The organism is Pseudomonas sp. PvP009, from assembly GCF_017832995.1.
In the GTDB taxonomy this organism is placed as follows: Bacteria; Pseudomonadota; Gammaproteobacteria; order Pseudomonadales; family Pseudomonadaceae; genus Aquipseudomonas; species Aquipseudomonas syringae.
Genome location: NZ_JAFIBG010000001.1, coordinates 1359915 through 1415844, shown reverse-complemented (window position 1 = coordinate 1415844; position 55930 = coordinate 1359915). Strand labels below are relative to the sequence as shown.

56 protein-coding genes (2 of these 56 only partly in view) are annotated in these 55930 nt (G+C 58.8%); 27 read left to right on the top strand and 29 right to left on the bottom strand.

From position 1 onward, the window contains the following. Positions 1-250, top strand: the 3' portion of a protein-coding gene (locus JOE29_RS06245; protein WP_024648675.1) for a YbaN family protein. Its footprint begins 164 nt before the window's first position; the window shows 250 of its 414 coding nt (coding positions 165-414); its start codon lies beyond the left edge, outside the window; it ends in the stop codon at positions 248-250. A gap of 38 nt (positions 251-288) precedes the next feature. Here JOE29_RS06245 and pap read toward each other — a convergent pair whose 3' ends face one another. Beyond that, a complete protein-coding gene (gene pap, locus JOE29_RS06240) occupies positions 289-1785 on the bottom strand; it encodes a polyphosphate:AMP phosphotransferase (RefSeq protein WP_210079037.1) in 1497 nt (498 codons plus the stop codon). A gap of 148 nt (positions 1786-1933) precedes the next feature. Here pap and mnmC point away from each other — a divergent pair, with 148 nt between their 5' ends. The 4 genes from mnmC to JOE29_RS06220 all read left to right on the top strand — a co-directional run bounded on the left by mnmC (position 1934) and on the right by JOE29_RS06220 (position 8346). Further along, on the top strand, positions 1934-3958 hold the full coding sequence (mnmC, locus tag JOE29_RS06235; protein WP_074997056.1) for a bifunctional tRNA (5-methylaminomethyl-2-thiouridine)(34)-methyltransferase MnmD/FAD-dependent 5-carboxymethylaminomethyl-2-thiouridine(34) oxidoreductase MnmC: 2025 nt from the start codon (positions 1934-1936) through the stop codon (positions 3956-3958). Positions 3959-4128: 170 nt separating this feature from the next. Beyond that, on the top strand, positions 4129-4797 hold the full coding sequence (locus JOE29_RS06230; protein ID WP_210079027.1) for an ABC transporter ATP-binding protein: 669 nt from the start codon (positions 4129-4131) through the stop codon (positions 4795-4797). Next, positions 4797-7277, top strand: a complete 2481-nt coding sequence (locus JOE29_RS06225) for an ABC transporter permease (RefSeq protein ID WP_210079025.1) — start codon at positions 4797-4799, stop codon at positions 7275-7277. The genes JOE29_RS06230 and JOE29_RS06225 overlap by 1 nt, the downstream gene beginning before the upstream one ends. Further along, complete coding sequence (locus JOE29_RS06220) at positions 7267-8346, top strand: lipocalin-like domain-containing protein (protein ID WP_044312372.1); 1080 nt, start codon at positions 7267-7269, stop codon at positions 8344-8346. Before JOE29_RS06225 ends, JOE29_RS06220 begins: the two co-directional genes overlap by 11 nt. A gap of 70 nt (positions 8347-8416) precedes the next feature. Here JOE29_RS06220 and JOE29_RS06215 read toward each other — a convergent pair whose 3' ends face one another. Further along, the gene (locus JOE29_RS06215; protein WP_024961123.1) at positions 8417-8947 is read right to left on the bottom strand and encodes a DUF4760 domain-containing protein; all 531 of its coding nucleotides are present in this window, start codon (positions 8945-8947) and stop codon (positions 8417-8419) included. A 422-nt stretch (positions 8948-9369) separates the two neighbouring features. Between JOE29_RS06215 and JOE29_RS06210 the strand changes: the two genes are divergently transcribed. The 4 genes from JOE29_RS06210 to JOE29_RS06195 all read left to right on the top strand — a co-directional run bounded on the left by JOE29_RS06210 (position 9370) and on the right by JOE29_RS06195 (position 14465). After that, positions 9370-11142 (top strand): N-acetylglutaminylglutamine amidotransferase, encoded by a 1773-nt coding sequence (locus tag JOE29_RS06210; RefSeq protein WP_003402540.1) that lies wholly within the window; start codon positions 9370-9372, stop codon positions 11140-11142. A 3-nt stretch (positions 11143-11145) separates the two neighbouring features. Continuing rightward, a complete protein-coding gene (ngg, locus tag JOE29_RS06205) occupies positions 11146-12894 on the top strand; it encodes an N-acetylglutaminylglutamine synthetase (RefSeq protein ID WP_003418255.1) in 1749 nt (582 codons plus the stop codon). Positions 12895-12973: 79 nt separating this feature from the next. Beyond that, positions 12974-14170: an osmoprotectant NAGGN system M42 family peptidase gene (locus JOE29_RS06200; protein ID WP_003314534.1), complete on the top strand. Its 1197-nt coding sequence runs from the start codon at positions 12974-12976 to the stop codon at positions 14168-14170. A gap of 67 nt (positions 14171-14237) precedes the next feature. Beyond that, the gene (locus tag JOE29_RS06195) at positions 14238-14465 is read left to right on the top strand and encodes a YheU family protein (RefSeq protein ID WP_003314533.1); all 228 of its coding nucleotides are present in this window, start codon (positions 14238-14240) and stop codon (positions 14463-14465) included. 58 nt (positions 14466-14523) lie between these two features. Here JOE29_RS06195 and csrA read toward each other — a convergent pair whose 3' ends face one another. From csrA to JOE29_RS06175, 4 genes are all read right to left on the bottom strand, one after another. Then, entirely contained in the window at positions 14524-14718 is a 195-nt protein-coding gene (csrA, locus tag JOE29_RS06190) for a carbon storage regulator CsrA (protein WP_003314532.1), read from the bottom strand. Between the two features lie 170 nt (positions 14719-14888). Further along, complete coding sequence (locus JOE29_RS06185; RefSeq protein WP_003393231.1) at positions 14889-15221, bottom strand: YnfA family protein; 333 nt, start codon at positions 15219-15221, stop codon at positions 14889-14891. A gap of 261 nt (positions 15222-15482) precedes the next feature. Next, positions 15483-16298: an SDR family oxidoreductase gene (locus JOE29_RS06180; protein ID WP_016568743.1), complete on the bottom strand. Its 816-nt coding sequence runs from the start codon at positions 16296-16298 to the stop codon at positions 15483-15485. A 102-nt stretch (positions 16299-16400) separates the two neighbouring features. Next, positions 16401-16778, bottom strand: a complete 378-nt coding sequence (locus JOE29_RS06175; RefSeq protein ID WP_024648668.1) for a DUF2784 domain-containing protein — start codon at positions 16776-16778, stop codon at positions 16401-16403. Positions 16779-17094: 316 nt separating this feature from the next. On the opposite strand from JOE29_RS06175, the gene JOE29_RS06170 reads away from it, so the two are divergent. Further along, entirely contained in the window at positions 17095-17253 is a 159-nt protein-coding gene (locus JOE29_RS06170; protein WP_002552554.1) for a DUF3309 family protein, read from the top strand. 118 nt (positions 17254-17371) lie between these two features. Here JOE29_RS06170 and JOE29_RS06165 read toward each other — a convergent pair whose 3' ends face one another. The 3 genes from JOE29_RS06165 to JOE29_RS06155 form a co-directional block, all read right to left on the bottom strand. Continuing rightward, on the bottom strand, positions 17372-19030 hold the full coding sequence (locus JOE29_RS06165) for a cation acetate symporter (RefSeq protein ID WP_003425409.1): 1659 nt from the start codon (positions 19028-19030) through the stop codon (positions 17372-17374). Next, positions 19027-19338, bottom strand: a complete 312-nt coding sequence (locus JOE29_RS06160) for a DUF485 domain-containing protein (protein ID WP_003314526.1) — start codon at positions 19336-19338, stop codon at positions 19027-19029. Before JOE29_RS06160 ends, JOE29_RS06165 begins: the two co-directional genes overlap by 4 nt. A gap of 234 nt (positions 19339-19572) precedes the next feature. Next, entirely contained in the window at positions 19573-20427 is an 855-nt protein-coding gene (locus JOE29_RS06155; protein WP_003412711.1) for a glycine betaine ABC transporter substrate-binding protein, read from the bottom strand. A gap of 1179 nt (positions 20428-21606) precedes the next feature. Here JOE29_RS06155 and JOE29_RS06150 point away from each other — a divergent pair. The 5 genes from JOE29_RS06150 (at position 21607) to JOE29_RS06130 (ending at position 27215) form a co-directional block, all read left to right on the top strand. Next, positions 21607-22905 carry a lipoprotein gene (locus JOE29_RS06150; RefSeq protein WP_003314524.1) on the top strand — a complete coding sequence of 433 codons (1299 nt, stop codon included), beginning with the start codon at positions 21607-21609 and terminating at the stop codon, positions 22903-22905. Then, entirely contained in the window at positions 22898-23710 is an 813-nt protein-coding gene (locus tag JOE29_RS06145; protein ID WP_003393253.1) for a VacJ family lipoprotein, read from the top strand. The genes JOE29_RS06150 and JOE29_RS06145 overlap by 8 nt, the downstream gene beginning before the upstream one ends. A 133-nt stretch (positions 23711-23843) precedes the next feature. Further along, a complete protein-coding gene (locus JOE29_RS06140) occupies positions 23844-24434 on the top strand; it encodes a polyribonucleotide nucleotidyltransferase (protein ID WP_096113065.1) in 591 nt (196 codons plus the stop codon). A gap of 203 nt (positions 24435-24637) precedes the next feature. Then, positions 24638-25840: an MFS transporter gene (locus tag JOE29_RS06135; RefSeq protein WP_074997060.1), complete on the top strand. Its 1203-nt coding sequence runs from the start codon at positions 24638-24640 to the stop codon at positions 25838-25840. 298 nt (positions 25841-26138) lie between these two features. Continuing rightward, entirely contained in the window at positions 26139-27215 is a 1077-nt protein-coding gene (locus JOE29_RS06130) for a diguanylate cyclase (protein WP_024664147.1), read from the top strand. Between the two features lie 4 nt (positions 27216-27219). Here the strand turns inward: JOE29_RS06130 and JOE29_RS06125 are convergent, their stop codons facing one another. The 5 genes from JOE29_RS06125 to JOE29_RS06105 form a co-directional block, all read right to left on the bottom strand. Further along, positions 27220-28089 (bottom strand): hypothetical protein, encoded by an 870-nt coding sequence (locus JOE29_RS06125; RefSeq protein WP_122335511.1) that lies wholly within the window; start codon positions 28087-28089, stop codon positions 27220-27222. 693 nt (positions 28090-28782) lie between these two features. Then, positions 28783-29514, bottom strand: a complete 732-nt coding sequence (locus JOE29_RS06120) for a hypothetical protein (RefSeq protein WP_003393261.1) — start codon at positions 29512-29514, stop codon at positions 28783-28785. A 183-nt stretch (positions 29515-29697) separates the two neighbouring features. Continuing rightward, a complete protein-coding gene (locus tag JOE29_RS06115) occupies positions 29698-29967 on the bottom strand; it encodes a LuxR C-terminal-related transcriptional regulator (protein WP_003320199.1) in 270 nt (89 codons plus the stop codon). Positions 29968-30422: 455 nt separating this feature from the next. Continuing rightward, on the bottom strand, positions 30423-31739 hold the full coding sequence (locus tag JOE29_RS06110; RefSeq protein WP_003314515.1) for an MFS transporter: 1317 nt from the start codon (positions 31737-31739) through the stop codon (positions 30423-30425). Positions 31740-32005: 266 nt separating this feature from the next. Continuing rightward, complete coding sequence (locus JOE29_RS06105) at positions 32006-34180, bottom strand: TonB-dependent siderophore receptor (RefSeq protein ID WP_099315143.1); 2175 nt, start codon at positions 34178-34180, stop codon at positions 32006-32008. 302 nt (positions 34181-34482) lie between these two features. Here JOE29_RS06105 and JOE29_RS06100 point away from each other — a divergent pair, with 302 nt between their 5' ends. Then, a complete protein-coding gene (locus JOE29_RS06100; protein WP_003393264.1) occupies positions 34483-34791 on the top strand; it encodes a PepSY domain-containing protein in 309 nt (102 codons plus the stop codon). 93 nt (positions 34792-34884) lie between these two features. Here the strand turns inward: JOE29_RS06100 and JOE29_RS06095 are convergent, their stop codons facing one another. The 8 genes from JOE29_RS06095 to JOE29_RS06060 all read right to left on the bottom strand — a co-directional run bounded on the left by JOE29_RS06095 (position 34885) and on the right by JOE29_RS06060 (position 42299). After that, positions 34885-36048: a PQQ-dependent sugar dehydrogenase gene (locus JOE29_RS06095; protein ID WP_210079023.1), complete on the bottom strand. Its 1164-nt coding sequence runs from the start codon at positions 36046-36048 to the stop codon at positions 34885-34887. Positions 36049-36103: 55 nt separating this feature from the next. Beyond that, positions 36104-36427, bottom strand: a complete 324-nt coding sequence (locus JOE29_RS06090) for a hypothetical protein (RefSeq protein WP_003418274.1) — start codon at positions 36425-36427, stop codon at positions 36104-36106. Positions 36428-36677: 250 nt separating this feature from the next. Continuing rightward, complete coding sequence (locus JOE29_RS06085) at positions 36678-37862, bottom strand: ATP-binding protein (protein ID WP_044312376.1); 1185 nt, start codon at positions 37860-37862, stop codon at positions 36678-36680. Between the two features lie 113 nt (positions 37863-37975). After that, positions 37976-39163 (bottom strand): PAS domain-containing sensor histidine kinase, encoded by a 1188-nt coding sequence (locus JOE29_RS06080; RefSeq protein ID WP_003393270.1) that lies wholly within the window; start codon positions 39161-39163, stop codon positions 37976-37978. Further along, positions 39153-39974 carry an alpha/beta hydrolase gene (locus tag JOE29_RS06075; RefSeq protein WP_024649933.1) on the bottom strand — a complete coding sequence of 274 codons (822 nt, stop codon included), beginning with the start codon at positions 39972-39974 and terminating at the stop codon, positions 39153-39155. The genes JOE29_RS06080 and JOE29_RS06075 overlap by 11 nt, the downstream gene beginning before the upstream one ends. Positions 39975-40183: 209 nt before the next feature. Beyond that, entirely contained in the window at positions 40184-40621 is a 438-nt protein-coding gene (locus JOE29_RS06070; RefSeq protein ID WP_003393272.1) for a nucleoside deaminase, read from the bottom strand. A 30-nt stretch (positions 40622-40651) separates the two neighbouring features. Continuing rightward, entirely contained in the window at positions 40652-41152 is a 501-nt protein-coding gene (locus JOE29_RS06065) for a hypothetical protein (protein ID WP_004416660.1), read from the bottom strand. Between the two features lie 133 nt (positions 41153-41285). Beyond that, positions 41286-42299: an ABC transporter substrate-binding protein gene (locus JOE29_RS06060; RefSeq protein ID WP_210079021.1), complete on the bottom strand. Its 1014-nt coding sequence runs from the start codon at positions 42297-42299 to the stop codon at positions 41286-41288. 120 nt (positions 42300-42419) lie between these two features. On the opposite strand from JOE29_RS06060, the gene JOE29_RS06055 reads away from it, so the two are divergent. Continuing rightward, on the top strand, positions 42420-42830 hold the full coding sequence (locus JOE29_RS06055) for a GNAT family N-acetyltransferase (RefSeq protein WP_210079019.1): 411 nt from the start codon (positions 42420-42422) through the stop codon (positions 42828-42830). 24 nt (positions 42831-42854) lie between these two features. On the opposite strand, the gene def is transcribed toward JOE29_RS06055, so the two are convergent. From def to JOE29_RS06040, 3 genes are all read right to left on the bottom strand, one after another. Continuing rightward, positions 42855-43394 carry a peptide deformylase gene (def, locus tag JOE29_RS06050; RefSeq protein WP_074952024.1) on the bottom strand — a complete coding sequence of 180 codons (540 nt, stop codon included), beginning with the start codon at positions 43392-43394 and terminating at the stop codon, positions 42855-42857. Positions 43395-43444: 50 nt separating this feature from the next. Next, positions 43445-44410, bottom strand: coding sequence for a YihY/virulence factor BrkB family protein (locus JOE29_RS06045; RefSeq protein WP_003314504.1), 966 nt, complete (start codon positions 44408-44410; stop codon positions 43445-43447). 226 nt (positions 44411-44636) lie between these two features. Then, positions 44637-44828 (bottom strand): CsbD family protein, encoded by a 192-nt coding sequence (locus JOE29_RS06040; protein WP_003314503.1) that lies wholly within the window; start codon positions 44826-44828, stop codon positions 44637-44639. 220 nt (positions 44829-45048) lie between these two features. Between JOE29_RS06040 and JOE29_RS06035 the strand changes: the two genes are divergently transcribed. After that, the gene (locus JOE29_RS06035) at positions 45049-45429 is read left to right on the top strand and encodes a hypothetical protein (protein WP_003314501.1); all 381 of its coding nucleotides are present in this window, start codon (positions 45049-45051) and stop codon (positions 45427-45429) included. A gap of 90 nt (positions 45430-45519) precedes the next feature. Here the strand turns inward: JOE29_RS06035 and JOE29_RS06030 are convergent, their stop codons facing one another. Further along, positions 45520-45921 carry a DUF2177 family protein gene (locus JOE29_RS06030; RefSeq protein WP_122219765.1) on the bottom strand — a complete coding sequence of 134 codons (402 nt, stop codon included), beginning with the start codon at positions 45919-45921 and terminating at the stop codon, positions 45520-45522. 144 nt (positions 45922-46065) lie between these two features. Between JOE29_RS06030 and JOE29_RS06025 the strand changes: the two genes are divergently transcribed. Then, complete coding sequence (locus JOE29_RS06025; RefSeq protein ID WP_003393283.1) at positions 46066-46698, top strand: DsbA family oxidoreductase; 633 nt, start codon at positions 46066-46068, stop codon at positions 46696-46698. A 69-nt stretch (positions 46699-46767) separates the two neighbouring features. On the opposite strand, the gene JOE29_RS06020 is transcribed toward JOE29_RS06025, so the two are convergent. Beyond that, positions 46768-47604 carry a S1-like domain-containing RNA-binding protein gene (locus JOE29_RS06020; RefSeq protein WP_003314497.1) on the bottom strand — a complete coding sequence of 279 codons (837 nt, stop codon included), beginning with the start codon at positions 47602-47604 and terminating at the stop codon, positions 46768-46770. Positions 47605-47910: 306 nt separating this feature from the next. On the opposite strand from JOE29_RS06020, the gene JOE29_RS06015 reads away from it, so the two are divergent. The 4 genes from JOE29_RS06015 (at position 47911) to JOE29_RS06000 (ending at position 50585) form a co-directional block, all read left to right on the top strand. Continuing rightward, positions 47911-48099 carry a hypothetical protein gene (locus JOE29_RS06015; protein WP_002554403.1) on the top strand — a complete coding sequence of 63 codons (189 nt, stop codon included), beginning with the start codon at positions 47911-47913 and terminating at the stop codon, positions 48097-48099. A gap of 167 nt (positions 48100-48266) precedes the next feature. Beyond that, on the top strand, positions 48267-48779 hold the full coding sequence (locus tag JOE29_RS06010; RefSeq protein ID WP_003314495.1) for a hypothetical protein: 513 nt from the start codon (positions 48267-48269) through the stop codon (positions 48777-48779). A 144-nt stretch (positions 48780-48923) separates the two neighbouring features. Beyond that, positions 48924-49652 carry a TorF family putative porin gene (locus JOE29_RS06005; protein WP_011268648.1) on the top strand — a complete coding sequence of 243 codons (729 nt, stop codon included), beginning with the start codon at positions 48924-48926 and terminating at the stop codon, positions 49650-49652. A gap of 69 nt (positions 49653-49721) precedes the next feature. Continuing rightward, a complete protein-coding gene (locus JOE29_RS06000; RefSeq protein WP_003418306.1) occupies positions 49722-50585 on the top strand; it encodes a DUF6279 family lipoprotein in 864 nt (287 codons plus the stop codon). A gap of 198 nt (positions 50586-50783) precedes the next feature. Here JOE29_RS06000 and JOE29_RS05995 read toward each other — a convergent pair whose 3' ends face one another. Further along, positions 50784-51086 carry a hypothetical protein gene (locus tag JOE29_RS05995; RefSeq protein ID WP_003349651.1) on the bottom strand — a complete coding sequence of 101 codons (303 nt, stop codon included), beginning with the start codon at positions 51084-51086 and terminating at the stop codon, positions 50784-50786. A gap of 184 nt (positions 51087-51270) precedes the next feature. After that, on the bottom strand, positions 51271-52608 hold the full coding sequence (locus JOE29_RS05990; RefSeq protein ID WP_003402477.1) for a DEAD/DEAH box helicase: 1338 nt from the start codon (positions 52606-52608) through the stop codon (positions 51271-51273). A 288-nt stretch (positions 52609-52896) separates the two neighbouring features. On the opposite strand from JOE29_RS05990, the gene JOE29_RS05985 reads away from it, so the two are divergent. The 4 genes in view from JOE29_RS05985 to JOE29_RS05970 are tightly spaced (each overlapping or abutting the next) and all read left to right on the top strand, a layout consistent with a single transcriptional unit that may run on beyond the window. Next, a complete protein-coding gene (locus JOE29_RS05985) occupies positions 52897-53574 on the top strand; it encodes a thermostable hemolysin (RefSeq protein WP_024664874.1) in 678 nt (225 codons plus the stop codon). Beyond that, positions 53564-55045, top strand: a complete 1482-nt coding sequence (locus tag JOE29_RS05980; RefSeq protein WP_057445705.1) for an AMP-binding protein — start codon at positions 53564-53566, stop codon at positions 55043-55045. The genes JOE29_RS05985 and JOE29_RS05980 overlap by 11 nt, the downstream gene beginning before the upstream one ends. Then, the gene (locus JOE29_RS05975; RefSeq protein ID WP_003418317.1) at positions 55042-55731 is read left to right on the top strand and encodes an iron-containing redox enzyme family protein; all 690 of its coding nucleotides are present in this window, start codon (positions 55042-55044) and stop codon (positions 55729-55731) included. The genes JOE29_RS05980 and JOE29_RS05975 overlap by 4 nt, the downstream gene beginning before the upstream one ends. After that, positions 55718-55930, top strand: partial view of an SDR family oxidoreductase gene (locus JOE29_RS05970; RefSeq protein ID WP_003418319.1) — the start only. The gene runs 597 nt beyond the window's last position; only the first 213 of its 810 coding nucleotides appear in the window; it begins with the start codon at positions 55718-55720; the stop codon falls past the right edge of the window. The genes JOE29_RS05975 and JOE29_RS05970 overlap by 14 nt, the downstream gene beginning before the upstream one ends.

Genomic DNA, 55930 nt, shown 5'->3' with positions numbered 1-55930 from the left:
TCCGCGCTTCTACGACTGGCTGGTCAACCACCCGCAACTCGGTCCGTGGATTCGTGATTACCTCGAAGGCAACGGCATCCCGCTCAAGGGCAAGGTCTACGCCATCGGCCTGATGTGGCTGAGCATCAGCCTGTCGTGCTACCTGGTGCCCTCACCCTGGGCACGGGTCTTCATGCTGACCAGCGCAGTGCTGGTGACGATCTATATCCTCAGGCAGAAGACGCGCCCGCCGGGCGGTTGCAAGAGGTAGCGCCGAGTAAAACCGACGCCACCGCAACGCTCAGACCATCAGTTCTTCCTGTCCCTGGCGAACGCCGCTTCCAGCGCTTCGTTGAGGGTGCGCAACACCTTGACCCTGGCCCAGCGCTTGTCGTTGGCCTCGATCAATGTCCACGGTGCGATTTCGGTACTGGTGCGATCCACCATGTCGCCGACTGCCTGGCGGTAGTCAGGCCATTTCTTGCGGTTGCGCCAGTCGTCCTCGGTGATCTTGTAGCGCTTGAACGGGATCTTTTCGCGCTCCTTGAAACGCTCCAGTTGGGTCTGCTGATCGATGGCCAGCCAGAACTTGACCACCACAACGCCTGCGTCGGTGAGCTGCTCTTCGAAGTCATTGATTTCCGAGTACGCGCGCTTCCAGTCCGACTCGCTGCAAAAACCCTCGACCCGCTCGACCAGCACGCGGCCGTACCACGAGCGATCGAAGATGGTGAATTTGCCGCGCGCCGGTATCTGCCGCCAGAAACGCCACAGATACGGTTGCGCGCGCTCATCCTGGGTGGGCGCGGCGATCGGCACGATGGCGTATTGACGCGGGTCCAGTGCCGCCGCCACACGTCGAATCGCACCGCCCTTGCCTGCCGCATCGTTGCCTTCGAACACTGCCAGCAGCGCGTGGCTTTTCATGCGCTTGTCGCGCATGTTGCCGGATAGCCGCGCCTGCTCGGTGATCAACTGCTGCTGATAATCGTCCTTGCTCAGGTTCAGGCTCAGGTCGAGGCTGTCGAGCAGGGTCAGCTCGTTACTGTGAATCGCCAGCGGCCCGACCGTCAGCGCAGCGGTCTCGGGCTCGGCCTTGTTCAGCGCGGCCTGCATGCCTTCCAGCAACAGGCGGCCGACGGTCAGGCTGCGGTAGTTGGCGTCCACACCCTCGATCACATGCCAGGGGGCATATTCACGACTGGTGCGACGCAGGACCCGTTCGCCGAAGCGCACGAACTTGTCGTAGGTCTTGGACTGCTGCCAGTCCAGCGGGCTGATGCGCCAGCTGTGCAACGGATCATCCTTGAGGGTTTTGAGACGCAACTTCATCTGTTTTTTGGACAGGTGAAACCAGAATTTGAAGATCAGCGCGCCTTCATCGCAGAGCATCTTTTCCAGTCGTTCGGCACCGCTGATGGCCTGATCGAGCACGGCGTCCTTGAAGCGCCCGTGAACCCTGTCCTGGAGCATCTGGCTGTACCAGTTGCCAAAGAAAATACCCATGCGGCCCTTGGCCGGCAATTGCCGCCAGTAGCGCCAGACGGGCGGATGAGCGAGTTCTTCGTCGGTCTGCTGATCGAAGGTACGCACCTCGATCAGGCGCGGGTCCATCCACTCACTGAGCAGTTTGACGGTCTCGCCCTTGCCCGCGCCTTCTATGCCGTTGATCAGCACGATGATCTGGCGACCAGCCTGCTCGTGCAGGTCTATCTGCGCTTCGAGCAACGCTTCGCGCAGTTGCGGCAACGCTGCCTCGTAAGTCTCATCGTCAATGACATGACCGATTTCAGCGGATTCAAACATGCACAGCTCCTGATTGATGTGGGCTCAGAGAACGCCTGATGGAGATTGTGACCATTGATTGCAGGCATCGGTCAATCCACACATCCTTGATAGCACTTTTCTCTGCGCAGACGGCTAAAATGCCGCCACTGCCTTCGCTGAGCCCGACATGACCATTACCCGCCACGCCCAGATCGACTGGGACGAACACGGCAACCCGCGTTCCCGCGATTTTTCCGACGTGTACTTTTCCACCGAGTCCGGTCTGGACGAAACGCGCCATGTGTTTCTGGTGCAGAACGACCTGCGCCGGCGCTTCACCGAATTGCCGGATGAAGGCCGGTTGATCATTGGTGAAACCGGCTTCGGCACCGGGCTGAATTTCCTTTGTGCCTGGCAGTTGTTCGACGAGTGCGCGCCCACCGATGCGCGCCTGCAGTTCGTCAGCGTCGAGAAATACCCGTTGAGCCACGCCGACCTGCAGCGTGCCCTCGCGTTGTGGCCCGAGCTGTCGCCGTTTGCGGGTCAATTGCTCGATCAGTATGTGGCTGTGCATGAAGGCTTTCAGCGTCTGGTGTTCGCGGGCGGCCGCGTGACGCTTACGCTACTGATCGGCGATGCGCTGCAGATGCTGCCGCAACTGGACGGGCAGGTGGACGCCTGGTTTCTCGACGGTTTTGCGCCAGCGAAAAACCCGGAAATGTGGACCCCCGAGCTGTTTGCCGAACTGGCGCGCCTGTCCACATCGAGCACCACGATAGGCACCTTCACCAGCACCGGCTGGGTGCGCCGCTCGCTGAATGCGGCAGGGTTCAAGATGAAGCGCGTACCGGGCATCGGCCACAAATGGGAAGTCCTGCGTGGCGCTTTTATCGCTTGGCCAGAGGACGTAGCGCTCCCCGCTGCTGCCAAGCCTTGGTTCGCCCGCCCCGCGCCGATTGGCGGCGAGCGTAAAGCGCTGGTGATTGGCGCGGGGCTGGCCGGCTGCGCCACGGCACAGAGTCTGGCGCAACGCGGTTGGCAGGTCAGCCTGCTGGAGCGCCACGCCGCACCGGCACAGGAAGCATCCGGCAACCCGCAGGGCGTGCTGTACCTGAAACTGTCGGCGCACGGTACGGCGCTGTCACAGTTGATCCTCAGCGGTTTCGGTCATACACGAAGGCTGCTTGAGCGCTTGCAGCGCGGGGTCGACTGGGACGCTTGCGGGGTGCTGCAACTGACCTTCGACGACAAGGAAGCGCTGCGCCAGAAACAACTGGCCGATGCCTTCCCCGAATCACTCCTGCACCTGCTGGACCAGCCTGCGGCCGAAGCGCAGAGCGGCGTTGCGCTGAACAGTGGCGGGCTTTTTTACCCCGAAGGCGGCTGGGTTCATCCGCCTGCGTTGTGTCACGCACAGGCTGCGCACGCCAATATCCGCCTGATCACTCATCAACAGGCACTGGAGCTGAGACGTGTCGATGATCAGTGGCAGGTCTGGAGTGAGGAACAGTTGGTCGACAGCGCTCCGGTCGTGGTGCTGGCCGGTGCGGCTGATATCCAGCAGTTTTCGCAGAGCGCCGATTTGCCGCTCAAACGCATCCGCGGGCAGATCACCCGTTTGCCGCAGACTCAAGCCAGCACGGCATTGCGCAGCGTGGTGTGCGCCGAGGGTTATGTGGCTCCGGCGCGCCTGGGCGAACATACGCTGGGCGCCAGTTTCGATTTCAACAGCACTGATCTGACGCCGAACCTGGCCGATCATCTGGACAATCTGGGGCTGTTGCGGGAGATTTCGGAAGACCTCACTTCACGCCTTGAGGCCGCCGCTTTGTCGCCCGAACAATTGCAGGGGCGCGCGGCGTTTCGCTGTACCAGCCCGGATTATCTGCCCATCGTCGGTCCGCTGGCCGACCGCAAGGCGTTCATGCAGGCCTATGCCGCACTGGGCAAGGATGCACGTCAGGTGCCGGACAGCGCCTGCCCGTGGCTTGACGGCCTGTACGTCAACAGCGGCCACGGTTCGCGCGGGCTGATCACCGCGCCGCTGTGTGGCGAACTGATCGCCGCCTGGCTCGACAACGAACCACTGCCTTTGCCGCGTAGCGTGGCCGAAGCCTGTCACCCCAACCGGTTCGCGCTGCGCGGGCTGATTCGCGGCGGCGGGAAGTCGCCTGAAAAGCAGGACCAACGTGGAGCATCGCACGCTAGTTGAGATGATCGTTCCCTACGCTCCAGCGTGGGAATACAGCTCTCGACGCGCTGCGTCGCAAAGAAGACGCAAAACGTCCTGAACGGCATGACGACGCAGAGCGTCGCACGATATTTCCTACGAGCACGCTCAGGCGCTACTCTTGAGCGTCTGTCAGAACGATTGGGTTGCTCATGCTGCAAGTGCGAAACGTATTCAAGCGCTACACCACGGCACAGGGACCGCTGGATGTATTGCGTGGTGTCGATCTGCATCTGGCACAGGGCGAAAGCCTGGCGTTGATGGGTGAGTCCGGCAGTGGCAAGAGCACCTTGCTGCATCTGGTGGCGGGCCTGGATCAGGTCGACGATGGCAGCATCGAGGTCGCAGGCCAGCGTCTGGACCTGATGAACGAAAGCCAGTTGGCCAACTGGCGGCGTACCGAGATCGGTCTGGTGTTTCAGCAGTTCAACCTGATCGGCAGCCTGAAAATAGCCGACAACCTGGCGTTTCAGGCACGGCTGGCCGGGCGCGTTGATGCAGCCTGGCAGGCGCATTTGATCGAGCGACTGGGCCTGGCCACGCTGCTGGATCGCTATCCCGAACAACTCTCCGGCGGACAGCAGCAACGTGTAGCGATAGGCCGCGCCCTCGCCTCCCGACCCGGCCTGCTGCTGGCTGACGAACCCACCGGCAATCTCGACGAAGCCACCAGCGACGAGGTGCTGCAACTGCTGCTGGATATCCTCGCCGACAGCCCTACCAGTCTGCTGATGGTCACCCATAGCCCGCGCGTCGCGCAGCGGCTGTCGCGCAAAGTAGTGCTGCATCTGGGGCGTCTGGCTGACGAAGGCAAACGCTGATGCGGGTTTTCTATTGGACGCTGCGCGCCCTGCTGAGCCATTGGCGCCGTCATCCGGTGCAGTTTTTCAGTGTGCTGACCGGCTTGTGGCTGGCCACCGCGCTGCTCACCGGCGTGCAGGCGCTCAATAGCCAGGCGCGGGAAAGCTACCAGCGTGCCAGCCAGTTGATTGGCGGCGAGCCGCAGACCCGTATCACTGCCAGCAGCGGCGGGCTGTTCCCGCAAGCATTGTTTATCGAGCTGCGCCGCGAAGGCTGGCCCGTGTCGCCCATGCTGCAAGGCCGTATCGTGCTTAAAGGGCGTGAAGACCGTCGCCTGCAACTGATGGGTATCGAGCCGGTGACCTTGCCGCCCGGCTCGGCACTGGCCGGACAGACGTTGAACGCCGAACAGGTCGTGGACTTCCTCACACCGCCGGGCATGACCTGGATTGCGCCGCAGACCCTGCAAGCGCTGGGGCTTGAGGAAGGCCAGCAGCCGCTGACCGAAACCGGCGTCGCGCTGCCCCCCTTGCACGCCAAACCCGACATGGCGCCTGGCGTTTTGCTGACGGACATAGGCTTTGCGCAACCGTTGTTGGGCCAGCCAGGGCAGTTGTCCGGAATGCTGCTGGCCAAGGATTTTGCCCGGCAAAACCCCGTGCTACCGGCAGCCCTGAATGACCTGCTGGTGATCAAGAAAAGCGGCGAAGAAAACAATCTGGAGCGCCTCACCGAAAGCTTCCATCTGAATCTGAACGCACTCGGGGTACTGTCCTTCATCGTCGGCCTGTTCATTGTCCACGCCGCCATTGGCCTGGCCCTTGAACAGCGCCGTGGCCTGCTGCGCAACCTGCGTGCCTGTGGCGTCAGCGCACGTCTGTTGATAGCTGCGCTGGGCGTAGAACTTGGGGCACTGGCGCTGTTGGGCGGTATTTTTGGCGTGGTCAGCGGCTATCTGCTGGCCAGCCTGTTATTGCCGGATGTCGCGGCCAGCCTGCGCGGCTTGTACGGCGCGGAGGTCGCCGGCCAGTTGAACCTCAGTCTGTGGTGGTGGCTGAGCGGTATCGGCCTGAGTCTGCTTGGCGCGTTGCTGGCCGGTGCCAATAGCCTGTTGCGGGCTGCGCGCCTGCCGTTGCTGGCACTGGCCGATGCCCAGGCATGGCAGCAAGCCCATGCGCGGTGGTTGCAGCGCCAGGCTTGGGTGGCGGTGCTGGGCGCGGTGGTTGCCGTGAGCGCGCTGTTGTTCGGCACCAGTCTGATGCTGGGGTTTGTGATGATGTCCGCCCTGCTGCTCAGCGCCGCGCTGGCCCTGCCGGTTTTGCTGGACGCCATGCTTGGCGGCCTGTTGAAGCGCAGCCGCTCGGTGCTCGGGCAATGGTTTCTGGCGGATTGCCGTCAACAGTTGCCCGCCCTGAGCCTGGCGCTGATGGCCCTGTTGCTGGCGATGGCCGCGAACATCGGCGCAGGCAGCATGACCTCGGGCTTTCGCCAGACATTCAATAGTTGGCTGGAGCAACGCCTGACCGCTGAACTGTATGTCAGCCCGCAGAACCCCGAGCAGGCCGGGCCGCTGAACACCTGGCTGAGCCAGCAACAGGATGTCAGCGCCGTGCTGCCCAACTGGCAGGTGCCGGTGCAAGTCCAGGGCTGGCCTGCGGACCTGTTTGGTGTGATCGATCACAGCACCTATCGCCAGCACTGGGCGTTGCTGGAGTCCGTCGCCGGTGATCCGTGGAATGTTTTGCGCGATGAAAACACGGTCATGCTCAGCGAACAATTGGCACGCCGCCTTCAACTGGGGCTGGACGATACGCTGAACATCCCGGTGCCCACTGGCAAGTGGACCCCGCGCATCGTCGGGATCTATGCCGACTATGGCAACCCCAAGGGACATCTGCTGGTCAATGCCCGGCACCTGCTCGCCCACTGGCCGCAATCGATGCCGGTGCGTTTCAACCTGAGGGTCGATCAGGCGGCAATCCCGTCGCTGGTCACCCGGCTGCAAGCGCGTTTCAAGCTGGACGACAATCACATCATCGATCAGAGCCAGCTCAAGGGTTGGTCGAGCCAGGTCTTTGAACGTACGTTTGCCGCCACTGCCGCTCTCAACAGCCTGACACTGGGCGTTGCTGGCGTGGCGCTGTTCATCAGCCTGCTGACTCAAAGCCAGAGCCGCCTCGGGCAGCTCGCCCCGTTATGGGCGCTGGGCGTCACGCGACGGCAACTGATGCTGCTCAACCTGGGACAGACCTGGCTGCTGGCGGTCCTGACACTGGTGCTCGCGCTGCCACTCGGGCTGCTGCTGGCCTGGTGCCTGGATGCGGTGATTAACGTTCGCGCCTTTGGCTGGCGCCTGCCGCTGCAGGTGTTCCCGCTGCAACTGCTGCAATTGATGGCGCTGGCGATGCTGGCGACTTTGCTGGCCTCGGCCTGGCCGCTGCTGAAGCTGTACCGCAGCCGTCCAGCGGATCTACTCAGGACATTCGCCAATGAACAGTAAATGGCTGATGCCGCTGGTCCTCGTCGGGCTGCTCGCTGCCTGCGACGACAAACCACAACCTGAAAGCGGATTCGCCGGACTGGGCAATACCGCCGACAGTTACGCGCAGGTGACGCCGGGCAAGGTCTTTTCATTCCCGCAAGACCACGGCCAGCATCCCGGCTTTCGTATCGAGTGGTGGTACATCACCGCCACCCTCAAGGATGACGCGGGCCAGCAGTTCGGCGTGCAGTGGACGTTGTTTCGCAATGCCCTGCGCCCCGGCCAACAGACTGGCAGCGGCTGGAATGACGGCACGATCTGGCTGGGCCATGCGGCGGCAACGTCGAGCAGCGGCCACTATGTAGCAGAGCGTTACGCACGCGGCGGCATCGGTCAGGCCGACGTGACCCTGGCCCCCTTCTCGGCATGGATCGATGACTGGGCCTTTACCAGCAGTGTTCACAGCGGTGATCCACTGACTGCCATGCAGCTAAAGGCCAGCGGCAAGGACTTTCGCTACGACCTGAACCTGACATCCAGCAAACCGCTGGTGCTGCAGGGCGAACAGGGCTACAGCCAGAAATCGGAGGCGGGCCAGGCGTCGTACTACTACAGCCAGCCCTTCTTCGACGCCAAAGGCAGCGTGGAAATACAGGGCAAGTCCTATCAGGTCAACGGCCACGCCTGGCTGGACCGGGAATGGAGCAGCCAGCCACTGACCGCCAACCAGAGCGGCTGGGACTGGTTTTCGCTGCAACTGGCAGACGGCGATCGCCTGATGCTCTATCGCATCCGCCACAAGAACGGTGCCCCCTACCTGACCGGTAACTGGATCAGCGCCGACGGCACCACCCGGATGCTGCACGCTAACGAAATCAGTCTGGAGCCATTGAAGGAAACCTTGATCGGCGAGCATAAAGTGCCCACCCGCTGGAGAGTCAGGGTCCCCGACCGAAACCTGGACATCACCACCGACGCGCTGAACCCGGCCGCCTGGATGGGCGTGAGTATTCCCTACTGGGAGGGGCCGGTGAAGTTCAGCGGGAGCCAGGAAGGTGTGGGGTATCTGGAGATGACCGGGTATTGAGCGGATCCTGCTGGCGGTTGCGCTTTCAATTCGAAACACCTGTTGGCGCTGCGAGAGCCAACGACGCGTGTCAGGCTGACTTTTTGAAATAGGGCCATGTGCTCAGATTTTTCAGAGGACGCTCATCCCAGGACAAGGCCATTTTTTCAAAATGTCTGTAAAACGTGTCCTTCTGCTCCTTGTAACGCACCGCGTCTATAAAGGGCTTGGCTTTCTTGTACAGGCTCACGACATTCGAATGGTTGGACTGCCGCAGCATTTCCTCGTGGTAGATCCCTTGAACAATACCCACGGCCACTCGCTCCCAATGGTTAAGCACGTACTTGACCGCTTCCTTTTCCTTGCGATCAGCCTCGGTGCAAGACAACAGCAAATCCTTCATCGGCGACTGGGCATCATGCATGGCGGCAATGCGCGCGTTACCCAGCTGTAGCTGCTCATCCAGCCGGCACCCAAATAACAGGTCTGCAGTCTGTTTCTTCTTTGCAGTCGCTAACACCATGTACATCGAAACGATCGCAGTGAGCACTCCGCAGAACAGAAGAACATTGCGAAGCGCTTCTTTTGCCAGCAGTTCGGCCAGAGCCAGACACATATCCATATGATTTTTCTCATAAAAAAATGGAGACCGATCGCGGCCTCCATTTGAAATTCCTGAACGGGTTTAAAAGCCTTCGTACTCTTCGCAAACCGGTGCAATGTGCTTGTTCATATCGATACCCCTTTATGTATGCCGAGTGAGTTGGCGTGCTTTCATAGGCCCCAAACTAGCGTGCTGCAAACATCACCGTCAATGAGCCGTATCCGCTTTACATGTCAGAAAAATCCGTCTTAAAGCGGGTGCGGTAAGCACGACAGCAAACCGAACCCAGTTAGCGCATCAATTCCAGAAGCACGTTGCCAACCAGCTGAAAACAAACGCTTATAACTTTTTGATCTAAAACTACCATGCCCTCACTGGGTCAGTTTCTGGGTGACTGCACTTTCTCAGTCACCTCCCCAACGGAAACCCGGTAAGGACTTATGTGCGGATTAGCAGGTGAATTACGTTTCGACCATCAACCAGCGGACCTAGCCGCTGTTGAACGCATTACCCATGAGCTGGCGCCTCGCGGCCCGGATGCGTGGGGGTTTCACAGCCAGGGGCCGGTTGCCCTTGGTCATCGTCGCCTGAAAATCATGGACCTGTCGGACGGCTCGGCGCAGCCGATGATCGACAGCAACCTGGGCCTGTCCTTGGCCTTCAACGGCGCGATCTACAACTTCCCTGAATTGCGTGCCGAGTTGGAAAGCCTTGGCTATCAGTTCCATTCCGGCGGTGACACCGAAGTGTTGCTCAAGGGCTATCACGCGTGGGGCGCAGACATGCTGCCCAAGCTCAACGGCATGTTCGCCTTTGCCATCTGGGAACGTGACAGCAAGCAGCTGTTCATCGCCCGTGACCGCCTCGGCGTCAAGCCGTTGTACCTGTCGAAAACCGACAAGCGCCTGCGCTTCGCATCCTCGCTGCCTGCCCTGCTCAAAGGTGGTGACATTAGCGGGATGCTTGATCCGGTGGCGCTCAACCATTACCTCAACTTCCATGCGGTGGTGCCTGCGCCGCGCACCTTGCTGGCCGGCGTCGAAAAACTTCCGCCAGCCAGCTGGATGCGTATCGACGCCAGCGGCAAGGTCGAACAGAAAGTCTGGTGGACGCTGCCCTACGGCCCGCACGAAGACGAGAAAAACCTCACCCTCGAAGACTGGCGCGACCGCGTACTGGACAGTACGCGTGAAGCGGTAGCGATCCGTCAGCGTGCTGCAGTGGACGTCGGTGTGCTGCTGTCCGGCGGCGTCGACTCGAGCATGCTGGTAGGTCTGCTGCGTGAAGTGGGTGTCGAGGACCTGTCGACCTTCTCCATCGGCTTCCAGGATGCCGGCGGCGAGCGTGGCGACGAATTTCAGTATTCCGACCTGATCGCCAAGCATTACGGCACGCGCCATCACCAGTTGCGTATTCAGGAACGCGAGATCATCGAGCAGTTGCCTGCGGCGTTCCGCGCGATGAGCGAGCCGATGGTCAGCCACGACTGCATCGCCTTCTACCTGCTGTCGCGTGAAGTGTCGAAACACTGCAAGGTGGTACAGAGCGGCCAGGGCGCTGATGAACTGTTCGCCGGTTACCACTGGTACCCGCAAGTCGACGGCGCGAGCGATCCGGTGGCGGCCTACCGCGATGCATTCGTCGACCGCAGCTACGCCGAATACGCCGAGACCGTGCAGCCGAAGTGGCGCACTGCCAATGACGCCGCCGGTGATTTCGTTCGCGATCACTTTGCCCAGCCAGGCGCCAGCGCCGCCGTCGACAAGGCCTTGCGCCTGGACAGCACGGTGATGCTGGTCGATGACCCGGTCAAGCGTGTCGACAACATGACCATGGCCTGGGGCCTGGAAGCGCGCACGCCGTTCCTTGACTATCGTCTGGTCGAACTGTCGGCTCGCATTCCCGGTAAATTCAAGCTGCCGGACGGTGGCAAACAGGTGCTGAAAGAAGCCGCGCGTATGGTCATTCCTTCGGAAGTGATTGATCGCAAGAAAGGCTACTTCCCGGTGCCTGGCCTCAAACACTTGCAGGGCGACACGCTTAACTGGGTGCGCGAGTTGCTGACCGACTCCAGTCAGGACCGCGGCCTGTTCAACCCTGCGATGGTCGACAAGCTGCTGACCAACCCCGAGGGCCAGCTCACGCCATTGCGCGGCTCCAAGCTGTGGCAACTGGCAGCGCTGAACCTTTGGCTCAGCGAACAGGGACTGTGATCGATGAAACAGAACGCGACGACTTATAGCCAGCGCCTGTTGCGCGGCCAGTCGCCCTCGTACGAACGTCTGCAGGCACGACTCGCTGAAGACGGCAGCCAGATAGATGCAGACCCTCTGGCGCTGCACTGTGGCTGGGGACGTTTGCTGATCGGTCACACCTACCCTGATCCGGCAGCGCTGGCTCAGGACCTGCTCAACGAAAAACCCGGCGAGCGCGACATCGCGCTGTATGTGGCAGCGCCGCAACAGGTGTTGGCGCAATCGCCGCAGCAGTTGTTTCTCGACCCGTCGGACACGCTGCGTCTGTGGTTCAGCGATTACCGCCCGGCGCAGCGTGTGTTTCGCGGCTACCGTATCCGCCGTGCCCACAACGAGAACGACTGGCAGGCCATCAACAACCTGTATCTGGCGCGCGGCATGTTGCCCATCGACCCCGAGTTGCTGACCCCGCGCCACGAAGGTGGCCCGGTGTATTGGGTGGCCGAGGACGAAGGCAGCAAGACGATCATCGGCAGCGTCATGGGCCTCAATCATCAGAAGGCCTTCAATGACCCGGAGAAAGGCAGCAGCCTCTGGTGCCTGGCGGTTGATCCGCAATGCACGCGGCCGGGTGTCGGCGAAGTGCTGGTTCGGCACCTGATCGAGCACTTCATGAGTCGCGGCCTGAGCTACCTCGACCTGTCGGTGCTGCATGACAACGATCAGGCCAAGGCGCTGTACGCCAAATTGAATTTCCGCAATCTGCCGACCTTCGCCATCAAGCGCAAGAACGGTATCAACGAGTCGTTGTTTCTCGGCCCTGGCCCGCAGGCGGACTTCAATCCGTATGCGCGGATCATTGTCGAGGAAGCCCATCGGCGCGGCATTGACGTGCAGGTGGATGATGCGGATGCCGGGCTGTTCACCCTCAGCTACGGCGGTCGTCGTATACGCTGCCGCGAATCGTTGAGCGATCTGACCAGCGCGGTGAGCATGACCCTGTGTCAGGACAAGAGCCTGACCCATCGTGCCCTGAAGGCTGCCGGCCTGCGCCTGCCCGCGCAGCAAAGGGCGGGCAGCGCAGACGACAATCTGGCGTTTCTCGAAGCGCACGGGCAAATCGTGGTCAAGCCGCTGGACGGTGAACAAGGCCAGGGCGTAGCGGTTGATCTGCGCACCATTGACGATGTACAGAGTGCTATAGAGCAGGCCCGCCAGTTCGACACTCGCGTGATTCTGGAAAGCTTTCATGAAGGCCTGGACTTGCGCATCGTGGTGATCGGCTTTCAGGTCGTGGCTGCGGCGATACGCCGTCCGGCTGAAATCATCGGTGACGGCCGCCACACCATCAAACAGTTGATCGAAGCCCAAAGCCGACGCCGCGCCGCAGCAACGGATGGCGAAAGCCGTATTCCGATGGATCAGGAAACCGAGCGCACCGTGCGCGAGGCCGGTTTTGACTACGCCGATATTCTGCCGATGGATCAGCGCCTGGCCGTGCGCCGTGCTGCCAATCTGCACACCGGCGGCTGCCTGGAAGATGTCACGGCCATTCTGCACCCGGTACTCAGCGACGCAGCGGTGCGTGCCGCGCGGGCGCTGGACATCCCGGTCGTCGGCCTGGACCTGATGGTGCCGGCCGCCGATCAGCCTGAATACGTGTTCATCGAAGCCAATGAACGCGTAGGGCTTGCCAATCACGAACCGCAACCCACCGCCGAACGTTTCGTCGATCTGTTGTTTCCGCACAGCCTGCCTGTGCATATCTGATCGCAGCTGCGGGCACGGCTGCAAGAGGCGCATCAGCCTTTGCAGCCCGTGGCTTGCAACTGTTCCATAAGGAGCATCCATGACCCCTGCAAATATCCCCGATCCGGATCTGAAATACCTGCAGAAAGTTCTGTTGGAAATGCTCGCGATCCCAAGCCCCACCGGCTTCACAGACACCATTGTGCGTTACGTGGCCGAGCGACTCGAAGAGCTCGGGATCCCGTTCGAACTGACCCGCCGCGGCACTATCCGCGCCACACTGAAGGGCAAGCAGAACAGCCCTGACCGGGCCGTATCGGCGCACCTGGACACCATTGGTGCCAGTGTTCGGGAAGTCAAAGACAACGGCCGCCTGGCGCTGGCTGCGGTCGGCTGCTGGTCGAGCCGCTTTGCCGAAGGCAGCCGGGTCAGCGTGTTCACCGACACCGGCGTGATCCGTGGCAGCGTTCTGCCGCTGATGGCTTCCGGTCACGCGTTCAACACCGCCGTGGACGAAATGCCGATCAGTTGGGACCACGTCGAGCTGCGCCTGGACGCCTATTGCACCACGCGCGCCGACTGCGAATCACTGGGCATCGGCATCGGTGACTTCGTGGCCTTCGACCCGCTGCCGGAGTTCACCGAGAGCGGACACATCAGTGCCCGTCACCTGGATGACAAAGCCGGTGTGGCAGCACTGCTCGCCGCCCTGAAGTCCATTGTCGAAAGCGGTGCCGAGCCGTTGATCGACTGCCACCCGCTGTTCACCATCACCGAAGAAACCGGGACGGGCGCAGCGGGTGTACTGCCTTGGGACGTGAGCGAGTTCGTCGGCATCGACATTGCACCGGTTGCGCCGGGTCAACATTCCAGCGAACACGCCGTCAGCGTGGCGATGCAGGACTCGGGCGGTCCTTACGACTACCACCTGTCCCGCCATCTGCTGCGGCTGGGCGTGGACAACGAGTTGCCGGTGCGCCGTGACCTGTTCCGCTATTACTACAGTGATGCGCACTCGGCCGTGACCTCGGGGCATGACATCCGCACCGCCCTGCTGGCCTTCGGCTGTGACGCGACGCATGGCTACGAGCGCACGCATATCGACAGTCTGGCAGCGCTGAGCAAGTTGCTGGGTGCCTACATCCTCAGCCCGCCGGTATTCGCCAGTGATGCCAAACCAGCGCAGAGCTCGCTGGAGCGCTTCAGCCATCAGATTGAGCACGATGCGCAGATGGAATCCGATACCCGCGTGCCACCGGTCGACAGCCTGATCGGGCAGAATCGCGAAGAGAGTTGAGGCCCTGTGAATTGCGGTGCACGGCACCGCAGTTCTATCATCGCCGCTCATCGACACGAGAACCGCCATGCTGATCCCCTACGACCAACTGGAACCTGACACCCTCACTCGCCTGATCGAGGACTTCGTCACCCGTGAGGGCACCGATAATGGCGACGAAACACCCCTGCAAACCCGGGTATTGCGCGTGCGTCATGCGTTGACCAAGGGTCAGGCGGTGATCTTTTTCGACCTTGAGAGCCAACAGTGTCAGCTGATGCTCAAGCACGACGTGCCGAAGGAGTTTTTCGAATAGCCCCTACAGGGCCTGCGTCAGGTCATTCACCTACGACATCGTTTGCTGACAACGCCGCTCACTGAAGCGGCGTTGTTGCCTGTTGGGCAAGCGTCCTGGCAATTCGTTTGTAGACCTCGGCGCGGTGAACCTTGACGTCTTTCGGGGCATTGATCCCGAGCCTGACCTGATTGCCGTTGATCCCCAGGATCTGCACGGTGATGTCATCACCGATGGAAAACGTTTCGCCAATTTCCCGCGTCAGTACCAGCATTTTTCCCACCCTTGCGTTGCGCAAAAGAGGCAGGGTGCATGGCGAGACACGGCGCTTCAATGCACTGATGGCAAATCAGTAACGTCCTGCAACAGCACCGGAAAAGACTGAAGGAAACGTCTTACTTTCCGGCCAAATCAGTGGGAAATGTCGTTCGCGGCTGTGGTTAATCAAGCGGCGGACCAACGTGGCCCGAGCAGAATGATGGTCGCACCGATGACGCAGAAAGCCAGACCCAGCCAGTCCGTGCCCAACGGCCTGACCCGCTCGACCAGGCCCAGCCAGGCAATCGACGCGACAATGTAGATCCCGCCATACGCCGCGTAGGCTCGGCCCGCATAAGCCGCCTCCACACGTGTCAGCAACAGTGCAAACACCGTCAGGCTGACAAGCGCAGGAATCACCCACAGCGCACTCTTACCTTGCCGTAACCACAGCCAGAAGGCATAGCAACCGAATATCTCGAACAGGGCGGCAAGGAAGAACCACAGGTAATTGAGCATGAACGGTTCACAGATCAGGGCTGAAATATGCACGCAACCCTATCAGAAAACAGTGCGGTCATGACCTTGATACCACCCAAGAGGACGCGGAGCGTCCGGAAAGGCATGCGACGCAGAGCGGCGCACGATAATCGGATTATCCGTGCAGACCGACGCAGAGCTTCAGCACGATAGTTGAGGTTATCGTTCCTCACGCTCCAGCGTGGGAATGCAGTTCTCGACGCTCTGCGTCGCAAAGAGGACGCGGAGTATCCGGGTCAGTCAGGCATGCCCCTTCTGCGCCTTGGCGCGCATCTTGGCGCACATGACGGTCATTTCGTCATACATCGCCTGTGGCTGCTTGCGTTTCATTTCCCAAGCCATGCGGCCTTCTTCGTGAGGCAGGATCATGAACTCGCCTTCGCCGACCTGCCTGAAGATGCAGTCGGCGATATCCCCGGCAGTGATCGGCGACTTCTCCAGCAACCTGCCGATCTGCGCCTTCATCGCGGGCGTGGGGCCGCGGAAGGAATCCAGCAGGTTGGTCTGAAAGAACGACGGGCAGACCACATGAACACCAATCCCCTGGTCATGCAACTCGACCAGCAGGCTCTCGGAAAGCGCGACGACCCCGGCCTTGGCGACGTTGTAATTGCTCATCGCCGGCGCCTGCATCAGCGCTGCCATCGAGGCGATGTTGATGATCCGGCCCTTGCTGGCCAGCAGCATCGGCAGGAACGCCTTGCAGCCCTTGACCACGCCCATCAGATTGATCGCGATCTGCCAGTCCCAGTCCTCCAGCGACAACTCGTTGAAGAAGCCCCCGGAAGCCACACCCGCATTGTTGACGATGACGTCGATGCCGCCAAAACGCTGTTCGCACGCTTGAGCAAACGCGGTGAGCTGGCTGTAATCGCGAACGTCGCAACGCTGCACGAAGCCGTCACCACCCGCCTCGCGTACCAGCGCAAGGGTCTCCTGCAAGCCGGCATCATTGATGTCCGAGAGTGCCAGCCGCCACCCTTCGCGTGCCCAGCGCAGTGCAATTTCACGACCCAGACCTGAGCCGGCGCCAGTAATCATGATGCGGTTTTGCATAGCGAGTGCCTTGTGATGTGCAGGAGTTGTATGAGTGTAATCACACTAGAAGCACCACAAACCCACCATCAAGACGCTGAATGCCTGGAGCAAACCGCAGCCCTATGAACGCCTGGACCGGGCCACATAACGCAGCAGCAACAGGCCATACACCGACACGTTGAGCAGCACGACGATGCCACCCAGCCAAAGCTGCATGCCCGGCGTAAGCCCGGCCGGGTAAATCAGCGGGATCAGATAATGCTCAACGAAGCCCCCGGTATAGCCCTGCCCTCCAGCGTTGCTGCGCAGGGTGTTTTCCAGCGGTGTCAGCGGGCAATACAGGTGCAGAAACTCGACCGCTGTCCCCCAGGCCGCAGCAGGAACGTGCAGCAGTGCCAGCCAGGGCCTTCTCAATACCAGCAGTCCGCCGAACAGGACGAACACAATGAACAGTAGATGAAACACGACCACGGCATCCGCCGCCACTCGATAAACCATCATTGTGTCCTCTTGCGGGCCATGCATCAGGTAGAAAGTTCGCATCGCGCTGAGACTTTCCAGGGTCTTTAGTTCAATTGTTTTTAAGACCGATTCAAACGCGCCAAGTCAAAAAAAGCCCCATTTATTGTCAGACAAAAATACGGTAAGCCTCTGACTTTCAATGATTTTAAAATGTGTAATAAATTATTTAAAATAGATCGAACCTTTCTCCAACGCCCAGAGTCCGATGAGTCAAGCAGGCCACTTCATACCGTTCGGTGTGACGTTTCAACTGCATCTGCTAATTAACATTAATGTAAAGAGGGAACTCACCATGGGCATCGGCACTATTCTTATCATCGTTCTGATTCTGCTGCTAGTTGGCGGTTTGCCAGTATTCCCGCACTCGCGCAGTTGGGGCTACGGTCCGTCGGGCATCATCGGTACGATCCTGGTGATCCTGCTGATTCTGGTGTTGCTCGGCAAGATATGACCTGCTGCTCCACGCAGCAGCGCATGTAGCCAATAAGAAACCCCGCTTTTTCAAGCGGGGTTTTTTATCGCCCATGAAAAAGCAGCCCGAAGGCTGCTTAGTTCATAACACTCATGCCTTAGTGTGAAACCGCACCACTGGCACCCAGCCCGGTCTGCGAGCGGACGAATTGCGGGAAGAACAGAGCGCGCTCGCCCTCCGCCGCTTTCGACTTGTCGGTGATGGAGAAGAACCAGATCCCTACGAAGGCAATGGCGATGGAAAACAACGCCGGGTATTCGTAAGGGAAAATGGCTTTCTCGTGATGCAGTATCTGCACCCAGATGGTCGGACCCAGCACCATCAGCACCACTGCGCTGATCAGGCCCATCCAGCCGCCAATCATGGCGCCACGGGTGGTCAGGTTTTTCCAGTACATGGAAAGCAGCAGGATCGGGAAGTTGCAGCTTGCCGCGACCGAGAACGCCAGGCCCACCATGAAGGCGATGTTCTGGCTTTCAAAGGCAATACCCAGAAAGATCGCCACGACCGCCAAGGCGATGGTGGTGATTTTCGAGATACGGATCTCGTCCTTCTCGTTGGCTTTGCCTGCCTTGATGACGCTGGCATACAAGTCGTGAGAAACCGCCGAAGCACCCGCCAGGGTCAGCCCGGCAACCACTGCCAGAATAGTGGCGAACGCGACTGCCGAGATGAAGCCCAGGAACAGACTGCCTCCGACGGCATCGGCGAGGTGAATCGCCGCCATGTTGTTACCGCCCAGCAAGGCGCCTGCCGCATCCTTGAACGCCGGATTGGTGCTGACCAGCAGGATCGCGCCGAAACCGATGATGAAGGTAAGGATGTAGAAGTAGCCGATAAAGCCGGTCGCGTAGAGCACCGACTTGCGGGCTTCCTTGGCATCGCTCACGGTGAAGAAGCGCATCAGGATGTGTGGCAGGCCGGCAGTACCGAACATCAGGGCCAGACCCAGCGAGAACGCCGAGATCGGGTCTTTCACCAGCCCGCCAGGGCTCATGATCGCTTCACCTTTGGGGTGAACCTTGATCGCTTCGGAGAACAGCATGTTGAAGTCGAAGTTGACGTGCTTCATGACCATCAGTGCCATGAACGACGCACCGGACAGCAACATCACCGCCTTGATGATCTGCACCCAGGTGGTGGCGAGCATGCCGCCGAACAGCACATAGAGACACATCAGAATACCGACCAGCACCACCGCAACGGCGTAGTCCAGACCGAACAGCAGCTGGATCAGCTTGCCGGCACCCACCATCTGCGCAATCAGGTAAAACGCCACCACTACCAGCGAGCCGCAGGCAGACAGGGTGCGAATCTCCTTTTGCTTGAGGCGGTACGAGGCCACGTCGGCAAAGGTATATTTACCCAGGTTGCGCAGGCGTTCGGCGATCAGGAACAGGATGATCGGCCAGCCCACCAGGAAGCCGATCGAGTAGATCAGGCCATCATAGCCGGAGGTGTAGACCAGTGCGGAAATCCCCAGAAAGGACGCTGCCGACATGTAGTCACCGGCAATCGCCAGACCGTTCTGGAAGCCGGTGATCTTGCCACCTGCCGAATAATAGTCCGACGCAGTCTTGTTCTTTTTCGATGCCCAGTAGGTGATGTACAGCGTGAAAGCGACGAAGACCACGAACATGACGATCGCGGCGACGTTCAGGGGTTGTTTCTGCACTGCACCCGTCAACGCGTCTGCCGCCCAGAGGGTCGGCGCGAAGGCGGCCAGGCCAAGTGCTGCTGATAGGCGCCGGATCATTGCTGAGCCTCCTTGAGGATCGCGTTGTTCAGGTCATCGAATTCACCGTTGGCACGGCGAACATAGATGGCGGTCAATATGAACGCGGAAAGGATCAGCCCTACGCCTATCGGCATTCCCCAGGTAATGGTCGAAGTGGGACTTAGTTTGGCCCCCAGAATATGGGGTCCGTAAGCAATCAAAAGAATAAAGGCCGCATACAGGCCAAGCATGATCGCCGAGAGAATCCAGGCGAAACGCTCTCTTTTGGAGACCAGCTCCTTGAAACGGGGGCTGTTTTGAATCGAGAGGTAAATGCTGTCGTTCATTGTTTTTGTCCTCGCAGCACAGATGAGATGTCACGTAATGCACTTTAGTCGGGTCCGGCGCGCACTCCAGACGACCTTAGTATTAGAACGACATTAGCTGTGGATACCTCTTCTCGCACGGTCTGAACCCACCGGCAGTCGGTCGCACGGAAAATACTCCGGGGCAGAAAAACAAAAGGCCGTCTGGCGATAACACCAGACGGCCTTGAGAAGGGCTATTCAGACACTTTGCGACTATTTGGCAGTCCATGCGGCGACGCGGTCGGGGTGCTTGGCGACCCAGTCCTTCGCTGCAGCTTCAGGTTTGGCACCGTCCTGAATCGCCAGCATCACCTCACCGATTTCATCCTTGGACGCCCACTGGAATTTTTTCAGGAAGGCCACGACTTCAGGAGCTTTCTTCTCCAGCCCCAGGCTGCCCACGTTGTCGACGGTTTCAGCCTCGCCGTAGACACCTTTCGGATCGTCCAGGAAACGCAGTTTCCACTTGGCGAACATCCAGTGCGGCACCCAGCCGGTGACGACGATGGACTTCTTCGCCTTTTCCGCGCGGGTCAGCTCGGCAATCATGCCTGCGCCGGAGCTCGCCTGCAGTTTATAGCCGTCCAGACCGTAGTCCTTGATGGCCTGATCGGTCTTGAGCATCACGCCCGAGCCCGCATCGATGCCGGTGATCTTCTTGTTGAAGGAAGCATCGGTCTTCAGGTCTTCGATGGTTTTGGCCTTGACGTATTCAGGCACGATCAAGCCAATCTTGGCGTCCTTGAAGTTAGGCCCGTAGTTGACGACCTGATCCTTGTACTTGGCGTAGTACTCGCCATGCGTGCCCGGAAGCCACGCAGACAGCATCAGATCGAGCTTGTCGGTTGCCACCGCCTGCCACATGATCCCAGCGGCGACAGACTGCAACTTGACGTCATAACCAAGCTTTTGCTTGATCACTTCGGAGGCCACGAAGGTGGTCGCGACACTGTCGGACCAGCCTTCCACATAGCCGATGGTCAGGGTCTTGGTTTCGGCAATCGCCAGCGTGGAGCTGACCGCAAGTACCAGAGCGGCACCCGCCCCCAGTATTTTTCGCATCATCATTGTCGCTTCCCCGGAAGTCTGCACCGACGGTTGTCGGGGCATGGTTAACGTTGTTCTCCAGACCGCCCCCGCGCCCGACCTTGGGGCACGCGGCGCCTTGCACGTTTTTATCGCTGCCACGCGCAATCAAACGCACCGCAACGCCACCCTGATCATCGACCTGCACGACAGGCAGGCATGCTCTGTCTGCGACACTGGGGCAATGGGAAACGACAACAACGAGCCATCAACGACAACGCACAGCGAAAAACGCCTGAAGCTGGCCATTAGGGGCAGGGGCACACCTTTATGCCCAGAGGAGAACGCCCTCCCCCATACCATCGTCGTATAGACGACACAGACCTGCAGCGCACCACTCTGGCTCATGCTACGAAGGAAACACGATGTGTTACCGCAGCTTTACGATCACCACCGCGAACGGGTAACACGGAAACATTTTTTCCGGCTCTACGACCACGCGCCAACCATCAGAATTCACAAGCTACTGATTTAAAAGAGTTTTCAAAAACTGGCACGGGTCCTGCTATACCTCTGATACAACAAAAACAACAAACGATGCAGCGAACCAATAAAAACAATACGTAACGGCTCTGACACAACAAGAACAAAACGGACAGAGGCGCAGCTAACAGATTTTTTTGGAGTGGATCAGCTTTACAGGGACCTTTCAATGGAAGGCCTCGCGACCGGCCCGAGAACAATAAAACTACCGTCAGGTAGCTCCAGAACCGGTGGGATCACCCTGTTGTGCAGGCAGGTGATTAAAGCGAATCAGCGCTCAAAAAAATACGTTTGCTCTTGACCCCGTATGGGGGTCGCACAACAACGCTGTAAAGGGACTGGTCGCCAACAACAATAACAGGCCGCCCCATAACAATAAAAAGAGCACGTGAACCACATTGGAGGAGAGCTACGGCTCTCCTTTGTGCTTTACGCAAGCCGCAAATTTCGCCTCCAGGCCATGGCCTGCCAACCTTCACCAGCACTGCAAACGTCGAGCCGGGCCAGCAAATACGCTAGTCACGCAAAAATAAACCGCATATCTGCATTGCAAAATCCAAAGAACGTGTATTGTTCCGTCTTATTTACAGGGTTAACCGGTGGATGGGGCACTTTGGCACTACACCTTGGTCATAGCCTGCGTATCTCATCAGCACTTCTTTCCCAAGGGATTTAGTCATGCTCCGTTTTCTGCGCCTCGCCACTGTTATAGGTGGCTTGTGTTTAAGTGCGTCCGCTCTGGCAACCACCGTCGACTCCGCCACCTATGGCTACCCGCTGACTAATCCGTTTGAAGCGACCATTGCGACCACACCGCCCGCTCTGCGCCCCGACCTGCCTGACGATGAAGATATCGATCAGGATGTCTACACCCTGAACCTGCATCCCGAGCGCGAGTTCACCCTGCCCGACAACTTCTGGGCGGTGAAAAAGTTGCATTATCGCCTGGCCAAACAGGACCACGCTGCCCCGCTGATCTTCCTGATCGCCGGCACGGGCGCGCCGTATAACAGCACCATCAATGAATTCCTGAAAAAGCTCTATTACGGCGCGGGCTACCACGTCGTGCAGCTGTCTTCGCCCACCAGCTATGACTTCATGACCTCGGCCTCGCGCTTTGCGACTCCTGGCGTCTCCACCGACGACGCAGAAGACATTTATCGCGTGATGCAGGCCATTCGGGCTCAGCAGGCGCAACTGCCGGTAACCGACTATTACCTGACCGGTTACAGCCTTGGCGCACTGAATGCTGCATTCGTCAGCAAGCTGGACGAAACCCGTCGCAGCTTCAACTTCAAGAAGGTCCTGCTGCTCAACCCGCCGGTCAATCTCTACACCTCGATCAGCAACCTCGACAAACTGGTACAGACCAACGTCAAGGGCATCAACAACACCACCACGTTCTATGAACTGGTGCTGGCCAAGCTGACCCGCTACTTCCGCCAAAAAGGCTACATTGATCTCAACGATGCACTGCTGTTCGACTTCCAGCAGTCCAAGCAGCACCTGACCAATGAACAGATGGCGATGCTGATCGGTACCTCGTTCCGCTTCTCGTCGGCTGACATCGCGTTCACCTCCGACCTGATCAACCGTCGCGGTCTGATTACGCCACCGAAATTCCCGATCACCGAAGGCACCAGCCTGACGCCGTTCCTCAAGCGCGCCCTGCAGTGCGACTTCGATTGCTACCTGACCGAACAGGTCATCCCGATGTGGCGTGCACGCACCGACGGCGGTAGCCTGCTGCAACTGGTCGACCAGGTCAGCCTCTACGCCCTGAAGGACTACCTGCACAGCAACACCAAGATTGCCGTCATGCACAACGCCGACGACGTGATCCTGGGTTCGGGTGACCTCGGTTTCCTGCGCAAGACCTTTGGCGATCGCCTGACCGTTTACCCGTACGGCGGGCATTGCGGCAACCTTAATTACCGCGTCAACACCGACGCCATGCTGGAGTTTTTCCGTGGCTAAACGTCTTTTACTTCTTGCCGCTCTGCTCTGTGCCGGCACAGTCCAGGCCGCTGACGCGGATACCAGCAACAAGGCTCAGCACCCGGCCACTGTGGCCCGTCAGACCGATGCTGATGGTTTCACTCAGCCGCTGAAGTCGCTGCAATTCAACCCGGGGCTGGATCAGCGTGAGTTCGAGCGCGCCTCCATCAACGCACTGGAAGTCTATGATCCGCTGGAATCCTGGAACCGCCGGGTCTACCACTTCAACTACCGTTTCGATGAATGGGTATTCCTGCCGGTGGTGGACGGCTACCGCTACATCACTCCTGGCTTCGTACGCAGCGGTGTGAGCAACTTTTTCAGCAACCTGGGCGACGTCTCCAACCTGTTGAACAGCCTGCTGCAGTTCAAGGGCGAGCGCTCGCTGGACACCACTGGCCGTCTGCTGCTCAACACCACCATCGGCATCGCCGGTCTGTGGGACCCGGCGACCATGATGGGCCTGCCGCGCCAGAGCGAAGACTTCGGCCAGACCCTGGGCTTCTACGGCGTGCCTTCAGGACCTTATCTGGTGTTGCCATTGTTCGGCCCATCGAACCTGCGTGACACTGGCGGCATGCTGTTCGACTACACGGCTGAAAACCAGATCAACTTCCTCAACGTGGCTGAAGTCAGCAGCGACCATCCGGAAATCACCGTGTTGCGTGCCGTTGACCGCCGTTACGTCACCAGCTTCCGTTACGGTCAGCTCAACTCGCCGTTCGAGTATGAAAAAGTGCGCTACGTCTATACCGAGTCGCGCAAGCTGCAGATCGCCGAATAAGCATAACGCAGCAAAACGACGGCCAGCCGGAGTGATCGGGCTGGTCGTTTTTTTATGGGCACTTTTACCTGTCTGGTCAATCACATGCCTCAGGGCAAACGCCTCCGTCATTAACAGACAAAAAGGAATTTCCATGCGCTTTTTCGGTTTCAAGGCAATGGCTGTATGTGTCGCACTGGCAGCATCTCAGAGCATGGTCAGCGTTCAGGCTGCCACCAAACCGCAGGCCGCTGCGCCCGCCGCTGCCGCAGTGCAAAACGCTTCGCTGCTGGGCGGCAAACTGGCCTTCACCATTCCTGCGGGCTACGTACAGGGCGAGATGCCCGAGATTGATGCAAAAGCCAAGGCTCAGGGTGTGACCGGGTCGCTCTACACCAATGCGGCCGAAAAGCGCGTGTTGATCGTTACCGAAACGCCTATGCCAATGGGCGTGCAGGCCAACGATAACGACGGCGCAGTACTTGACGGGCTGGTCACCGGTATCCTTGCCCAGCAGAGTACCGGCTACAAGGACTTCAAAAAGCTGGGTGACAAGAAGATCGTCAAGAAGAATGGTCTTGGTGTGCGCCAACTGGATACCTCGGCAACCATGAGCGACGCTCAGGTGCTGAGCACATCGATCGTCGCTGCATCGGGTACCCGCGCAGCCGTGCTGAACGTGGTCTCCAATGCAAAAAATCCGAAAGAGCACGCCGCGCTGGTGAAGACTGTCATCGGCCAATGATCTGCGGACCGGTCAGCCGCTCCGATGCGACTTGATCCGCGCGAAACACCTCGCATAATCACTCGCCCAGGGTCTGGACCTTGGGCAGGGTGCCTACGAATCCTTATTAGTGAATTCCAGTCCACAACAAAGGGAAAACTTGGCAAAGATAGAAGCTCATTTCTGCAATAAGCTGGCGGACTTATTTTTAATGGGTCTGCACTATGCCTTCTCTGGAAACCACTGCCTCCGGCGCCCGCAGCGAAAGCTCGACCGGCGCCGGCTTGTCCATCGCGATTCTGGCCTTGGCCGGCTTCGTGATCGTCACCACTGAATTTCTCATCATCGGTCTGTTGCCTTCAATGGCCCGTGATCTGGGGATCTCCATCTCTACCGCCGGCTTGCTGGTAACGCTGTTCGCCTTCACCGTGATGCTCTTTGGCCCACCGCTGACAGCCATGCTCTCGCACCTGGACCGCAAGCGCACGTTCATCGTCATTTTGCTGATCTTCGCCGCCTCCAACGCACTGGCGGCGGTGTCGAGCAATATCTGGGTGCTGGCGCTGGCGCGGTTCATTCCGGCACTGGCCTTGCCGGTGTTCTGGGGCACCGCCAGTGAAACGGCAAGCCTGCTGGCCGGACCGAAGCACGCTGGCAAGGCCGTTGCGCAGGTCTACCTCGGCATCTCGGCTGCCATGCTGTTCGGTATCCCGCTGGGTACAGTATTCGCCGATGCCGTGGGTTGGCGCGGGGCATTCTGGGCGCTGACGCTGCTGTCAGCGTTAATGGCTCTGTTGCTGGCACTGTCGATGCCGCGTATCGAACCTACCGCAAAAGTCGGCCTCGCCGAGCAGGCAAAAATTCTCCGGGATCCGTTCTTCCTCGCCAACCTGCTGCTGTCCATCCTGCTGTTCACGGCCATGTTCGGTGCCTATACCTACCTGGCTGACACGCTGGAACGCATCGCGGGCATCGAATCGGCTCAAGTGGGTTGGTGGTTGATGGGCTTCGGCGCGGTCGGCCTGATCGGCAATGCCCTGGGTGGACGTTATGTGGACCGCAGCCCGCTCGGCTCGACCATGGCCTTTGCGCTGTTGCTCGCGCTGGGCATGACCGCAAGCGTACCGGCCGCAGGCTCCATGCCGTTGCTGGCCGTGGTACTGGTGATTTGGGGCATCGCGCATACGGCGTTGTTTCCGATCTGCCAGATCAGGGTGATGAAAGCAGCGCCTCAGGCCCAGGCACTGGCCGGGACCTTGAATGTCTCGGCCGCCAATGCCGGGATCGGTCTGGGATCGATCATCGGAGGCCTTACCATCGAGCACCTGGGGCTGGGTGCCGTAGGGTATGTCGCCGCTGTTGTTGCGCTGCTGTCCATTGCCGTTGCATGGATGACCAGCACGCAGCAAAACAAGGCAACGTTGTAATCGCCTGACCGTCGCTTACCTAAACTCGCCGGGCGGCGTGTCTGCCAACAACCAGACACCCTGCCCCGGTTATTCACGGTGTATTAAATTGTATGTTTCGTCATATTTTTGAACAGGTTTTAGTACTGTTTATGTCATTTAATTGACTTTTAAACAGCCAGTTTCATCAATATGTAATTATTTGACACCCCTCGGCAAAATACTCTTCCCTTGCCACTAGTGAACGCTCAAACTCCAGCCCTTCGGTCAAGCGGCGTCGATTTCTGACCGATTCGAAAGTAATGTCCGGTAAGAATCTATGAGCACCTATCACCGCAGAGGGATGGCATTCGCCAAGCGGATCTACGCCCCGAGATGCTTCGGTGTAAGCGTTGGCTTTGTGACGGTCGCTGTTTCTCTGTATTACGTGAATACAGCACACTGGGCGTGGTTGTTGGCACTGCTCTACAGCCTCGTATGGCCGCATGTTGCTTACCAGCTCGCAAGAACGTCGCGCGAGCCCTACCAGGCTGAATGGCGAAATCTGCTTTTCGATTCGATGATGGGCGGTTTCTGGGTTGGCGCGATGGGTTTCAGCGCAGTTCCCGGTATAACGGTCCTCGCCATGATGGCCATGCATAACATGGCGGCCGCCGGGCCACGTCTGATGCTGCAAGGCCTGTGCATGCAGGCACTGGGCGTGCTGATTTCGCTGGCCGCGCTCGACCCTGTCGTCAATCTGCATGGCAACATGGCGCAGATCTACGCCTGCCTTCCGGTACTGGTGACCTACCCTATTTTCATCGGCTGGCTGAGCCATCAGGTCACACTCAAACTATGGGAGCACCGCAACATCCTGCGCAAGGTCAGCCGTACCGACAGCCTGACCGGTCTGCTCAATCACGGAGCGTGGAAGGATCTGCTTGACCTGGAGTACGCCAGTAGCCAGAACACGTATCAGGAGTGCGTCATCGCGTTGATCGATATCGATCACTTCAAGGTCATCAACGACACTTATGGTCACCTGATGGGCGACACGGTATTGCAGAGTATCAGCGAGGCACTGACAGAAAACCTGCGCGATTCCGACCTGATCGGACGTTGTGGCGGCGATGAGTTCTGCGTCATTTTGCCCGACACCTGCTTGCTTCAAGCAAAGGAAATTCTTGAGCGCCTGCGCCTGGCGATAGATGAAATGACCTACATCCTGCATTGCAATCTCAAGGTCAGCCTCAGTATCGGCATTGCCGCCTACTCCCCTGAAATGCCCGATGCCTCGTCGTGGCTGCACGAAGCAGACAAAGCGCTGTATCTGGCCAAAAGCACCGGCCGCAACCGCGTCGCCAGCCATCAGGATGCGCAACCAGAACTCCAGTCGCTTGGCGCACAAGCCTGATCCGTCAACGCTTATCCTTGAACAGCATGTCGAACAGGGATGAGAGACTCGTGACCCCCATCGCTTTCAGAAACGTCTCGCGCATATCGTTACGCAGGCTTTCCAGCGTTACTTCCTTGGGTTTAGCGGCTTTTTTTACGGAGGTCGTTTCTCGAGAGTCGCCTTCGCCAGGCGTGTATTTTTCCTTGGACAGCGTCCTTATGTAGTCACTCTTCTGGCTTTTATAAGTAGTGAAGTCTGCACCCAGTTGTTCGTCCCTTTCCCCCGCCGTTGAAAACCTGTTGATCACTTTTTCCATGAACTCAAAATTATTGTGACCTATGGACCCGTAGTCCTTGTCAGTGATGAAGCGAACGAACCCCTGATCCAGCCGCGTTGTTTTTAACCCATCGCTTTCGGTAATACGCTTGGCGGTGGCCGCGTGCGGCTCGGTAAAACTGTAGAACACCTTGTGGCCTTCCATGTCATATGTTTTGCCCTGGTTATGACGAAGCATTATCCCTCCATCATCACTCTCTCTGTAAGAAGCCAACTGAAACGCCAGGTCATCGACATAGCTCAAATCAGCTCCCTGATCACTCGCCCAACCGTAAACGTCACCCAACAGACTCCGATCATCCCGGGTTAAAAAAAATGCCTGGGGCATGGACATTCCACAGTCGGCTTTTCCTAGCATGGGCGCAGAACGAGCAGAGTCCGCGAACCCAAACACCCTGTGTTTCAGGAGGGCCTGGCCGCTGATGGTCACCGCAGAGTCTGGAGAGGTTGATCGGAGGGCGGGATTGGCAATTGAGGGCATGTTTTTTGCCGCTCTTTTATCGTCAAGTTGTTGCGCGGCTATCAGTGCATCTGCTCCGGAACTTATGACTCGCATGACGTTGGCTCCTGCCCCGAAAGATCCCTGGCGGTTATCGCCAGGGATTGACAATCAATACGTTAAATGAAAGGTGACTGTTTCTGGCCCTGCAGGCTTGCTTTGCCAAGGTCCATTGACAGCTTGGTGTTTTATCAAAACATCCGATGCATAGCTGAACCCCAAGCTATTAAATTGATCAGTGTCACCTGGCATACCTGGATCAATCTGAATACAGCTCGACTCGTGTACGCCTCCGCGTCTGAAACATATTTTTGCCTGCTCACCCGTACTCTCCGGAAAAGACGTAGCGGTCCAGGAAATCTTTTGCAACCGAGAGTTATTCGCCGCGCCGCGGGGGTAATCAGCCAATCTCAATTGGTGTCGGGAAAACGCACTGTGACCAGGCCCATTGATAAACGTCGGTGTTCGGGTAGTCGTAACAGAATAATCGCCCGCCTGGCTGGCGGCCGACACTAACAACACAAGCAAAGGTGCTATTTTTTTCATAGGTGTACTCCAATATTTATAAATCAAATTCATCGGCCGTGCGAAAGCCGCAGGCTTGAAAGCCTCTGCACGAACCGCTATTTTTTATCATTCAACGAACGCGCTAGCGCGCACTCTGATTAAACATGTTTGTTAGAGAAGACCTAAACCGCTTGTAAAATTCCCATCAACCGACTGGTATAGATACCCACGTCCGAGACCTGATTAGCCACACGCCTGATCAATGGAAAGTTCAAAGGAGGACAGGTTATTCAACAGCCACTCAGGCGTATGCCTCTCAAGCAATGTGCCAATGGGCTGCTGCTTTATCAGTGCGCCGTAGAGGGCTTCTTCATGATCGAGGTGTGCTTGCTGAACAGCGCGATAGTTGAGCGGATAGATGCTCTTCTCGATGGGCAACAGCCGGTCGAAGTGTTCGAGCAGACCATGAAAGACGATTCGCCGTTCGACGGTATTGCGCGTGGTAGCAATGAGTTTGACGAAGTACTCACTGTCCTGAGCCCGCAGCGCTTCGCTGGCGGCATAACGCTCGACCAGCGTGTGCGGCGATGGATCATCGAATACGATGCAGCACAGGTCTTCGCGCACCAGGCCTTTGAACGGGTTCTCGGCTTCTGACCGACGGCCGTGCAGCCCGAGTGCAAATTGTACGGCGCGCTCGGCCAGCCATTGACGCTTGCGGCCCTCAAGCCGTGCAATGTCTTCGAGCAAGGGTGACTGACGCCCATGCGAACGAAGCTGCCGACAGAGTTTGGCAAACAGGCCAACGGGGCCGGACAGCTTTGCCTGTTGCTCGGCAAGTTGCGTCACCGAAAGCGCGGACTGCCGGGTTGTCAGATGCTGGAAGTCCGTTGTCATATTAAAATCAGGCCGCTGCGGATCCAGCCGCGACGACGTGTCGGCACCTGACTCGCCCCGAACAAAACAAACAGTCATGAGTGGCTCCTTTTTTATTGTTTACAGTTCGTCGTGCGAGCAGGTTTCGGATAGTCCTTTATGCAGACAGCCAGGAAGCAGTGGCTGACGGCAGTCACAGAGCAGCACGGTATTATTGATTGCACTGCCAAAGTATCAGCAGTGCTTATTGCACTAATAAGTTACAGGTTGCGACAAGACACATTATGTATGTGCTGGCTCGCTGCGCAATCCGACAGATGTAGGGGGTTGGACAGTGTTCCCCGGAAGCAATAGAGATACACACCGGGCCATGAGCTCGGCACGCGTCCTCACCTGATTCTTTCTTAGCAGCGAAGATACGTGATCGCGAACGGTGTAGTCACTGATACTGAGCTGCCTGGCAATTTCCTTGTTCGTACATCCCTGCAACAACAGGCCAAGAACCTCCTGCTCTCTCATTGTCACCCACATGATACTTCCCCTTGCCATCATTTTGCCTAATCGGCAAATTCGTAGAATGTTTCTTACATTCGTCTTCCATGACCTACACAGTAAATCGGCACAGAAATCATTTTATTTAGTCTTGTTTTGCATTAACACGAGATACCCCTCAAAGCTTCGCAATAAAGCTGAAAGCTGTAAGAAAAATCTTTAATATTTAAATACTGAGGAAAACTCCTACAGTAAATACAGAATAATTACGTATTCCTATTTATCGATGCCATGAATGACCCACCTGACGAAATATTTTCCACGGGCACGAATCAAGGACGCACTAGATAAATAACGTAAACACTATAGAGAGGGGCAAGATAGACTTGAGGAAATGGAATTACAATCACTTGTTACAATTGAACGCGTCTGCACAAGGAACTTTTCGGCCATGTTCGAGCTGCCACTCACCCCGGCAGAGGTGAGCAGCGGGCGTTGCGTCACCCCGCCCGCAGTTATCCGGCTTTACCGCTTGCCAGGTCATCCACCACCATGCCCCGGCGCAGGCCGAATACTGCAGCGGTCATCAGGCCCGTGGCGCCCATGATCAGGCTGTACAGCACACACACCCAGATATTCCAGGGCACCAGGGCAATCAGCAGCAATGGCGTGGTGCTGGCCCAGAATGCGTAGGCGATGTTGTAAGTGAACGAGATGCCTGACACCCGGATGTTCGCCGGGAACAGTCCGATCATCACCGACGGCACCACACCGACAATCCCGCACGCCAGTCCGGCAATCGCGTAGGCAATGCCCAGTGGCATCCATTGCTCGATGAGGCTGGTATAAAGCACGCCGATGCCCATCGGCATCAGCAGGCTGTAGAACAGGATGCCGCGCCAGGCGCCGATACGGTCGACCAGCATGCCTGCCAGCACGCAGCCTATATTGAGAAACACGATACCGACGGCGCTCAGGGCAAAGGTGTCGCTGGCACTGATACCAAAGCGCTGCTGCATGACAGTCGGAGTAACCACCACCAGAACCACCACTGCTGAGGTCAGCACAAAGGTCAGCAGCGCAGCAGGCAGCAAGGATTGGCGATGATCGCGCAGCACCTGGCCAAGCGGCAGCGCCGGCAGGTGTTCACGCTGGGCATGCAGGGCGATGAACACCGGGGTTTCGTTTAGCCAGCGGCGCAACCAGACCCCAACCACACCGAATACGCCACCGAGCAGGAACGGAATACGCCATGCCCAGTCAAGAATTTCGCCGGGGCTGAAGACCCGCGCCAGCCATGTTGCAGTCAGTGCACCCAGCAGGTATCCGAATGTCAGGCCGGCTTGCAGTACGCCCAGTGCATAGCCGCGGTGCCCCTTGGGCGCGTGTTCTGCTACGAATACCCAGGCGCTTGGCACTTCGCCGCCCACAGCGGCTCCTTGCAGGATGCGCAGCGCCAGCAGGACCAGCGGCGCCCAGTAACCGATCTGTGCGTAAGTGGGCATGACGCCGATCAGCAGACAAGGCAGAGCCATCATCAGAATGCTCAGGCTGAACACGCGCTTGCGCCCCAGCCGGTCGGCGAAGTGCGCCATGAGGATCCCGCCCAGCGGGCGCGCCAGATAGCCGGTCACGAAGATCCCGAAGCTTTGCAGCAGACGCAGCCACTCTGGCATGTCAGGGGGAAAGAACAGCTGGCTGAGGGTCAGCGCAAAGAACACAAAAATGATGAAGTCGTAGATTTCCAGCGCCCCACCCAGCGCGGCAAGACTCAGGGTCTTGTAGTCGCCTTTGGTGAAAGGTTGCGGAGTGGATTGAACGATGGCCGTCATGAAGCCCCCGAAACATGGCTGAAAAGAGCGCCTGACGCTCACAGGGCGCGAAGAATAGCAAAGCTTGCGGGCGCACTGATACGGAACTGAGGCCTGTAGCGGGAACGATGATCCCGACTATCGTGCGGCGCTCCGCGTCGCATGCCGTTCTGGACGCTCCGCGTCCTCTTGCGACGCAGAGCGTCGAGAACTGCATTGCCATGCGGGAGTATGCCGAACGATCATCTCGACTGTCGTGCCGATGCTCCTCGCACCAGAGCCCTTCGCTAAAAGTTGACGGAGGCCGACAATCTCGCCGTTCTGGGCGCGCCCATGAACAGGTAGTCGTCACCCAGATACTCTCCGGCATCACGCCAATAGCGTTTGTCGAACAGGTTGTCTACCGTCAGGCGCAGGACCGTGTCGTAACCGCTGATTCGGGTGCTGTAACGGCTGCCGATATTGAACAGTGCGTAGTCATTGACCTGCACGGTACCTTTACGGTCAGCGTACTTGCTGGCGCTGTACTGCACTCCACCGAGCAACGCGAGCCCGGGCACCGGCAGGCTGTAGTCGGCTTGCAGGGTGCCACGGTATCTGGGCACATTGAGGGCCTGATGATCGTCATAGGCCTCGGTGCCGCTGTCTTCAACGCGCGCCCGGATGGCCGCCGCACTGGCGGATATCTGCAGGCGGTCAGTCACCCAGCCACTTGCCCCCAGTTCAAGGCCGGTGTTTTTCTGCTCGCCTTGCTGCACGTAAGTGAACGTACCGTCATCGTTGGGCCTGGAATACTGGTAGGCCTGGCGGGCCTGAAACACTGCGGCGGTCAGGCTCATGCGCTGCCAGTCATACTTGATGCCTGCTTCCAGCTGTCGGGATACGGTCGGCGCAAGAATTTCACTGGCATTGGTGGTGAACCACGCTGCCGTCCCGCCCAGCGACAGGCCCTTGCTGTAGCTGGTGTAGAGCGAAACATTGTCCACCGGCTTGTAGATCAGCGCCGCCTGCGGCAGAAACACATAGCGCTCGGTGTGTCGCGCATCACTGCCGTCCTCGTTGAATGCCTGCTCGTCGAGCCGCACCCCGCGTCCGCCCAGCACGGTTTGCCAGTGCTCGTTGAAGCTGATCCGGTCGGTGGCAAACAGCCCATACTGGCGGCTGTCCAGGCGGCGCTCGGTATGTGCAAGCGCCAGGGTCGAGGGTGCCACCTGCTCAGGTGCCTCATTGATATTGCCCGTGCCGACAAATTCGTTGAAGGTCCCGCGCGTATCGACCGTACGGCGGTAGGCACTGCTACCGAAGGTCAGTTCGTGCCCCAGCGATCCGGTAGCGAATGTACCGGACATGGCTGCTTCGACTTCATCGTTGCGACGCGTATCGTCCGGGCTGCGGAAATCATAGATGTCATAACCGCCCTCGGCACTGAAATGGTTAGGCACCGCTTGCCCGGCGCAACTGGCCGAGCCGTAACACCCCCACGCAAAGGCACTGTAGTCATCGATGACCACGCGACTGCGCGAAGCACTGAGACTGCCCTTCCAGCTGTCATTGAAGCGATATTCGAAACGTCCGTTCATGTTCAGCGAGTCGATACCGACCGGATTGGACCAGTTCTGGTGGCCCAGCAAGTTACGTGGCGAGGCGTCGTGAGGCAGCGCAGTGCCGCCCAGAAGCTGATAACCGGGCACCGAACGCTGTTCTTTGGTCTGGTACTCGACATCGAGTTGCAGCAGGGCGCGCTCGCTGATGTTCCAGTCGAACGCCAGGGAGGCAAAATCGCGCTGGCCATCGGCGTGTTCGACATATGAACGAATGTCTTCATGGGCAAGGTTGGCGCGCAGGCCGAATTGCTGTTCGCTGCCGAACCAGCCACCGACATCGGTCGCGATGTAGCGTTCGCCGTGTTCGTTGGTCGAGACCGTGACCGAGCGAACGTCCTGCGCCCGCTTGGTCTGATAATTGATGACCCCGCCGGGCTCGGCCACGCCGCTCTGCAGGCCGGAAAGCCCCTTGAGCAACTCGACCTGCTGCTTGTTCTCCAGCGCTACGTTCTGCTCACCGGCAATGCTGCGGCCATTGATGCGATAACTGTTGGCGGCGTTCAACGAAAACCCGCGCACCACAAAGTTTTCGTAATAGCCCACCGGGGCATAGCCGTCGCCGACCGACGCATCGTTGCGCAGTACTTCACTCAGCAGCTTCGCCTGACGGTCCTTGATCAGCGCAGCGTTGAACACTGACACCGAGGCAGGCGTATCCAGCAGTGAAGCCTGATCTAACCCGAATATCGATGCCCGCTCAGCTTTATAGTCGCCGGTGCTTTCCGGCTCGCTGAACCCAGTGACGTTGACCGCATCCAGGCTGAGCACCTCTGCGGCCAGCAACGGCGAGGCAACCGCCATACCCAACGGTAACAATCGCCAGGCGTGGCGCATGGCAGGTCGGTAAGGCGTTCTCATCGAGCAGACTCCGCAAGGACAGATGCCTGGACAGACGCGACGCACCTTCCGGCAGGGGGCCAACCTTTTACGTTCACTGTCGGTTTTTTTCAACCTTTACGTGATGCTTTGCCTTTAAACGAAGTGCTGGGGAAAACTTTACTTACGAATCAGCAGAGCGAGACCGGCTTCAAAACGCCCCACACACTTGAATAATTAAGCGTGAATTAAGTAAGCGCGGATAATCTGAGCTCAACAAAACCGCTGAACCAATCAGCGTGTGATGAATCAATCAAGACAGATCAATCAGAAAGGAATACCCCATGAAACTTATGCCTGCCGTTTTCGCCGCTGTTGCCCTCACTGCTGTTGCAGGTGCCGCCCAGGCTGACGTTGGTCCCGATGAAGTGATCCGCCTGTACAAGTCCCAGGCGTTGGGTGACTTTGAACAGTTCAACAAGAATGCCGTTGCCAAGCACCAGGGCTTCACGGTCAGCGATACCGAACTGGACAAGGACCGCACCGGCCGCCTGATCTATCAGATCGAACTGAAAGACGCCAAGGGTGTGGAGTGGAACTACGACGTTGATGCCAAAACGGGCGAAGTGGTACGTGACGCAAAAGATAATTGATCCGACTGCTTTACCGGTTACCACCGCAAGCAACTCATAAGAAAATTCCCACAATATTGTGGGAATTTTCTTTTTCAAGCGGTTAACAGTTTATTACTGAGCCAAGCCCACTTTCAGCAGACTGCCCTTATCGTCGTCGGTCAACAGATACAAGTAACCATCCGGTCCCTGACGAACATCACGTATGCGCTGTTTCATGTCTTTCAACAGACGTTCTTCATGAACGATTTTGTCATTCTCGAACTGCAGCCTGATCAACTCTTCAGTGGCCAGCGCACCGATGAATACACTGTGATCCCATGCCTTGAAAAGGCTGTGGTCATAGAACGCCATGCCACTGAGGCCCGGCGACACTTCCCAGACCTGGAACGGAATTTTGGTTCCTTCGACAACCTTGCCCTTGGACTCCGGAATCGGCTGACCCGAGTAGTCGATACCGTGGGTCGCGATCGGCCAGCCATAATTCGCGCCACGCTCGATGATATTCAGCTCATCACCGCCCTTGGGACCATGCTCGTTGGTCCACAACGTCCCGGTCCAGGGATCCAGCGCGGCGCCCTGCTGGTTGCGATGGCCATAGGACCATATCTCGGGGCGTACGCCCTTCTGGCCCACGAACGGATTGTCTTTCGGTACGCTGCCGTCCGGATAGATGCGCACGATCTTGCCCTGCAACTTGTCCAGATCCTGCGCAGTGGGGCGCTGATTGTTTTCGCCCAGCGCGATGAACAGGTAACCGTCGCGATCGAAGACCATCCGCGCGCCGAAGTGGTTGCCCACCGACAGTTTCGGTTCCTGGCGGAAGATAACTTCGAAGTCTTCCAGACGGGTCATGTCTTTGGACAGGCGACCACGCCCAGCGGCAGTGCCGGCGGTATCACCGTCGGCGGCAGTCTTGCCGCTGCCCTCGGAGTAGGTCAGATAGACCATGCGGTCCTTGGCGAAGTCCGGAGACAGCACGACATCGAGCAGACCGCCCTGCTTCTGCGCCCAGACTTGCGGCACCCCGGAAAGCGGTGCAGACAATTTGCCATCCGCCGACACAACGCGCAGGTTGCCGGAACGCTCTGTCACCAGCATGCCTTGCTTGTCAGGCAGAAAGGCCAGCGCCCACGGATGATCCAGACCTTCGACAACAGGCGTCACCGTGACGGTGCCCAGTTCGCTTTTGTAGGACTCCGTAGCGGCACTGGCCGCCAGTGGCAGGCTCAGAATGGCTGCAGTACACAATGTCGCGATCAGGGTTTTTCTAAGCATGAGCGTTTCCTTATGCATTGAGTCGACGTCCGCAAGGGTTCGCCGGGTTGAAAATTCAGTTGCCGCGCTTGGGGTCGGTTATCGGAGTAGTAGAAGGACGTGGCGTGTTCTGGCGCGTAGGGTAGCCGTTGCCGATGCCACCGTTTTCCAGAGTGGGCTTGCGCACCGGCGGCGCAATGTTGGGGCCACGAGACGGTGGCACGCTGGACTCGGTGCCTTGGCGGCTGTTGGGGTTGGCACGGTGAATCGGGCTGTTATAGGGGTTGCTGCTGGCACCGTTGTTGAGGGTGCTGTTTGGCAGCGTCTGCGCCTGGACCGCACCGATGCTGCATGACGCAACAAGCACGCCGCCGACAAGATTGCGCACAAAACTGTTCATCACTACCTCTGGGCAAAGTGAAAACTTCGGAGTAACCGTGAAGGCTCAGGCCTTTGATGGCAACCCGGGCCTCAGGTTCGACGCGACACTGCCAATGAGCAAGCAAAGCGCTGGGAGAGTTTGTAACAAGGATGGTCAGGGCTGTCGAAGCAGAACGACGTGACGGCCTGCAGCCCAAGGTTTTGCGGATAACAAAAGCCACACTGCAGACAGCCGGTGCGGTCAAAAGGCACAGGCTGGCGCAGGGTGCCTACGCAGATTTCAACGGCATGCTGAAGGTAAAGACCGTGCCCTGCTCTCGCGTCGAGCACACCTCGAGCGTACCCCCATGGGCGATGGCTATCTCGCTGGCGATGTACAACCCCAGTCCGAGCCCGGCTTGCGGCTCGTCGGTGATGGGTCTCGAGTACGGCAGGAACAGTTGCGCACGAACCGATTCAGGTATCGGCTCTCCCTGATTGGTAACGCTGAGCACAAACACCTCGCCATGCACGCCTGCCGTCACTTCGACCGGGCTCTCGGCATCACCATGGCTGATCGCGTTGGACACCAGGTTGGAGAGCAATTGCGCGATTCGCTCGTGATCGCAGCGGATACGCTCCAGCGCGCCTATGTTCGAGTGAATCGGCCGCGACGGGTGAACACGCTGCACCTCTGAAATCACATGTTCCAGGGTTTTATCCAGGCCGGGCGCCTCATGGATACTGAGAGGAATGCCATGACCCATGCGGCCACGGGCAAAATCGAGCACGTCATCGACCAGCTGCGAGGCGCGCTGGCCAGAGGTCAGGATGTGGTGCACGATCTGCTCGGCCTTTTCATCCAGCGGACGGCGCAGCAGCAATTCGGCGCTGGCATTGATGGCAAACAGCGGGTTGCGCAGGTCGTGCCCCAGCACGGCGATAAACTGCTCGCGCAGCTCAGCCACCTCACGTTCGGCGAGCAAATCTTCACGCGCCTGTTGCAGGTTTTCCTCGGCCTCGATCTGCAGCGCCAGAAGACGTGCGAACGACACCATCATGGCCTCGATGGGCGTACCTATCAGCTTCGCCGGCTTGGGATCCAGCGCACAGATGGTGCCGAAAAAGGAGCCATCGGAAAGAAAGATCGGCACCGAGATATAGCTCTGGAAGCTGTACAGACGTGGTGTTTCATGCGCACAGAACAACGGATCCTCGGCGACATGATCAATCACCACAGCCTTGTGGGAGCTGCGAATCTCGTGGCAGATGGTGCTGCTCAGCTCCAGCTCGCCGCCGGGTTTCAAACCGAACTCGAGCTTGTCCAGGACCGCACAGGCCGTCCAGGTGGTTTCGGTTACACGCGCCACGGCGGCGAAACCCAACCCGGTGGATTCGGCAATGACTTGCAGGATGGCCGGCACCGCGCTGATCCGACTGATCGTGGCCACATCATTTGAAAGGGATCGCCGCATGTAGAACCTGTATGAGCCTTGATGTGATGACGCAGCTCGTAAGTTTAGAACTGTAACGATTTTTCTGCACCCGTGAATAACACGGGTTGATCGTCAATCTGCATGAAACCTGATCAAACCTCGGTTTTCGCCGGGGGACGCGGAAACGCCACGGTGAAGGTCGTGCCCTCTTCAGCCGAAGAACGAACCGTCACATCGCCCAGATGGGCTCGAACGATCTCGCGCACGATAAACAGGCCGAGCCCGACGGTGCGGGTCTCGTCACTGTCGCTGACCACGCGTACGACGGGCTCGTACAGGTCGTCTACCTTCTCCATCGGTATCGGTTCACCAACGTTGTGCACCGACAGTTTGATCATCCAGGTGTCGAACGACGACGTAATCAAAACCTCGCCGTCATCGGTGCCGTAATTGATGGCATTGCTGACCAGATTGCCAAGCATCTGCAGCAGGCGGTCAGGATCAGCCGAACAAGCGCCCTGCCCTTCGCTGCGATGGGTCAGCACTCGATCCGGGAAAACCTGGCGCAGCTCTTCGACGCCCCGGGCGACGACTGCGTGAAAATCGACAGGCTGAGGAACGACGGTAATGCCACTGCCGACCCGGGCGTGGGTGAAATCCAGCAGGTCGACAATCATGCGATCGGCGCGGTCGGTGGAATGATTGATGTGTCCCAGAATCCGTTCCTGCCGCGACTCCAGCGGCGTGCGCTCCAGCAGCCCGGCAGCCATCTTGATCGCGGCCAGCGGGTTGCGCAGGTCGTGGCTGACGATGCCAATCATCTGTTCGGCAAAAATAGCCCGGATCTCCGCCTCGGCATGCGCCAGACGCAAGCGATTGCGCGCCGAGGTCAGCTCGCTCTGCACGGTCATCTGCTGTTGCAGGAGCTCCTCGGCGATCTTGCGGGCAGCCAGCAGTTCGCGCTCGTACTTGTTGCGCTCTTCGGCCAGGAACACGGCAACTTCATGCAAATACCCCGACGGGTACTCGCGGCGGACGGCATTGAGCATCATCGGAATGGGGCGGCCATCGGCATGAATCAGCTCGACCTTGACCTCGGCAATTGAACCTTGTGCCAGCAGTGTGGGCGCCCAGTGAGTCTGCAGAAAGGCCTTGCCTGCCAGACTCAGCAGTTCCTGAAAGCGGCGGCCCACAACAGCGTCGCGCTCCAGCCCCAGCCATCGGCAAAACGTCAGGTTGGCGCGCTCGATAGTGCCGTTGGGCAACGTGATCAACAGACCACAGGGCGCATGCTCGTAGAGATCTTCCGTAACAGGCAGACTCACCTGTTCAACGGTCATGTGCGGCGCTCTCGTAAGAGGCCAGAAACTGATTCATCGCAGTAATGCATTCCTGGGCTGCGCTCATGTGTGGGTAATGCCCTACGTTGTCGATCATGCGCAGGGTGCTGTCGGTAATGACGCGGTGCAAATATTCACCCACTTCGACTGGCACCACCATATCGTCGCTGCTTTGCAGAATGAGTGTTCTGCTCTTGAGTTGCGCGACATCTGCACGATGGTCGGATAAAAACGTCACGCGGGCAAACTGTCTGGCGATCTCGGCATTGGTGCGACAGAAACTGTTGGCGAGTTCTTCGCTCAGTTCAGGCCGGTCCGAGGCGCCCATGAGTGCGGGCGCCATGGTGCTCGACCAGCCAAGGTAATTGCTTTCCAGCGTCTCAAGCAACGAATCCACATCGGCGCGAGTGAATCCCCCCATGTAATCTCCCTCGTTGAGGTAGTGCGGGGATGGACCAATCATGATGTGACCGTCGAACCGACCGGGCGACTGAAGCTCGGCCAGCACGGCAATCATGCAACTGACCGAATGACCGACGTGCACCACCGGCCCCTCTGCGGCGAACTCGTTGACCACTTCCAACAAGTCAGTTGCATAGCCCTTGAGCGACGAATACTTGTGCGGATACCAGGCCGACACATCAGAATTGCCGTTGCCCACCAGGTCGAACAGCACGACCTTGAAGCGCGCTGCGAAGTGCGGCGCCATAAAACGCCACATGTTCTGATCGCAGCCGAATCCATGAGCGAAAATCAGAGTAATCGGTCCGTCGCCTGAAATATTGACGTTGTTGCGCTGCTGGACCGACATGTCGGGCTCCAAAAATGGCCAGGTAAACGGCTGGGTATGTATACCGTGATAAAGATGGGAGGAGATTATCACCGTTAAAGGCACATTAGTGGCACAAACCGCACTTTAAGGCAGGAGCGTCACGAACTGCATGCCAATGCGGAGCATTGGCACGATGAGCAGTCAGATTTACGATGAGCGCGGAGCGTGGGGCTGACAAGACGCGGGATTCACTCGCCGATGTCTTCGTTCCAGAGTTCGGGCTTGCTGGCGATAAAGTCTTTCATCATGTGTGTGCACTCAGGGTTGTCCAGCACGTCGATCTGCACGCCACGCGAGCGCAGCAGTTCTTCCTCGCCCATGAAGGACTCATTCTCACCGATGATCACTTTGCGAATCCCGTAGAGCAGGATCGCACCGCTGCACATCGCACAAGGCGACAGCGTGGTGTAGAGGACCGAGTCACGGTAGACACTGGCAGGCTGGCGACCGGCATTTTCCAGCGCATCCATCTCGCCATGCTTCGTCGCACTGCCCTCTTGTACACGACGGTTGTGGCCTCGACCGATGATTTTGCCGCCGTGGACGATGACCGAGCCGATAGGGATTCCGCCTTCCTTCAGCCCGAGTTGTGCCTCATCGAATGCTGCCTGCATGAATGCGTCCATGTTCTTTGCCTCGTCTCGTCAAAATAGCTGTCAGCGTCGCAGTGCTGCCTCGGCATTGCTCAGCGCACGACTGACAAATTGTCCCAGCAGCTCCGATGATCGGGCTTTCATATCGACGCTGACCTGGGTGTTTCTCGACCTGAATCTGTTCCCTAATGCAGGCGAGTCCGCCCCCTGATTGAGCGAACGCAATTCCTCGGCGGTAAAGGCATGAGCATAAGCGGCTGCCAGATTGCGGTCCCACTGCGCCTGATATTCCGGCTTGAGGCGCTGCAATTCCTTCTGTACCAGTTCCTGCGCTTCAGTCTTGCCGACAGCCTGCACGATACCGGCAAACGTGGCCGTGCGCGAGGCGACCTGATAGCCCAGCCAGGCAAGGCCTTCGCCCAGGTTTCGTTGTTCCACCAGGGCCAGCGCCATGTCGTCGGCCTCTTCGGCGCTGGCCGGATGCATCGCGTCCAGGCACAGACAGGCCAGCAATGCCAGGCAGGTCTGCCAAGTACCGCGCGAGCCCCGAGCGTGATCAGTCATGACGCCTCCCGAGCATCGATTGACCCAGACCTGAACTTATCAGCTCGGCGGGGCTTTACCACTCGGCGCGTCGCATACCGGTCATTGATGCCGCTATCAGCTATGCGCCTGGCGTCATGCAGCAGAGTGAACGTTAAAGACTGCTGCTGACCCGTTCCGCCACATCGGCAGGCAACCAGGCTTTCCAGACGTCGGGATGTTGCTTGAGAAAGCGTGCAGCCACGACCTTGGCATCCTCGTGCTTGTCACTCATTTCGCCCAAGGTCTTGTTCAGCAGGTCAATCGGGAAATCCACGCCCTTGAAGACACTCACCAGCTCAGGGTATTGCTTGCTGAATTCTGCCGATACGCCGATCGACAGCGTTGCCGCCAGCGAAGACGTGCCGCGCGGGTTGGGGTTGCTGGCGTCGGTCAGGGTTTTCCAGGCCTCGGCGTCAAAGGCGGGCTCGTCCAGTTTGATCAGCTTGTACTTGCCCAACAGCGGCGTAGGTGACCAGTAGTAAAACAACACCGGCTTGCCGCGCCGGATGGACGATGCGACCTCGGCGTCCAGTGCTGCGCCCGAGCCGGTGCGGAAGTTGACGAAGCTGTCGGCCAGGCCATAAGCCTTGAGTTTCTGGGTGTTGACGATTTCCGAAGTCCAGCCGCTCGGGCTGTTGAGGAACCGGCCTTTGTCCGGCGATTCCGGGTCTTTGAAGACGTCCTTGTGGCGCGCCAGATCCGCAACAGATTTCAGGTCCGGCGCCAGCGGTTTGATGCCTTTGGCGGCGTCGCCCTTGATCACGTACTCGGGCACCCACCAGCCTTCGGTCGCGCCCTTGACGATGTTGCCCAGGCCGAGCACATTGCCTTCCTCTTCAGCCTTGACCCACACCGGGCTGCGTCCGGTCCATTCTTCGGCGATCACCTGAATATCATTTTTCGCCAGCGCGGTTTCCAGGCTGACCGTACTGCCTGGCAGGGTATCGGTCGGGTAGCCATAGCCCTTCTCGACAATGGTACGCAGGACTTCAGTGATCAGGCTGCCGCTTTCCCAGGTCAGCGCGCCAAACTGGATAGGCTTGGTTTTTTCAGCCGCTGTCGCGGTCTGCCCCAGTAGGCCCAGCGCCAGAAGTGAACAGCCCAGTAGTCGTGTTATTGATTTCATGCTCACCTCAAATGGCGCGGAAGAAACGGGTCTGAAAGTATCGACACCAGCCTGCGCCGATTAGTTGTCACGGCTTGAGCCTCTGTATGATGCAAGGCTCCTATTTCAAGCGCAGCCGCAATGTCCGAAATCCAGTTCTATTCGCTACCTGATGAGTGTCGCCCATTGCTGGGCAAGTTCTACCGCGAGCACCAGTCGTCAATGCGCGCTGCCAGCAAAGGCCAGGCATGGGTTGCAAAGCAGGCAGAAATCATCGGCGCGTTGTGCTTGACGCCTGTTGCAGAGGGGCATTGGCTGACCGGGCTGTTCGTGGCGCCGGCGCTGCGTGGACAGGCAGTGGCGCGGGGCCTGATCGAAGCGGCATTGCAACCTCTGGGCGGGCCGGTGTGGCTGTTCTGCCATCCTGATCTGCTGGGCTTCTACCAACGCTCAGGATTCGAGACGGCACAGCGTCTGCCACAGACCCTCGGCGAACGATTCATGCGTTACAGCCGCAGCAAGCCGCTGATAGCACTGTGCCGCGAAGCCTGACGGCTTCGCTGTGCCACACGACGATCACTCGTCGGCGTTGGGGTCCATGTCCGGAAACATCACGTCCATGAAGCCGAATTTACTGAAATCGGTGATGCGGGATGGGTAAAGTCGACCGATCAGGTGGTCGCATTCATGCTGAACGACGCGTGCGTGAAAACCATGGGCAACACGTTCGATGGGCTGCCCCTGAGGATCGTAGCCTTCGTAACGAATGCTCTGATAACGGTCCACCATGCCGCGCAATCCGGGCACTGACAGACACCCTTCCCAGCCCTCTTCCAGCGTCGGGCTCAGCGGGGTGATCAGCGGGTTGATGAGGATCGTCTGCGGGACCGCCTCGGCCTGGGGATAGCGCTCGTTGCGCTCGAAACCGAAAATCACCAGTTGCAGGTCAATGCCGATCTGCGGTGCCGCCAAGCCAACACCGCCGACGCTGTGCATGGTTTCGAACATGTCAGCAATCAGCGTATCGAGCTCGCTGCTGCCGAACATCTCTGCGGGCACCGGAGGGGCGATGCGCAACAAGCGCTCATCGCCCATCTTCAGGATTTTGTGGATCATGACTGCCTGTCTCTTGCCGACTTAAAAAGCGATCTTGCCACAGAAATCGATCAGGCTTCGTCAGCCTTCTGCAGCGGCACCGAGTGGTCGCGGCCCAGACCCGAGACATGCTGCTTGTCTGTCTCGCTGCTTTCTTCGCCGCCGTCACCGGCTTCCTTCTCGCCTGCGTCCTTGCCTTCAGCGGACATGTGCTCGATCACCGCATTCATTTCCGCCCCCAGCAACAGCACCGCCGCCGAGATGTAGAAATACAGCAGCAGCACGATGATCGCGCCGATGCTGCCGTACATGGCGTTGTAGTCGGCAAAGGTCTTGACGTAAAAACCGAAGGCCAGGGAAGCAACGATCCATACCACCACGGCCAGCACCGAACCTGGAGTGATGAAGCGAAACTCCTGTTTGACGTCAGGCATCACGTAATAGATCAGTGCCACAGCGACCATCAGCAGAATGATGATCGCGGGCCAGCGCAGGATGGTCCACAGTGTGACGATGAAGTCTTCCATGCCGATCTGCGCGGCAATCCAGTTCATGACCTGCGGCCCGAGCACCATGAAGGCGGCTGCCGCCAGCAACATGCCGGCAATGCCTACGGTGTAGAGAATCGACAGCGGCAGACGCTTCCAGATAGGACGCCCTTCGACGACGTCGTACGCAGCGTTCATGGCGCTCATCATCAGGCGCACGCCCGCTGACGCGGTCCACAGCGCGATGACGATACCGATCGACAGCAAGCCACCCTTGGACTGCTGCAACTGGTCGATGACCGGGTTGACCTGCTCGAGGGCCTGCGGCGGCAAGAGGAACTCCGATTGCAGTCGCAACCAGGAGAAAAAGTCCGGCAGATGCAAGAAACCGATCAGCGCGATCAGAAACAGCAGGAACGGAAACAGAGAAAACAGCATCTGGTAAGCCAGTGCAGATGCATAGGTGGACATCTCGTCATCGAGGAACTCATTGACGGTTCTCACCAGCACCTTGCCGACTTTCAATTTACGCAAATGGGGGAAAATCATGGCGCTTCCTCTCGCTCCCTTACTGGAAAACCTTACATCCTGAAAACCGGCATGTCCTAGATGACATATCGCGCTGACGGAGCCGATACGCGAATACCGATGGCACATTGACTGGACAGGCCATGAAAGGTTTCAGTCCCGCAGAGCAGAAAGCATAACGGCCATCCGTGGATGACCGTTATCGGTAATGCATGCTCCCGGCGCCAACGCGCCGGAAACAATCGACTCAAGCCTTGTCAACGCCCTTCTTGATCGCATCCTTGACCTTGCCTACGGCCTGCTGGCCTTCGCCTTTCAGCTCTTGTACCTTGCCTTCAGCCTGCAGCTTGTCATTGTCGGTAGCCTTGCCAACAGCCTGCTTGACGTTACCAACTGCTTCGTTGGCCATACCTTTGGCTTTATCGCTGGTGCTGCTCATCGAAAATCTCCTGGGTCTGAAGACCGCACTGGAATCGGATGTCGTACTCGACAAAAGATTGACCTGTGTGGGAGGCAAAGAGTTTCAACTATTTTCGGGGCCCTGTTGCCGCTCATCTGCCGTGCATTGGGGCAGGTTTGCGGCAGAGTTTGTGCGAGAATGCGCGCCACCGTTGTCCGGCAGGGCCGACACGCTGAACACACCGATTCACAGGAACGTTATGAAACTCGATAAAAAGCTGGCCATCGCACGCAGAAACCAGGATCTGGGTGGTGCAGTGCTGGGCGTCAACAACACGCATTTCGCCGTGCTGGACCACAAAAGAAACATCTGGTGGTTCGACCTGCCTGTCCCGCGCCTGCAAGTAGGTCAGTACGAGTGGCTGCACCTGCTGCTGCACACGCCTGAAACCGACCAGTTGCTGCATTTGAAAGTGACCACGGTCTTCATGCGCGATCACATGGAAGGCCTTGAAGTGCGCAATGCCGACAAGCGCAAGCCGACCGTCAGCCTGGAGCTGAGCGCCGACAAGGACTCTTTCCTCAAGGACATGCGCCCCAAGGGCAGCAACCTGAGTTTTGCCAGCTTCCTGCAGAAGTAACTCTGAACGTAGCGGCAGCGTAGCCGCTACGCTCGCGCACTGTGTCGGGTGAACGTTGCGCATCGGCAACGCTCATTGCGGCACAGCGCTTCAGGCAAACTTACGTACCGCCAGATAGCCCGCCGTACCGGCCAGCGCCGACACAATCGTGCCCCACGCATGATCCACCAGCGCCAGCTGCGCCGGCCAGCCCTGCAAGGTGGCCCAGTTGGTCAGGTCATAGGTGCCATAGGCAATCAGCCCCAGCAGACCGCTGCACAATGTCGCATGGCTCAGTCGCTGCACTCTGAGCGCAGGCATGACGCCGAAAAACACCACCCCCGCTCCGTACATTAGATAAAACGCGATGGCAGGCCCCAATACCGGCGTATCGAGCATCAGTGGTCCGAGCCATTCACGGTAGGTCGGCCCCATCAACACGCCCAGCCACAGTCCGTCGAGGATCAGAAACGCCAGCAATGTGCCGAAGTAAGCGATCAGTATTCTTTTCATGGCGCGTCCTTGATGAAGTTTCAGGGCCGGGAAAGCCCGCTTGAGGGTATGACCGACCAAAGGTAGACATTGATCCATCCAACTTCAGGACTTTTAAAAGGTTAAGGGAGTCAGTGTTAACGAGCGTTATGGAGTTTCAAGCACATGAACACTGTTGGTCCCCTGAAAATAGATGTCTGGAGCGACTACGTCTGCCCCTTCTGCTACCTGCAACTGGCCGTCCTGGAACAGCTTCAGCAAACCTACGGTGAACGGCTCGAATTCAATTGGCATGCCTTTGAACTGCGCCCTGATCCGCTGGCACTGCTCGACCCGAGTGCCGATTATCTGCGTGAAACCTGGTCTCGCTCAGTGCTGCCGATGGCCGACAGGCGTCAGGTGACAATGAAGATGCCCAGCGTTCAGCCGCGCAGCCGCAAGGTGCTGGAAGCCGCGGCCTTTGCCAGGAACGCAGGAAGTTTTGAAGCCTTCCACAAAGAGGCTTATCGGGCTTTCTTCGAAAAGGGGCTGGATATCGGCGAGACGCACACGTTGCTCGAGCTGGCCGCCACCCTTGGGCTGGATCGGCAAGCGATGGAGCAGGCACTCAACGCCGGTCATTTCGAAAAGGCCGTGATGGACGACCAGCAATTGGCGCAAAAGCTTGGACTGAGAGCGGTGCCGGTCCTGCTGCTGCGACGCAGTGGCGAGGCACTGGAAGACGCCCGGGTATTCAACGGCACCTTGCCGTTTGATCGCCTGAGCCAGGAAATAGACGCGCTCGCCACCTGGGCCTGAGGTGCCGCAAGCTGCGTCGATTGCAGCTCACATCGATTAACTCAAGGGCACCCAGGCTGCGATGCCGTATCAGACCAGCTCGATACGGTCGGCGTGAATCACGATCTGGCCCTGCTTGTACAACGCACCAATGGCCTTTTTGAAGTTGCCCTTGCTGACGCCAAACAGGCCGCTGATAACCTGCGGATCACTTTTATCGCTGACTGGCAGCGTGCCGTCGTTCTCGCGCAGCTTGGCAAGAATCTTCGAATTCAAGCTGCTTGCGGCCTCTGCACCGACGGGCTGCAGGCTCAGGCTGATATTGCCGTCGCTGCGAATTTCCTTGATGTAGCCTTTTTCCTGCTTGCCGGCGCGCATGAACTTGAACACTTCGTTCTTGTGAATCAGGCCCCAGTGCTTGTTGTTGATGATCGCCTTGAAGCCCATGTCGGTCGCTTCGGCGACCAGCAAATCGACTTCCTGCCCCACGCTGTAATTGGCGGGAGTTTTATCCAGGTAGCGGTCCAGACGCGCAGTGGCGGTGATGCGCCGTGTGTGCTTGTCGAGGTAGACGTGAACCACGCAGTAATCACCGGCCTGCAGGGTGCGCTTCTCTTCGGAGTATGGCAGCAACAGGTCCTTGGGCAGGCCCCAGTCGAGGAACACACCGATGCTGTTGACTTCAACCACCTTCAGGCTGGCGAACTCACCGACCTGCACCTTGGGCTTTTCAGTGGTGGCGAGCAGCTTGTCTTCGCTATCCAGATAGACGAACACATTGAGCCAGTCTTCATCTTCCGTAGGAACGTCCTTGGGGATGTACCGATTGGGCAGAAGGATTTCACCATCCTGCGCACCGTCCAGATAAAGACCGAAGTTCGTGTGCTTGACGATTTGCAAGCTGTTGTAGCGCCCGATTAAAGCCATTTCCAGATACCCTCATTACGTGGGCGGCATTCTACCCGACTTTGAGTCCGGGTTCGCGTTGCGTGGCCGAAGGTGGCGATGCAGCCTCCACTCGTCAGTTTCCCGGTTACCCATCAATCGGCCTTGCTGGGCGGCGGCGCAGCGCCTCATCGAAAATTTATATCTGAAAACAGTCGGTTAGCGCCATTTAGAAGAAATCCGGCCAGCCACCGATTACAGGCCCGGCTCGGGCGAATGCCATATTCACCAAGCAATAATCAAGCGTTTCCTGTACTCTGGCTGGCCGTATTACGTTTATGAAGGTAAATGGCAGCCATGCGTATCAAAGCATCCCACTCGAAAGCCAAACCCGCCCCAGCCGTTGAAACGAGCGACTCGATCAACGCGCAGATTGCAGCTTTCCTGAAGTCCGGCGGTGAAATCCAGCAAATTGCCAAAGGCGTGAGTGGCCAGACCTTCGCACCTTCCAAGCAGATCAATCTCGGTAAAAAGTAAAACCGCGTCCTGCCTGTCGATCTCTACGCGCCTTGACACTCAAGGCGCTAGATTGACCATCCTTCGCTGGATATTCTTCCGGCCACGCTGCTACTCTCTCCTCTGATATCACTATGACCACGAGCTGGATCACGCTCTGGACGTTATCTTCTTTGTGGAATGCTCGAATGAAGAACTGGATGCTTTTCGGTGCACTTGTCTACCTTGGCGGCTGCGCGTCGCACCACTGCGAAAATGGCCCCAACGACAGTCAGCTCACCGACAGCCCTTGCCGGGCGGAGCACCTGCTGTATCAGAACGACATGCTGCAGGCCAAACTGCTGATCAGCGAAGACAACCGCGAAAACTATGAGCTGGCCGAAGCCATGCTGCGCCGAGCCGCACTTGACGACGCGTCGGGCGAAGCCGAGTTCTATCAGGCCGTGTTGCTGATTCGCCAGCAGGCCGACCCAAAGCAGATTATCGATTTGCTGCAAACCGCTGCGAAACACAAGCATCCCCTGGCCATCGCCCTGCTCTCCCAGCAATTGAGCGTCAGCGATCCAAAGCTTGCCGAACGTTACCAGGCTGAATACGCCCAACTGGACGTCGCCAAGAGCGGCTACCCGTCGTTCGAGCAGGCGCTGGTGGTGATTCGCGGTCTGATCATCCCCTCTGCGCGCACCACTGCGGCCAACTGACACACAACGGATCGACGAACGGTCCGCCCTCTGCTCATTTCGACGGTATGCTTGCGAGGCTCTAGCTCGCGGCATGTGTCGGCTCCTGAGCCATTTTCGATACGCCATCCCTGACCACACTCCTCGCAGATCAAGGAGTGAGCCATGCTCAGCCATCGCTTACACGTGCTGTCTTTCAGCGCCATGCTTGTTTGTCAGTCCGTCTCTGCCCAGGTTCTGGAGCGGGATCTGGGCGACTTCGACCTGAAACTCGCCACCACGCCTACGCGCAGCATGGCCCAGGGTCTGGTAACGCCCACCGGCGGCTCCGGCTCCTTTCACGGCGGCATGGACCTGACTCACGAGAGCGGTTTCTACTTCGGGCAATGGGCGCCCAACATGGGCCTGGCCTCCGATACCGGAATGGAGCTCGATTCCTACATGGGCTTCAAGAAGCCCTTCGATAACACCCTTGGCTACGAGCTGGGGATGATTCGTTACAGTTACCCCGACACCAGCCAGATCGACAGCCACGAGTTCTATGCCGGTCTGCGCATGCGTGACAGCCGGATCGGCGCGGCCTTCAGCAACGATGTCGGCACCCGCGACAGTACGGTATTCGTCGATCTGGGCGCCATCGAGCAACTCGGCGTCGGGGTGCGCATGCAGTACGCCAATCACCAGTTCGATACCCCGCAGTCCGCCGCCGACGGCGGGTTGATCAACGGCTTCAACGACTGGTCGCTGAACCTGTCACGCCCCTGGCTGGGCATCGACATGAACCTCATCTACAGCGGCTCCAGCCTGAGCGGCGGCGATTGCAGCGTTTACAGCGGCCACAACGCACGCTGTGACGGGACGTTTACCCTCAAAGCGGTGCGTTCATTCTTTTAAAGGCCCAAACCGGTTGAACTGCCAGACGCTACGCTCCTCTACTGCACGTCAGTACGCCAAGGAGATGTCATGCAGTCTTTATTCAAAGCATTCGTCACGCTGTTGATGACCGTTGCACTGCTCACAGGATGCAATCAGGTAGGACTGGCGTATCGCAACCTCGACGTGATCATTCCGTGGACGCTCAGCGACTACCTGGACATGAATTCGGAACAGAAAGGCTGGCTGGACGTGCGCCTCAAGCAACACTTGAGCTGGCACTGCAGCACCCAGCTGCCGGAATACCTGACCTGGCTGGACAAACTCGAGGACATGGTCAAGACCGACCAGGTGACGTACGAAGGGCTGCAGGCTCGTACCAGCGAAGCCAAAGAGGCGATTGCCAAGATCTCGAAGGAAATCACCCCGTCTGCGGTGGAGTTGCTGTCGCGCTTTGACGACAAGCAGGTGCAGGAGATGCAGGAATCGTTCGCCAAGGATCAGCGCAAGCGCGAAAACAAATACCTCGACCAGCCACTGGAACGCCAGATCGCAGAACGTGCCGACCGTATGCAGAAACGCGTGACGCCGTGGGTCGGCAAGCTCAATCAGGCGCAGAAAGATCGCATTCAGGCCTGGTCTGCATCGCTGGGCGAACAGAACAAGGCCTGGATTGAAAACCGTACGCGCTGGCAGAACCTGTTCCTGGCCACGGTGCAGCAGCGTCAGGCCAGCGACTTTCCGCAACGCATCGCCGCGCTATTGCAGGACCGCGAGACGTTCTGGACCCCTGAATACCGCAAGGCCTACGACCAGACCGAGAAGGCCGCGATATCGCTGATCGTCGACATCACCGCCCTGAGCACCCCGGAACAACGCGCCAAACTGCTGAGCCGCATCGCCGACATGCGCAAGGACTTCACCGACCTAGACTGCCTGAAGTCGCAGAAGTGATCCGGTAGCCCTCTCACCAGAACTATCGTACCCATGCTCCGCGTAGGTATGCCGTTCCGGACGCTCTGCGTACTGCCTTGAGTGCGCGGCGCGGCGCAGAATCGTGACGCGGAGCGTCACCCAATGCATTCCCACGCGGAGCGTGAGGAACGATAGCTCTACAACTATCGTACCCGTGCTCCGCGTGGGTAAGCCGTTCTATGCGATCTGGGGCTTTTTGGCGATGGTGTCGAAGAGCGCGGGGTCAAGGGGGTCGCCGGCCTGCTCATTGAGCACCTGACGCGGGTGGTCGTTCCCCGGAATGCTGCTGTCGATCAAGGCCAGCAGGCTCGCGCCGCGCTTTGTCAGCATGTACGTCGAGCCATCTCCGCCTTCCTCGCGAGGACGCGGTTCGATGTAGCTGCGATTGAGCAATGTCTCGAATTCAGTGGATGTCGATGGGGTGCCGTTGTTCTGCACATCGTGCAGCAAACGCTCGATAAGGTCCCAGTTGTAAGTCATTTTTCTAAACCTCCGTCCAGCATGGAATGATCACCCATGACCTCCAGCCACGGGCATGCGACTCAAAGGGTGTGACCTGCGAGGTGTATGGCGGTTCAGAGAAGCTGGCGGGCGGTATAACGAGGCGTTGTCAGGACTGTAAAGAGGTTGATCGCTCCCGAATGCACGGGAGCGATCACGGCAATCACTCGGCAGCCGGGGCCGGGGTGCTGCGTTTTTTCAGCGGGGCCATGCCGTCCTGGCTGACCAGGTCGGACTTGGGACGGTTGACCGTCTTGCGTTTGGTTGGCCCTTTGGCCGCGACCTTCTTCTTGTCGCCCTTAGCGTCGGTCTTTTTCTTCTTGACGCCTACCGCCTTGCCGGAGGCCTTGACCTTCTTCGGCCCGCCGTAGGTGCCTTTGACTTCCTTGATGACGCGACGCTCGAAGCTCTGCTTGAGGTAGCGCTCCACGCTCGACATCAGGTTCCAGTCGCCATGACAGATCAGCGAGATCGCCAGACCGTCGCTGCCTGCACGGCCGGTACGTCCGACGCGGTGAACGTAGTCATCGCCGCTGCGTGGCATGTCGAAGTTGATCACCATGTCCAGACCTTCGACATCAAGGCCACGAGCCGCCACATCGGTGGCGACCATGATTTTCGCGCCGCCTTGCTTGAGACGGTCGATGGCCGCCTTGCGGTCCTTCTGGTCCTTGTCGCCGTGCAGCACGAACGCCTTGTATTCCAGCGCCACCAGGCGGCCATACAGACGGTCGGCCATGGCCTTGGTGTTGGTGAAGATAATGGCTTTCTGGTAAGTCTCGTTGGCCAGCAACCAGTTGAGAACCTGCTCTTTGTGCACATTGTGATCAGCAGTGATGATCTGGTGGCGTGTGCCGGAAGCCAGCTCGCTGACGCTGTTGACTTGCAGGTGCTGCGGATCCTTGAGCACCTTGCCGATCATTTCCCGCAAGCCAGCGCCGCCGGTGGTCGCCGAGAACAGCATGGTCTGCTCACGACCGGCACATTCGCCGGCCAGACGCTCGACGTCTTCGGAGAAGCCCATGTCCAGCATGCGGTCGGCTTCGTCCAGTACCAGCACTTCAACGTGCTTGAGGTCCAGATTGCCTGCGTTCAACTGCTCCAGCAGACGACCCGGCGTGCCGATCAGAATGTCCGGCACCTTGCGCAGCATGGCAGCCTGAACCTTGAAGTCCTCGCCACCGGTGATCAAACCGGCCTTGACGAAAGTGAACTGCGAAAAGCGCTCGACTTCCTTGAGCGTCTGCTGAGCCAGCTCACGGGTCGGCAGCAGGATCACCGCACGGATGTCGACGCGAACCTTGGCCGGGCCGATCAGACGGTTGAGGATCGGCAGCACAAATGCGGCGGTCTTGCCGCTACCGGTTTGCGCAGTCACCCGCAGGTCGCGCCCTTGCAGTGCGAGCGGAATGGCGGCCGCCTGCACGGGCGTAGGCTCGACAAATTTAAGCTCGGCCACAGCTTTGAGCAGGCGTTCGTGCAGGGCGAATTCGGAAAACACGGGTGCTACCTCGACGAAAAACAAAAATACAGCTGCATAGCGTAACGGTTTCGAGCGCCGGGGCCGAGTTTCTTTACCACCAAAGGCCGATTTTGTTTACCAACGGGCGAATAAAGGTCATTCGAAACGTCGCCAGACAACGCCGTCACCCCGCGCCTCGCGCCGATATTTCACCCCTCTTGCGCGCAGGAAATCGAAGGTCGTGATTTCTTTGTCTACCTTCAGATTCGGTTAAGAAACCGCTTCGATACTCCACCCTACTCGCTGACCGGGGGAGGAGCCTCGCCAATGCCTGATATCGATTCGAACATTCGTCTACCGCTGAGTTTTGGCAATACCGGGGCACCCACCCTGACCCTCTTCCGCGCCTTGGCGCATGAACAGCAGCGTGAACCTCTGGAACTGTTCGTTCAGCAACAATTTCGCAAAGCCCACGACGCCGACGTCAGGCAATTCATGCCGGAGCTTTTCGGGCTCCAGGACGGCAGCGGCGCGCTGTGTGCCGTGGCCGGTATTCGTCACGCCAGCGCCGGCACATTGTTTCTGGAGAACTATCTGGATGCGCCCATCGAACAGCAGGTCAACGCTGCGGCAGGCCGCTTGATCGAGCGCCAGGGCATCGTCGAAGTCGGCAACCTGGCGGCCAACAGCCTGGGCAGCGCTCGACTGAGCATCATCACAGTGACCTGGTTGCTGGCGATGAGCGGGTTTGAATGGGTCGCCTTTACCGGCAATGCGGCCCTGGTCAACAGCTTCAATCGTCTGGGCCTGAATCCGGTCACGCTATGCGCTGCCGATCCGGCCCGTCTGGGCGAAGGGCGTCACACCTGGGGCTCGTATTACGACTCACGGCCCAGCGTGCATGTCGGCGATATCCGTGCCGGTTTTCTGCACCTGAGCAGCATGGGCATTTTCGAACGTTTTGGACTGCCACAGACACTGGAGCCTGATTGCCATGTCGCATGAACGTGAAGCCTTTTGGCTAAGACTGCAGACGCTGGCCGATGAGCAGCCCCGGGCCATCGCCCTGCAAGGCGAAGACCGGACGCTGGATTACGCCGCACTGGTCGAGGAGATTACGCAGCGCCGCGAACAATTGCGCGTCGCCAATGCGCGGATCGTGGCGCTGATGCTGGACAACAGCCCCGACGCCCTGCTCTGGGACCTGGCCGTGCTGTTCGAAGGCCTGAGCTGCGTGGCGCTGCCGCCGTTCTTCAGCCTCACCCAAAGACGGCATTGCCTGCAACGAAGCCAGGCGGACACGGTGATCACCGGGTCGCTCTTCGCCCAAGAGCTGCAGGCCTCTGATTACAGACAACACGGCGCATTCTGGCAACGCCGCGCTGCCGAGCAAGTGTACATGCCAGTGGGCACCACTAAACTGACCTTTACCTCGGGCACCACAGGCACCCCCAAGGGCGTGTGCCTGAGTGCCGACAGCATCCTCCGGGTCGCTCGCGGGCTTCATGAAGCCAGTCAGTCGGTGCGACCTGTACACCATCTGAGCCTGTTGCCGCTGGCGATCCTGCTGGAAAACATCGGCTGTTATGCAGCCCTGTATGCCGGCGCACGCATCAGCCTGCCAAGCCAGCAGGAACTGGGTATCCAGGGTGCCAGTGGCGTCGACGCCTCGCGTCTGCTGATGTTTTTGCAACAGCGCCGCCCGGACAGCATGATTCTGGTTCCGCAATTGTTGCTGCTGCTGGTGACGGCCTGCGAAGCGGGTGCGTTCGATGCGTCGATGCTGAGCTTCGCTGCAGTCGGTGGCGCGCGCGTCAGCCTTGATCTGCTGTCGCGCGCTCAAGCGGCAGGCCTGCCGGTCTTCGAGGGCTATGGCCTGTCGGAGTGCGCCTCGGTCATCACCCTCAATCGACCGGACGCCCAGCGTGCCGGCAGCGTCGGTCGCCCACTGCCGCACATCTGGCTACGCCTGGCCGATGACGGCGAAGTGCTGGTGGCCGGCAGTCCGATGCTCGGCTATCTGGGCGACACGACACCCGCACCGGCCTGGTGGCCTACCGGCGATCTGGGTGAGCTCGATGCTGACGGCTACCTGTACTTGAAAGGCCGCAAGAAACATCAGTTCGTGACCAGCTTCGGACGCAACGTCAATCCGGAATGGATCGAAGCCGAACTGACCCAGAGCCACTGTATTGCCCAGGCATTCGTGTATGGCGAGGCCCTGCCGTCCAACCACGCCCTGCTCTGGCCATCGCGCCCCGGCACCACTGACCTGCAGATCGACGAGGCCGTCAACAAGGCCAATCAGGCGCTGCCCGATTACGCCCGCGTCACGAGCTGGACCCGCCTCGACGAGCCTTTCAGCCCCGCAAACGGTTTGTCTACCGCGAATGGCCGGCCTCGCCGCGAGGCCATTCTTGAACGCTACCAAACACTTTTTACTCCCTCCAACCTGACCCAAGGTGCCTTGTCATGAGTTTTTTTCAGACCCTGCAGGATGCGACCCAGGAACAACGCGAAACCCTGTTCAATCTGCCGATCATCCGCCAGGCAATGGCCGGCCAGGTCAGCCTGGAAAGTTACCGGGCGTTTCTGACTCAGGCCTACTACCACGTGCGCCACACCGTGCCGTTGATGATGGCTTGCGGCGCGCGGCTGCCGTCGCGCATGGAATGGCTGCGCGCGGCCGTCTGTGAGTACATCGAGGACGAATACGGGCATGAAAAGTGGGTACTCAACGATCTGCGTGCCTGCGGTGGGCAGGCAGATGCCGTGGAAAACGGCCAACCCGGCGCGCCTGTCGAACTGATGGTCGCCTACCTTTACGACCTGATCGCACGTGGCAACCCGGTGGGCCTGTTCGGCATGGTCAATGTGCTGGAAGGCACCAGCATTGCCCTGGCCACGCACGCAGCAGACAGCATGCGCAAAGGGCTCGGCCTTGGGCCAGAAGCGTTCAGCTACCTGAGTTCTCACGGCAGCCTGGACATCGGCCACATGGAAACCTTCCGCACACTGATGGACAAGGTCGATGATCCGGACGATCAACAGGCCGTGATTCATGCGTCGCGCATGGTTTACCGCCTGTACACCGACATGTTTCGCGAGTTGCCGGGCGCTGCCCTGACCGCGCACCAGGAGTCGGCTCATGCGGCTGCCTGACGCGCACGTCGTCCTTACGGGTGCCAGCGGCGGCATCGGTCTGGCCATTGCCGAAGCATTGTGCAGCCAGGGTGCCAAGGTGCTGGCAGTGTCGCGCCATGTGCATCCGCTGCGTCAGCTGCTCGAACTCTACCCAGCCAACCTGCACTGGGTCGAGGCGGACCTGTGCACGGCACAGGGTCGTCAGCAAGTGGTCCGC

Bases quoted from the DNA above. Each gene is read 5' to 3' on its own strand.
- JOE29_RS06170 (WP_002552554.1), top strand. From the start codon at position 17,095: ATGGGCATCGGCACTATTCTTATCATCGTTCTGATTCTGCTGCTAGTT.
- JOE29_RS05985 (WP_024664874.1), top strand. From the start codon at position 52,897: ATGCCTGATATCGATTCGAACATTCGTCTACCGCTGAGTTTTGGCAAT.
- JOE29_RS06090 (WP_003418274.1), bottom strand. From the start codon at position 36,427: ATGAACAGTTTTGTGCGCAATCTTGTCGGCGGCGTGCTTGTTGCGTCA.
- JOE29_RS06220 (WP_044312372.1), top strand. From the start codon at position 7,267: ATGAACAGTAAATGGCTGATGCCGCTGGTCCTCGTCGGGCTGCTCGCT.
- JOE29_RS06000 (WP_003418306.1), top strand. From the start codon at position 49,722: ATGCAGTCTTTATTCAAAGCATTCGTCACGCTGTTGATGACCGTTGCA.
- JOE29_RS06120 (WP_003393261.1), bottom strand. From the start codon at position 29,514: ATGACTGTTTGTTTTGTTCGGGGCGAGTCAGGTGCCGACACGTCGTCG.
- JOE29_RS06175 (WP_024648668.1), bottom strand. From the start codon at position 16,778: ATGGTTTATCGAGTGGCGGCGGATGCCGTGGTCGTGTTTCATCTACTG.
- JOE29_RS05980 (WP_057445705.1), top strand. From the start codon at position 53,564: ATGTCGCATGAACGTGAAGCCTTTTGGCTAAGACTGCAGACGCTGGCC.
- JOE29_RS06110 (WP_003314515.1), bottom strand. From the start codon at position 31,739: ATGACGGCCATCGTTCAATCCACTCCGCAACCTTTCACCAAAGGCGAC.
- JOE29_RS06035 (WP_003314501.1), top strand. From the start codon at position 45,049: ATGAAACTCGATAAAAAGCTGGCCATCGCACGCAGAAACCAGGATCTG.
- JOE29_RS06025 (WP_003393283.1), top strand. From the start codon at position 46,066: ATGAACACTGTTGGTCCCCTGAAAATAGATGTCTGGAGCGACTACGTC.
- JOE29_RS06105 (WP_099315143.1), bottom strand. From the start codon at position 34,180: ATGAGAACGCCTTACCGACCTGCCATGCGCCACGCCTGGCGATTGTTA.
- JOE29_RS06125 (WP_122335511.1), bottom strand. From the start codon at position 28,089: ATGCGAGTCATAAGTTCCGGAGCAGATGCACTGATAGCCGCGCAACAA.
- JOE29_RS06140 (WP_096113065.1), top strand. From the start codon at position 23,844: ATGCGCTTTTTCGGTTTCAAGGCAATGGCTGTATGTGTCGCACTGGCA.
- JOE29_RS06195 (WP_003314533.1), top strand. From the start codon at position 14,238: ATGCTGATCCCCTACGACCAACTGGAACCTGACACCCTCACTCGCCTG.
- JOE29_RS06070 (WP_003393272.1), bottom strand. From the start codon at position 40,621: ATGGACGCATTCATGCAGGCAGCATTCGATGAGGCACAACTCGGGCTG.
- JOE29_RS06100 (WP_003393264.1), top strand. From the start codon at position 34,483: ATGAAACTTATGCCTGCCGTTTTCGCCGCTGTTGCCCTCACTGCTGTT.
- csrA (WP_003314532.1), bottom strand. From the start codon at position 14,718: ATGCTGGTACTGACGCGGGAAATTGGCGAAACGTTTTCCATCGGTGAT.
- JOE29_RS06155 (WP_003412711.1), bottom strand. From the start codon at position 20,427: ATGATGATGCGAAAAATACTGGGGGCGGGTGCCGCTCTGGTACTTGCG.
- pap (WP_210079037.1), bottom strand. From the start codon at position 1,785: ATGTTTGAATCCGCTGAAATCGGTCATGTCATTGACGATGAGACTTAC.
- JOE29_RS05995 (WP_003349651.1), bottom strand. From the start codon at position 51,086: ATGACTTACAACTGGGACCTTATCGAGCGTTTGCTGCACGATGTGCAG.
- JOE29_RS06015 (WP_002554403.1), top strand. From the start codon at position 47,911: ATGGCAGCCATGCGTATCAAAGCATCCCACTCGAAAGCCAAACCCGCC.
- JOE29_RS06030 (WP_122219765.1), bottom strand. From the start codon at position 45,921: ATGAAAAGAATACTGATCGCTTACTTCGGCACATTGCTGGCGTTTCTG.
- JOE29_RS06060 (WP_210079021.1), bottom strand. From the start codon at position 42,299: ATGAAATCAATAACACGACTACTGGGCTGTTCACTTCTGGCGCTGGGC.
- JOE29_RS06095 (WP_210079023.1), bottom strand. From the start codon at position 36,048: ATGCTTAGAAAAACCCTGATCGCGACATTGTGTACTGCAGCCATTCTG.
- def (WP_074952024.1), bottom strand. From the start codon at position 43,394: ATGATCCACAAAATCCTGAAGATGGGCGATGAGCGCTTGTTGCGCATC.
- JOE29_RS05975 (WP_003418317.1), top strand. From the start codon at position 55,042: ATGAGTTTTTTTCAGACCCTGCAGGATGCGACCCAGGAACAACGCGAA.
- JOE29_RS06135 (WP_074997060.1), top strand. From the start codon at position 24,638: ATGCCTTCTCTGGAAACCACTGCCTCCGGCGCCCGCAGCGAAAGCTCG.
- JOE29_RS06230 (WP_210079027.1), top strand. From the start codon at position 4,129: ATGCTGCAAGTGCGAAACGTATTCAAGCGCTACACCACGGCACAGGGA.
- JOE29_RS06045 (WP_003314504.1), bottom strand. From the start codon at position 44,410: ATGATTTTCCCCCATTTGCGTAAATTGAAAGTCGGCAAGGTGCTGGTG.
- JOE29_RS06150 (WP_003314524.1), top strand. From the start codon at position 21,607: ATGCTCCGTTTTCTGCGCCTCGCCACTGTTATAGGTGGCTTGTGTTTA.
- JOE29_RS06225 (WP_210079025.1), top strand. From the start codon at position 4,797: ATGCGGGTTTTCTATTGGACGCTGCGCGCCCTGCTGAGCCATTGGCGC.
- JOE29_RS06005 (WP_011268648.1), top strand. From the start codon at position 48,924: ATGCTCAGCCATCGCTTACACGTGCTGTCTTTCAGCGCCATGCTTGTT.
- JOE29_RS06115 (WP_003320199.1), bottom strand. From the start codon at position 29,967: ATGATGGCAAGGGGAAGTATCATGTGGGTGACAATGAGAGAGCAGGAG.
- JOE29_RS06210 (WP_003402540.1), top strand. From the start codon at position 9,370: ATGTGCGGATTAGCAGGTGAATTACGTTTCGACCATCAACCAGCGGAC.
- ngg (WP_003418255.1), top strand. From the start codon at position 11,146: ATGAAACAGAACGCGACGACTTATAGCCAGCGCCTGTTGCGCGGCCAG.
- JOE29_RS06160 (WP_003314526.1), bottom strand. From the start codon at position 19,338: ATGAACGACAGCATTTACCTCTCGATTCAAAACAGCCCCCGTTTCAAG.
- JOE29_RS06040 (WP_003314503.1), bottom strand. From the start codon at position 44,828: ATGAGCAGCACCAGCGATAAAGCCAAAGGTATGGCCAACGAAGCAGTT.
- JOE29_RS06075 (WP_024649933.1), bottom strand. From the start codon at position 39,974: ATGTCGGTCCAGCAGCGCAACAACGTCAATATTTCAGGCGACGGACCG.
- mnmC (WP_074997056.1), top strand. From the start codon at position 1,934: ATGACCATTACCCGCCACGCCCAGATCGACTGGGACGAACACGGCAAC.
- JOE29_RS06185 (WP_003393231.1), bottom strand. From the start codon at position 15,221: ATGCTCAATTACCTGTGGTTCTTCCTTGCCGCCCTGTTCGAGATATTC.
- JOE29_RS06165 (WP_003425409.1), bottom strand. From the start codon at position 19,030: ATGATCCGGCGCCTATCAGCAGCACTTGGCCTGGCCGCCTTCGCGCCG.
- JOE29_RS06010 (WP_003314495.1), top strand. From the start codon at position 48,267: ATGAAGAACTGGATGCTTTTCGGTGCACTTGTCTACCTTGGCGGCTGC.
- JOE29_RS06085 (WP_044312376.1), bottom strand. From the start codon at position 37,862: ATGCGGCGATCCCTTTCAAATGATGTGGCCACGATCAGTCGGATCAGC.
- JOE29_RS06065 (WP_004416660.1), bottom strand. From the start codon at position 41,152: ATGACTGATCACGCTCGGGGCTCGCGCGGTACTTGGCAGACCTGCCTG.
- JOE29_RS06080 (WP_003393270.1), bottom strand. From the start codon at position 39,163: ATGACCGTTGAACAGGTGAGTCTGCCTGTTACGGAAGATCTCTACGAG.
- JOE29_RS06130 (WP_024664147.1), top strand. From the start codon at position 26,139: ATGAGCACCTATCACCGCAGAGGGATGGCATTCGCCAAGCGGATCTAC.
- JOE29_RS06055 (WP_210079019.1), top strand. From the start codon at position 42,420: ATGTCCGAAATCCAGTTCTATTCGCTACCTGATGAGTGTCGCCCATTG.
- JOE29_RS06215 (WP_024961123.1), bottom strand. From the start codon at position 8,947: ATGGATATGTGTCTGGCTCTGGCCGAACTGCTGGCAAAAGAAGCGCTT.
- JOE29_RS06200 (WP_003314534.1), top strand. From the start codon at position 12,974: ATGACCCCTGCAAATATCCCCGATCCGGATCTGAAATACCTGCAGAAA.
- JOE29_RS06020 (WP_003314497.1), bottom strand. From the start codon at position 47,604: ATGGCTTTAATCGGGCGCTACAACAGCTTGCAAATCGTCAAGCACACG.
- JOE29_RS06180 (WP_016568743.1), bottom strand. From the start codon at position 16,298: ATGCAAAACCGCATCATGATTACTGGCGCCGGCTCAGGTCTGGGTCGT.